At 39.2% G+C, this 57,671-nt stretch carries 47 protein-coding genes (2 of these 47 cut by a window edge); 17 read left to right on the forward strand and 30 right to left on the reverse strand.

Annotated elements, in window-relative coordinates:
* The 8 genes from I6E72_RS05150 to I6E72_RS05185 form a co-directional block, all read right to left on the reverse strand.
* Positions 1–2,542: the 5' portion of a putative bifunctional diguanylate cyclase/phosphodiesterase gene (locus tag I6E72_RS05150; RefSeq protein ID WP_197111297.1), read on the reverse strand. The gene continues 17 nt to the left of window position 1, outside the view; only the first 2,542 of its 2,559 coding nucleotides appear in the window; the start codon lies at positions 2,540–2,542; its stop codon lies off the left edge, out of view.
* A gap of 457 nt (positions 2,543–2,999) precedes the next feature.
* Positions 3,000–3,458 carry an ATPase gene (locus I6E72_RS05155; RefSeq protein ID WP_149602537.1) on the reverse strand — a complete coding sequence of 153 codons (459 nt, stop codon included), beginning with the start codon at positions 3,456–3,458 and terminating at the stop codon, positions 3,000–3,002.
* 52 nt (positions 3,459–3,510) lie between these two features.
* Positions 3,511–4,494 (reverse strand): protease modulator HflC, encoded by a 984-nt coding sequence (gene hflC, locus I6E72_RS05160; protein WP_101217825.1) that lies wholly within the window; start codon positions 4,492–4,494, stop codon positions 3,511–3,513.
* Positions 4,491–5,432, reverse strand: coding sequence for an FtsH protease activity modulator HflK (gene hflK, locus I6E72_RS05165; RefSeq protein WP_197111520.1), 942 nt, complete (start codon positions 5,430–5,432; stop codon positions 4,491–4,493). Before hflK ends, hflC begins: the two co-directional genes overlap by 4 nt.
* 776 nt (positions 5,433–6,208) lie before the next feature.
* Positions 6,209–7,573, reverse strand: coding sequence for a Na+/H+ antiporter NhaA (gene nhaA / locus I6E72_RS05170; protein WP_197111299.1), 1,365 nt, complete (start codon positions 7,571–7,573; stop codon positions 6,209–6,211).
* A gap of 170 nt (positions 7,574–7,743) precedes the next feature.
* Positions 7,744–8,892, reverse strand: a complete 1,149-nt coding sequence (locus I6E72_RS05175; protein ID WP_024607592.1) for a N(5)-(carboxyethyl)ornithine synthase — start codon at positions 8,890–8,892, stop codon at positions 7,744–7,746.
* Between the two features lie 564 nt (positions 8,893–9,456).
* Entirely contained in the window at positions 9,457–10,056 is a 600-nt protein-coding gene (locus tag I6E72_RS05180; RefSeq protein ID WP_197111300.1) for a hypothetical protein, read from the reverse strand.
* Between the two features lie 121 nt (positions 10,057–10,177).
* The gene (locus tag I6E72_RS05185; RefSeq protein WP_197111301.1) at positions 10,178–10,603 is read right to left on the reverse strand and encodes a hypothetical protein; all 426 of its coding nucleotides are present in this window, start codon (positions 10,601–10,603) and stop codon (positions 10,178–10,180) included.
* A gap of 570 nt (positions 10,604–11,173) precedes the next feature.
* On the opposite strand from I6E72_RS05185, the gene I6E72_RS05190 reads away from it, so the two are divergent.
* From I6E72_RS05190 to I6E72_RS05200, 3 genes are all read left to right on the forward strand, one after another.
* Positions 11,174–11,476 (forward strand): hypothetical protein, encoded by a 303-nt coding sequence (locus tag I6E72_RS05190; RefSeq protein WP_197111302.1) that lies wholly within the window; start codon positions 11,174–11,176, stop codon positions 11,474–11,476.
* A gap of 64 nt (positions 11,477–11,540) precedes the next feature.
* Positions 11,541–11,891 carry a hypothetical protein gene (locus I6E72_RS05195; RefSeq protein ID WP_197111303.1) on the forward strand — a complete coding sequence of 117 codons (351 nt, stop codon included), beginning with the start codon at positions 11,541–11,543 and terminating at the stop codon, positions 11,889–11,891.
* A 268-nt stretch (positions 11,892–12,159) separates the two neighbouring features.
* Positions 12,160–12,540 (forward strand): hypothetical protein, encoded by a 381-nt coding sequence (locus I6E72_RS05200; RefSeq protein WP_197111304.1) that lies wholly within the window; start codon positions 12,160–12,162, stop codon positions 12,538–12,540.
* Positions 12,541–13,278: 738 nt separating this feature from the next.
* On the opposite strand, the gene I6E72_RS05205 is transcribed toward I6E72_RS05200, so the two are convergent.
* On the reverse strand, positions 13,279–14,682 hold the full coding sequence (locus I6E72_RS05205; RefSeq protein WP_442960304.1) for a sugar porter family MFS transporter: 1,404 nt from the start codon (positions 14,680–14,682) through the stop codon (positions 13,279–13,281).
* Between the two features lie 59 nt (positions 14,683–14,741).
* Complete coding sequence (locus tag I6E72_RS05210) at positions 14,742–15,782, reverse strand: LacI family DNA-binding transcriptional regulator (RefSeq protein ID WP_007375163.1); 1,041 nt, start codon at positions 15,780–15,782, stop codon at positions 14,742–14,744.
* 211 nt (positions 15,783–15,993) lie between these two features.
* Between I6E72_RS05210 and I6E72_RS05215 the strand changes: the two genes are divergently transcribed.
* Positions 15,994–17,604: a glycoside hydrolase family 43 protein gene (locus I6E72_RS05215; RefSeq protein WP_197111307.1), complete on the forward strand. Its 1,611-nt coding sequence runs from the start codon at positions 15,994–15,996 to the stop codon at positions 17,602–17,604.
* A 105-nt stretch (positions 17,605–17,709) separates the two neighbouring features.
* Here the strand turns inward: I6E72_RS05215 and I6E72_RS05220 are convergent, their stop codons facing one another.
* Entirely contained in the window at positions 17,710–18,666 is a 957-nt protein-coding gene (locus I6E72_RS05220; RefSeq protein WP_197111309.1) for a Gfo/Idh/MocA family protein, read from the reverse strand.
* A gap of 162 nt (positions 18,667–18,828) precedes the next feature.
* Here I6E72_RS05220 and xylB point away from each other — a divergent pair, with 162 nt between their 5' ends.
* The 6 genes from xylB to I6E72_RS05250 all read left to right on the forward strand — a co-directional run bounded on the left by xylB (position 18,829) and on the right by I6E72_RS05250 (position 26,173).
* Entirely contained in the window at positions 18,829–20,286 is a 1,458-nt protein-coding gene (gene xylB, locus I6E72_RS05225) for a xylulokinase (protein WP_197111311.1), read from the forward strand.
* A 30-nt stretch (positions 20,287–20,316) separates the two neighbouring features.
* Complete coding sequence (xylA, locus tag I6E72_RS05230) at positions 20,317–21,636, forward strand: xylose isomerase (protein ID WP_007375167.1); 1,320 nt, start codon at positions 20,317–20,319, stop codon at positions 21,634–21,636.
* 39 nt (positions 21,637–21,675) lie between these two features.
* Entirely contained in the window at positions 21,676–22,614 is a 939-nt protein-coding gene (gene tal, locus I6E72_RS05235; protein ID WP_197111313.1) for a transaldolase, read from the forward strand.
* Positions 22,615–22,672: 58 nt separating this feature from the next.
* On the forward strand, positions 22,673–24,691 hold the full coding sequence (gene tkt, locus I6E72_RS05240; RefSeq protein WP_197111315.1) for a transketolase: 2,019 nt from the start codon (positions 22,673–22,675) through the stop codon (positions 24,689–24,691).
* A gap of 107 nt (positions 24,692–24,798) precedes the next feature.
* Complete coding sequence (locus I6E72_RS05245; RefSeq protein ID WP_197111317.1) at positions 24,799–25,182, forward strand: hypothetical protein; 384 nt, start codon at positions 24,799–24,801, stop codon at positions 25,180–25,182.
* 13 nt (positions 25,183–25,195) lie between these two features.
* A complete protein-coding gene (locus tag I6E72_RS05250) occupies positions 25,196–26,173 on the forward strand; it encodes an aldose epimerase family protein (protein ID WP_197111319.1) in 978 nt (325 codons plus the stop codon).
* 68 nt (positions 26,174–26,241) lie between these two features.
* On the opposite strand, the gene I6E72_RS05255 is transcribed toward I6E72_RS05250, so the two are convergent.
* Positions 26,242–27,390, reverse strand: coding sequence for an endo-1,4-beta-xylanase (locus tag I6E72_RS05255; protein ID WP_197111321.1), 1,149 nt, complete (start codon positions 27,388–27,390; stop codon positions 26,242–26,244).
* A gap of 157 nt (positions 27,391–27,547) precedes the next feature.
* On the opposite strand from I6E72_RS05255, the gene I6E72_RS05260 reads away from it, so the two are divergent.
* Both I6E72_RS05260 and I6E72_RS05265 read left to right on the forward strand, forming a co-directional pair.
* Positions 27,548–29,395 (forward strand): DUF5060 domain-containing protein, encoded by a 1,848-nt coding sequence (locus I6E72_RS05260; protein ID WP_197111323.1) that lies wholly within the window; start codon positions 27,548–27,550, stop codon positions 29,393–29,395.
* A gap of 14 nt (positions 29,396–29,409) precedes the next feature.
* Positions 29,410–29,847 (forward strand): cupin domain-containing protein, encoded by a 438-nt coding sequence (locus I6E72_RS05265; protein ID WP_165721796.1) that lies wholly within the window; start codon positions 29,410–29,412, stop codon positions 29,845–29,847.
* A 195-nt stretch (positions 29,848–30,042) separates the two neighbouring features.
* On the opposite strand, the gene I6E72_RS05270 is transcribed toward I6E72_RS05265, so the two are convergent.
* The 3 genes from I6E72_RS05270 to I6E72_RS05280 all read right to left on the reverse strand — a co-directional run bounded on the left by I6E72_RS05270 (position 30,043) and on the right by I6E72_RS05280 (position 34,915).
* Entirely contained in the window at positions 30,043–30,549 is a 507-nt protein-coding gene (locus I6E72_RS05270; RefSeq protein ID WP_197111325.1) for a hypothetical protein, read from the reverse strand.
* Positions 30,550–30,975: 426 nt separating this feature from the next.
* On the reverse strand, positions 30,976–33,198 hold the full coding sequence (locus I6E72_RS05275; RefSeq protein WP_197111327.1) for an endo-1,4-beta-xylanase: 2,223 nt from the start codon (positions 33,196–33,198) through the stop codon (positions 30,976–30,978).
* A gap of 583 nt (positions 33,199–33,781) precedes the next feature.
* Positions 33,782–34,915, reverse strand: coding sequence for an endo-1,4-beta-xylanase (locus I6E72_RS05280; protein ID WP_197111329.1), 1,134 nt, complete (start codon positions 34,913–34,915; stop codon positions 33,782–33,784).
* Between the two features lie 115 nt (positions 34,916–35,030).
* Between I6E72_RS05280 and I6E72_RS05285 the strand changes: the two genes are divergently transcribed.
* Complete coding sequence (locus tag I6E72_RS05285) at positions 35,031–36,005, forward strand: SMP-30/gluconolactonase/LRE family protein (RefSeq protein ID WP_197111331.1); 975 nt, start codon at positions 35,031–35,033, stop codon at positions 36,003–36,005.
* Between the two features lie 109 nt (positions 36,006–36,114).
* On the opposite strand, the gene I6E72_RS05290 is transcribed toward I6E72_RS05285, so the two are convergent.
* The 9 genes from I6E72_RS05290 to I6E72_RS05330 all read right to left on the reverse strand — a co-directional run bounded on the left by I6E72_RS05290 (position 36,115) and on the right by I6E72_RS05330 (position 48,510).
* Positions 36,115–37,395: a glycosyl hydrolase family 8 gene (locus tag I6E72_RS05290; protein WP_197111333.1), complete on the reverse strand. Its 1,281-nt coding sequence runs from the start codon at positions 37,393–37,395 to the stop codon at positions 36,115–36,117.
* A gap of 204 nt (positions 37,396–37,599) precedes the next feature.
* A complete protein-coding gene (locus I6E72_RS05295) occupies positions 37,600–38,436 on the reverse strand; it encodes a ThuA domain-containing protein (RefSeq protein WP_197111335.1) in 837 nt (278 codons plus the stop codon).
* A gap of 7 nt (positions 38,437–38,443) precedes the next feature.
* The gene (locus tag I6E72_RS05300; RefSeq protein ID WP_197111337.1) at positions 38,444–39,154 is read right to left on the reverse strand and encodes a DUF6445 family protein; all 711 of its coding nucleotides are present in this window, start codon (positions 39,152–39,154) and stop codon (positions 38,444–38,446) included.
* Between the two features lie 5 nt (positions 39,155–39,159).
* A complete protein-coding gene (locus I6E72_RS05305) occupies positions 39,160–40,644 on the reverse strand; it encodes a tryptophan halogenase family protein (RefSeq protein WP_197111339.1) in 1,485 nt (494 codons plus the stop codon).
* A gap of 22 nt (positions 40,645–40,666) precedes the next feature.
* Positions 40,667–41,677: a cupin-like domain-containing protein gene (locus tag I6E72_RS05310; RefSeq protein ID WP_197111341.1), complete on the reverse strand. Its 1,011-nt coding sequence runs from the start codon at positions 41,675–41,677 to the stop codon at positions 40,667–40,669.
* Positions 41,678–41,687: 10 nt separating this feature from the next.
* On the reverse strand, positions 41,688–42,431 hold the full coding sequence (locus tag I6E72_RS05315) for a SapC family protein (RefSeq protein ID WP_197111343.1): 744 nt from the start codon (positions 42,429–42,431) through the stop codon (positions 41,688–41,690).
* A 176-nt stretch (positions 42,432–42,607) separates the two neighbouring features.
* Positions 42,608–45,637, reverse strand: coding sequence for a TonB-dependent receptor (locus I6E72_RS05320; RefSeq protein WP_197111345.1), 3,030 nt, complete (start codon positions 45,635–45,637; stop codon positions 42,608–42,610).
* A 387-nt stretch (positions 45,638–46,024) separates the two neighbouring features.
* Positions 46,025–47,092: a glycoside hydrolase family 43 protein gene (locus I6E72_RS05325; RefSeq protein ID WP_007585184.1), complete on the reverse strand. Its 1,068-nt coding sequence runs from the start codon at positions 47,090–47,092 to the stop codon at positions 46,025–46,027.
* A gap of 62 nt (positions 47,093–47,154) precedes the next feature.
* A complete protein-coding gene (locus tag I6E72_RS05330) occupies positions 47,155–48,510 on the reverse strand; it encodes an MFS transporter (RefSeq protein ID WP_007585185.1) in 1,356 nt (451 codons plus the stop codon).
* A 364-nt stretch (positions 48,511–48,874) separates the two neighbouring features.
* On the opposite strand from I6E72_RS05330, the gene I6E72_RS05335 reads away from it, so the two are divergent.
* Positions 48,875–49,603 (forward strand): NUDIX hydrolase, encoded by a 729-nt coding sequence (locus tag I6E72_RS05335; RefSeq protein WP_007585186.1) that lies wholly within the window; start codon positions 48,875–48,877, stop codon positions 49,601–49,603.
* 90 nt (positions 49,604–49,693) lie between these two features.
* On the opposite strand, the gene I6E72_RS05340 is transcribed toward I6E72_RS05335, so the two are convergent.
* Genes I6E72_RS05340 through I6E72_RS05360 form a run of 5 tightly spaced genes read right to left on the reverse strand, consistent with a single transcriptional unit; the run spans position 49,694 to position 53,371 of the window.
* A complete protein-coding gene (locus I6E72_RS05340) occupies positions 49,694–51,616 on the reverse strand; it encodes a DUF7305 domain-containing protein (RefSeq protein WP_197111347.1) in 1,923 nt (640 codons plus the stop codon).
* Entirely contained in the window at positions 51,617–52,129 is a 513-nt protein-coding gene (locus I6E72_RS05345; protein ID WP_197111349.1) for a PilW family protein, read from the reverse strand.
* Positions 52,126–52,536, reverse strand: coding sequence for a type IV pilus modification PilV family protein (locus I6E72_RS05350; RefSeq protein WP_197111350.1), 411 nt, complete (start codon positions 52,534–52,536; stop codon positions 52,126–52,128). The genes I6E72_RS05345 and I6E72_RS05350 overlap by 4 nt, the downstream gene beginning before the upstream one ends.
* On the reverse strand, positions 52,530–52,982 hold the full coding sequence (locus I6E72_RS05355; RefSeq protein ID WP_197111352.1) for a GspH/FimT family pseudopilin: 453 nt from the start codon (positions 52,980–52,982) through the stop codon (positions 52,530–52,532). The genes I6E72_RS05350 and I6E72_RS05355 overlap by 7 nt, the downstream gene beginning before the upstream one ends.
* The gene (locus I6E72_RS05360) at positions 52,973–53,371 is read right to left on the reverse strand and encodes a type IV pilin protein (protein WP_197111354.1); all 399 of its coding nucleotides are present in this window, start codon (positions 53,369–53,371) and stop codon (positions 52,973–52,975) included. Before I6E72_RS05360 ends, I6E72_RS05355 begins: the two co-directional genes overlap by 10 nt.
* Before the next feature lie 610 nt (positions 53,372–53,981).
* Between I6E72_RS05360 and I6E72_RS05365 the strand changes: the two genes are divergently transcribed.
* Together I6E72_RS05365 and I6E72_RS05370 are read left to right on the forward strand one after the other, a co-directional pair.
* A complete protein-coding gene (locus tag I6E72_RS05365; protein WP_165734880.1) occupies positions 53,982–55,472 on the forward strand; it encodes a SulP family inorganic anion transporter in 1,491 nt (496 codons plus the stop codon).
* Between the two features lie 10 nt (positions 55,473–55,482).
* Entirely contained in the window at positions 55,483–56,334 is an 852-nt protein-coding gene (locus tag I6E72_RS05370) for a universal stress protein (RefSeq protein ID WP_024607376.1), read from the forward strand.
* A gap of 160 nt (positions 56,335–56,494) precedes the next feature.
* On the opposite strand, the gene I6E72_RS05375 is transcribed toward I6E72_RS05370, so the two are convergent.
* Positions 56,495–57,388, reverse strand: a complete 894-nt coding sequence (locus I6E72_RS05375) for a LysR family transcriptional regulator (protein WP_197111356.1) — start codon at positions 57,386–57,388, stop codon at positions 56,495–56,497.
* Positions 57,389–57,504: 116 nt separating this feature from the next.
* Between I6E72_RS05375 and I6E72_RS05380 the strand changes: the two genes are divergently transcribed.
* Positions 57,505–57,671: the start of a glutathione S-transferase gene (locus tag I6E72_RS05380; protein ID WP_197111358.1), read on the forward strand. The gene runs 457 nt beyond the window's last position; the window shows 167 of its 624 coding nt (coding positions 1–167); its start codon is at positions 57,505–57,507; its stop codon lies off the right edge, out of view.

Raw genomic sequence — 57,671 nt, forward strand, 5'->3', positions numbered from 1 at the left:
TTTTATTTAGGCTATTAATATAATCAATAAGATTATTTAAAGGTATTGGTTTGGAAAAATAATAGCCTTGAACCCTTATACTGCTGAATTGAGATAAATAGGCGATCAGCTCAGCATTTTCAACACCTTCAATGACCACTATTTTTTTAAGCTCTGTACAAATCTTGATGATACCTTCTAATAAAGCGCGTTCTTGGCCCTCATGCTCAGCACCAATCGTGAACTCCCGATCTATTTTTATAATATTAGCAGGCTGCCTCGACAAGTAAGAAAGGCTAGAATATCCAGCGCCAAAGTCATCAATCGCAACGTTAAAGCCCTTAGCCATCAGCTTTCTAAGAACGCCTTCGATAACCCCTTTTTCTGACATGACTGTTTCAGTCACTTCAACGGTGAGCCGATGTGGCTCTATACATTTATCAGAGACTAATTGGCAAATATTTGCAACAAACCCTTGCAGCTGTAATTGCTGGGGTGAAAAATTAACAGCCACAGTAATATTTTTTAACTGCGCAGTATTACTCATATCTTTAAGTACCTGTGCTAGTACTTGTTTGCCAACTTCTAATATTTGCCCCGTTTGCTCTGCTATAGGTATAAAAATAGCCGGGGAAATATACGCACCATTACTTTTCCATCGCACCAAACTCTCAACACTAATCACTTTGTTATCAGATAAACTATGGATTGGTTGGTAATACACTTCTAAGTCACCATCTTTAAGCGCTTTTTGAAGCTCTCCTCTAATGTGGACTATTTCTTTATGCTTATCATCCATTAGCTTATGATAAAAACAAAGCTGATTCCCTCCAAGGGTTTTCGCACTGTCCATAGCAATATCTGCATGCTGTAATAGTACTTTTGAATTTCCTACTCTTTCTTTAGACATCGATATACCAGCGCTGGCTGTAAGATAAATATCAACGTCCTCTAAATAATAAACGTTTGCTAAAGAGCTTATTAATACTGATATTTCTTCTCTTAGTTTATCTTTACTTATATTACTGTAATAAAGAATAAACTCATCATTACCAAAGCGTGCTATTGAGTCGGCTGTCAGCGCGTTATTTTTAAGTCTTCTTGCAACTAGCTTGAGAACTTTATCGCCTATGGCATGCCCTAAACTATTATTTATAGAACTAAAGCCATCTAGGTTTATAAAAACCATTGCACACGGTGAGTTTAACGCTTTGGCCTGCTTAGACTGTTTAGCGTTTATTTCATCATCTAGCGCATCTCGGCGAATTAGCCCTGTTAACTCATCATATTTAGCCATTTTAAACAGCTTTTTTGATTGTTGTTTTAGTAGGTATGAAGAGTCTGAAGCGAGTATAAAAATATAGATAAAGATGAAAGTAAGCCAAATTATAATTTGTTCGACTTTTGCCCTTTCTTTTAATGCAGAGTAGTTATTAATAAAACTATATACATTGTGCTTTAAAATGCCCATTACATCGACTTTTTCTACAATATAGTCACTGTATAAACTCAATAGTATATTTAAATCGTATACATTTTGCTTTTTAGCATTAACAGAAAAGTAAACTTGAGGCGTCAATTCAATAAATACATCAAACGTATTTAGATAATCTATGTATCTGTTCTCAATTAATAAATTCATGTCTAGTAAAGCTAAAACTTGATACTTACTGCCAGTAACTGAATTTATAGGTATCGAAAACATAATAGTCGGCGTACTCGTTTTCAACGTTAATGAATTAGCTGCAAATCTAACTTCATCCGTAGTTGTATTTAACCAGTTCACTACAGAATCACTTGATAGAAATCCACTGGAAATAAATTGCTTAGAAAATATGTCACCTTCAACTAACGTAAGATTTTCATCAAGAATAAGCATCCCTTTGATGATTTTATAATCCCTCGCATAATTTTTCATATCAACAGCGGCAAGCTTTAAAAAATTATCATGACTCACTTTTTCTAATCTCGACTTAATCCGAGATAATGACTTTTTATGCTCATCAAGGTTTTTATTAAGCATTGTCCCCACTAAGCTTATTTTTTCTCGTGCTTTTTCTTCTTCACTACTCACTGTTTTTACTGCACTAGCGTACCATAAAGACACACCCGTAAAGATAACTAAAAACATGACTGCTTTGGTAAACTTAGCCCCTTTAGTTATCGTTGCAGAACATAAAATTTTAATAATGAGCGCTGAGAAAAAAGAAAAAACCATAACGGCATTTAAAGCAGTAATAAATGGATTATCACTAATTAAAAAAAACTTTTCGTCAACGACTCCCCATAAGCTCAATTGAAAATTTAAGAAAAAAGCACACCCTAGAATGCCTAATACAGGAGTCACATATTTAACTTTTTTTGTAAATTTAAAATTAAATAATAAAGTTAAGATTGAGCCTAAAACTAGCGATATTAAAGCGGTACTAATAGAAATGATAGGCATCAGAGGTGCTTCAAGTAAAATACTCTCCAACCCACCCAAAATTACTACAACAACAAAAAACTGAATAAAGCCTAAATATAAAATACTTGCTGCTGATTGAGTTAGAGATAACCGCATGAGTCTGTTGTAACCTTCTAATTTGAGTCGCCAAGATCTTAAACTGTAAAGCAACTGCCGTATTAGTACAGTCAAATTTAATTGTTTTGTATTATATTAAATAAAAAGATACAGCCTTTATGGCTATATATTAAATTGAGGGAATAATCTAACGAAAAATAAGTAGATTCATAGTCATGCAATATCATCTGCTTCTCATTTTAATATCAACCTGCATAAATATTTGAACAATTAAAACAAGTTAAATCACTCTATAACGTTGTTAAATAGCCCCCGTATATAAGCAAATTGGTATAACTGAGTAAACTAGGATTGACTGTCCGGATATGTTGAGCACACCAAACCATTTTACTTAACTCGATTAAAAGAAAAGATCCTTGATATAAATGGATATCACATACATTTGATTGAACTGACACCTTAGTAATACACTAATATTGCCAGTTCAATCAGTCGATTACATATCTGAAAACCGGTTAGCCGATTGCACAATTCTTTTTATCTCATTTTCTTCAATATCTTTTATTGTATCAAGCAACGTTTTTGCGCTTTCGATATCTACACGAGAATATATATGGATGTATAACTCAATAACTTGTTCATGATGGTTTACTATTTTATCCATAATGTCCGAGATATCTAGCTCTTCAAAGAGTGAGTTGCAATCAACGCGCTCAATAATTGAGTGCTTTTCGATGTAATCAAAACACCAGGTGTTTAGCGCTTTTTCGTCTGCCGTATTTTCAAATCCTTGTACAATATTCTCTAAACTCTCCTCATGCTCAGATAGGTAGCGAAGCATCATTCGTGCTCCCTCATCCTTATTTTGTTCAGAGCTCTGGTTTAGGCTATCTTTTAAGTTTTTGTGAAATAAAACGGTCCAATTGAGTACATCTCTAATTGTTTCAATTTGCATTTATTGCTCCTAAGTTTGATGATATCTATACAATATTTAAATATGAAGCATGCTAATTTTTAGGATTAGGCTCACTCGCCTGAGTGTGTTGTAAATACTGAAATAGCTCACTGTCGGTCGATAAAACCAATGTTGTGTTTTGGCTAAGGGCAAGTTCAAGCGCCTGCAACGAACGGGTAAATGCATAAAATGCGACTGCTTGATCATTTTTGTTATAGGCTGAGGCGTAAATAGCGGCTGCTTTAGCATCAGCTTTACCTCTAATTTCTGTTACTGCTCGGTAGGCTTCAGATTGAATTTTATCTAAGTCTCGCTCTCTGTTACCTTGTATACGGGCAGCTTCGCCTTTTCCTTCTGACAAAAAGCGTTCTGCTATTTGACGACGTTCGCTGATCATACGTTCATAGATTTTAGGGCGTACACTTTCATTATAATTAATACGTTTAAAACGAATATCCATAAGCTCAATACCAAATACGCGCACTTTTTTTGCCGCCTCATTAAATATATCTTGCTCGACAACTAAACGTCCCATGCTTATAGGCACTAAACTACCAATATTCTGCTCTTTTTCAGCCTCGGTGAGTGACGAGTCACGCAAAGGTTGGCGACCTTTCGTTGTACGAATAATTTCGATTAATTCGTGTGTGGCTACTGCATTACGCGTTTCACTACCAAAAATATCATCGAGCCTAGACTGTGCGCTTCGCTCATCACCTAAACGTAAAAAATACTGCAACGGATCGGTAACCTGCCACCGCGCATAAAGACTTACAGAAATATAAAGCTTATCTTTGGTCGGCATATCAGAAGGTGTTCCTTCCCATTCCAGCACGCGCTTATCAATAAAATTAACTTGCTGAACAAAAGGCATTTTGAGTTGAATACCCGCCTCTCTAATTGGCTCTCCAACCGGTTTACCAAACTGAGTAATAACCACCTGCTCTACTTCGTTAACCGTATATAAAGCGCTATACAAAGTAACCCCTACAAGTGCAGCTAAAATACTGCTGCCAACGATTAAATAAGATTTCATGGCTGCTGTCCTTTTAGTGAAGTTAAATTGAGTAAAGGTAATACACCGCGTGCTTCGCTATCGATAATAATTTTATTTTTTATCATTGGCATAACATCTGTCATTGTTTCTATATATATTCGTCTGCGTGTTACCTCAGGTGCCAGTTGGTACTGTGCAAACAGCGCATTAAAACGCAGAGCGTCGCCTTCAGCTTCATTAACTCGCTTAAGGCGATAACCGTCAGCCTCTCTTATTCGTTGATCGCGCTCCCCCTCAGCAAGCGGAATAACGCGGTTATATTCGCGACGCGCTTCGTTAATCAACTTTTCTTTCTCTTGTTGAGCCTGATTAACTTCATTGAACGACCCTTGTACTGGTACGGGTGGGTTAATATTTTTTAGTTGAACCTGATCAATACTAATCCCCATTACATATTTGGTTGCCAATGCCTGCATTTTTTGTAATGCCTCAATTTCAATCCCTTGCCTGCCAATGGTAATTACTTCATCTACAGTTCTATCGCCTACAACTTCACGCATAACTGATTCAGACACATATCGTAAAGTGCCTGCCGGGTCGCGCACCTCAAATAAGTACTTTTGGGGATCGGCTATCCGATATTGAATTACCCATTCAATCAGCGCAGTGTTTAAATCGCCAGTTACCATTTGGGTTTCTTCGCGTTGATTTGTTGCAGGTGAAATTTTTGGCGCAAATGAGCGAATATTATTTTCAGGATTAATATTTTGATCTGGGTCGGAGGCTCCAGGAGTAGAAAAACCAAACTCCTGCTTTAATTGCCGCTTAGTAGGCACTATTGTGACGTGATCAACACCTAATGGGATTTTTACATGTAAGCCCGCAGGTAGAATTTCTTGAAACTTACCAAACCTTAATACCAAAGCAACTGAATCACTGGGAACGGTATAGACTGCGCTATAGCCTGTAGCAATCAATCCCAAAAACAGTACTATGGTTAAACTTGTGCTAAATTTTCCACTCAGCAACTTCTTATACTTTTTAAACGCACCGCTCATCACTTTATCGATATCTGGCGGACCGCTTTTACTTTTAGAATTTGGACTATTTTCGTTTTGTGTAGAAATAATATTCTCCTTTTTAAGAAACCAAAAATATGGAGCCTTATTACTACTTTAGATTGTCATAAGCCCTAGGGCCTGTTGATCTTTCAAGGTTAAATTTGCAGCAGTCTGTTTGGTATTTAGGCAAGGCAGAGCCTATGTAGTGTGGTTATTCCCCATAAATGGGCGATAACGTAGCATTAATGCCAAACAGGCGCTGCCCAAAGGGTTCTTTCTAGGGGCTATTTACTCTTTGTTGCTCGGTTTTTACTTAGCCCACTAGGTTACAAACCTCGCGCCGCGATTAAATAGCCCCTAGTTTGAACAAATTTTAACCCGCAAAGATCAACAGACCCTAGCCTAAAGCGCCAACGTGCTTCGCAATCTAGGTGATAACTTCCTCTGTATAATTTAAGGGTAATAATTTAGGGGTAATGATTTAAGGAATCGTTTTAAGATTTAAATTCATATACTTAAGCATTAATTTAAAGCCAAAAAACCTTAGTAAGACATTAGCGTATTTATTTTAATTGGTCTGTTCGCTACAACACATAGCGTGTTTTAAACAATATGTTTAATTGATAAATAAAGGGTTAAGTACAACTAATGAGTACACATTATTGAATACCCATTAGCCCCTTCACGCCCTATTATGGCGTTGAATTAATTGGTTTATTGCTCTTTTTTGAGGCAACCACTCGAATATATAAAACCCCAAGTATTGCAGAAAGAACCGAAGCCACTAAAACCGATGTTTTTGCGTTATGAAGATGCTCGGCTTGCCCATCAAACCCCAACGTAGCAATAAAGGTAGACATGGTGAATCCAATCCCAGCGATAAGTGAAGCACCAATAACATGCTGAAGATTAATGCCCTCAGGCAAGCAACCTATTTTGTAGCGTAAAGCAAGCCAACACGCACCCGAAATACCAATAAACTTACCAACAACAAGACCACTAATAATACCTAAGCCAACGGGATCACTGAGACTCTCAACAAATGAACTAAAGTTAAAAACCACACCCGCATTAACTAAAGCAAATAGCGGTAAAATAAACAGTGCGACAGGCAGGTGCAGCACATCTTCCCATCGACGCAAAGGTGTACCCGCATTTTCGGCTAAATCACGAATTTCGAGTACCTGTTTATGATCCTGTCTGCTAGCCAGAACATCTACTTTCTCTATTTCTTTTTGCATAGAGGTAATGGTTGTTTTTGCCTTTTCAAGCGACCTTCCTGAGCCCAACATTGAGCGTGCAGGAGCCGTTAAAGCAATAGCAACACCTGCTACAGTAGGATGCACACCTGACTGTAACATCATCCACCAGGTGGCAAGACCAATGATAATGTAAAAAAGCGGCTGCCTTATTCCGGCATAATTGGCGGCTACTAAAAAAGCAAATAGAACAACGGCGCATGACAAATACATCACCGATATTTCTTGGGTATAAAACACGGCAATAACGAGTATTGCCCCCACATCGTCAACAATCGCAAGACCTACAATAAAAGCCAACAAGCTTGTGGGTATATGTTTTCTTACAATTGTAAGCACACCTAATGCAAACGCAGTATCGGTTGCCATGGGTATACCCCAACCAATCAGTGAATCTTGCCCCCAGTTAAACAGCGAATAAATACCAGCAGGCACGACCATACCGCCTATGGCGCAAAAAATGAGCATGTGTCTATTTTTGGGCTCAGCTAAATCTCCAGCAAGTACCTCTCGTTTTATTTCAAGCCCAAGCAATAAGAAAAATATCACCATCAAACCATCATTAATAATGTGTTTAAGCGAGGTTTGTAGCTCAAAGTCTCCTAATGAGACTCCTATAGGCGTATGCACTAAGTTTAGATAGGTAGCTGAATAAGCTGAATTTGCCCACCATAGTGCAATGATTGTAGATACCAGAAGAAACAGACTAGAGGTGGTCTGAGCACGCATAAAATTAGAAAATGGGTCGTGCATATAGTCTAAGCCACGATTTAGTATATTTTTAGAATCGTTAGGCATATAAGGTAGCCTTATAAATTGTGGGTGTTCGTTTTATCAAAACTTTTAAGATTTAAGTTCTCCAGTTTTACTATCAGTCAACAAACACTTCGCCTTAAAATTACTAGTATTAAGACGAAGTGCACACCCCTAATTAATCTAATGTAAAATTAGATTAGAGATAGATATAATCATTGTGTTATTACGTTATAAGGGTAAATATTTTCGCGGTTTTGGAATGCCAAAATAGCCGTATTTTTAATTATTCCTTGCTCAATGTTTATTGCACGGCGAATGGTTTCATCTTTTTGCCACTGCAAAGCACCTTTAAGTATCGTTTGTAAATATACAATGAGCGCCGCAGAGATTGAACGCGTCGCGCTTTCCCATAAATAACTCGGTGTATGATCAACGCCATAATAATCCGTGTTGTTATATCGAAATAAAGGGTTTTTAAACGTTGTCGGCTTTGCAAAAAAGAATCCCATCCCCTCATCACAGCTAACATCAATAATTAAGCTGTTAGGTTTTAAGCAGTCGGCTTCTGATTCAATTACAAAGTTAACCGGATGAGCTGTTTCTTGATAAGTCCCGTTCACGATAATATCGGCTTCGCTAATAAGATCGCTAAGTGGTCGATTAGTCCCATCATGTTCAACAACCATCATGCGAGCCTCCCCTTCAAGACCTTCTCGTACCTTAACATAGTGACAATCTAATATTTCTTCACGCACTTCGTGATCAGGGCGCTGAATACAAATTGTAATATCTCTAAAGCCATGCGCTTTAAGAGCATAAATAGCGCCTCTACTCACTGCACCAAAACTAAATATAATCGTTTTACGTTGATCGCCATAATGACCGTCAATACCCTTAAGTTGCAAAGCATGTATTACAGCGCAATACCCTGCCATTTCATTGTTTTTATAAAAAGTATGGCGCCCTACATTTCCTTGTGGTGACCACACATACATATCTTCAAAAGCAATTAAGGTAAGTTTACGTTCTATCGCCGCTTGTGTTATTTCATGCTGTTGAACGCAGTGGGCATAGCCCCAAATAGTGCCTCCTTCGCGCATTTCTTCTAAGTCAGCAAGTACAGGCTTTGCAATAATGGCCGTGCCAATATGGGTAAGTATTTCGCTGCGAGATGCAATGCCACCCGTTAACGTTGCAATATATTCATCGCTAACATTAAAAGCGGTGCCATAGCCTTGTTCAAACACCATTTGTTTTCTAAGATTTTCGGGAATTCGTAATAAGTGCTCTGGGTGAATAGGATACCGTCTTTCATCTGTCTTGCGGGATGTTCCGATAACGCCGATAGTTAATTCACTCATGCTAAGTCCTGTTTATAAAGTAAGTACGCTTGAGTTCATCAACGAATCATCATACTTCGCCAATAAACTTAGGCGGTGTTTTTTCTGTACGTTTTTGGCTCGGATGAACCAACTCTATTTTACAAAGGTGTAATTTTGACAATAAATAATGAAGAGCAGTGAGTTAACTTGCATTGAGTTGCAAGCTGAAGACTATTACCTTTTGAGTAAAAGTGCTGACTGAGTATATCAGAAATAAGTATTACTAACTTGAGTATCTCAGACTGAAATAAAGAGAGTACTCGCTAAGTACTGATGTTTTACCTTCGCAAGTTATTCTGTAGAGCAGGTTTAATCTGCTTTGTATTGGGTTAGCTGAACGTTTGGCTTTAACACCAACTTCGGCTATGTGCCAGTGTAGGTTGGATAAGCGAAGCGCCATCCGACACAGTAAAATACCTTGCCAATTATTATCAACATTTTATGTTGTCGAGTGGCTGGAGAGTGCCAATTGCGGTCATTCAAAAAGAAGGTGGAAAAAGGCAAGACGCGACCCTATTTTCCGTGTGTAACAATTTATTATGTTTATATCGCTGGCATTTCAAAGTTTTCAGCCAAAATGCGTGCATACTCATCACATTCCAAACCATCATCATAAGCCTGCCTAGCTGGCGAATCATCTAACAGGTCTAGTATATTTAGGCCATTAACCTCTACAACTGATGTCCCGTCTATTCTAAGCGCCAAACTTTTAACCTTTGAATACCAATCATCAAAGTTAAGTCTGCTCTTTTTCTTGGCTATTTTATAAAGCCCTTTAAGGCCACCTATATTCACATGATCTTCTGATAATTTCATATATAAATTATTTAATATCATATATTCATTCTCATTAAGCTCTTCATTTTCTAATGCTATATACATAAACTGACCATTGATAAGATCAAAGTATATTTCTTCACTTTCAAAACTGTCGAGGCCATATTCTAATGCTAAAAATATAACTGTAGTTGTACCAATAGTACGGTTTTCTATAGTGCTCGGGATTGCGTCATAAACACTCGAGACTAAAAAGTTCGCAGCTTCATCAGATTTGGAGGAAGAAAACCCTTTATTCTGAAGCAAGTTGCTAACTACCCGCTTCGACTCTGAAAGCATTTTTTTTGCTTTAAAATTAAAAAACATATCTAATTCCAATCAAGTTCAAATTAACCTCTGTAAACATAACGCTTTGCTAATCGGTGGCCGTAGTGTGTCCGTTCAAGCAATTAGTTAGTTTTTTGTTAACACAACAACTAACTTTAATTTATTTAGGAGATTTCAATATTAGTTTCGATTTATTGGGTTGCTGTAGCTTCTGGTCTTGGTCGTTACCAAGAAAGTTATATCCAATCGAGATTGCAGCCACGATACCTACAACGCATACACCAGATACAATCGGGTGAGCTATAACTTTATTAAGTAATTTAAGTTTACTCTCTTGTGGTGGGTGTAGTAGTAAACTACCACTTTCAGTCAGGTGTAAATCTATACACGTCCAACTAGCTTGACCATCAGCACTTAAATGTAACCCACAAGAACAGGAATCAGAGGTTATCAAATTGAGGTCACAAAGTTGTTTGAAATTACGAATAAATTGTTGATCTTGGTTGTCATAGCCAAATTCAGATAGTTTATTAATATCCATAGGATCGTGTACAAAACATTTAAGTAGTTTGATATCTACATCCATAATACATCCTTGTGTTGTGAGAGAATAAGAATACATCTCCTAGCGGAGAGAAACAACTAACAGCGATATCAGAGGACACTTTCCCTTTTTTAGCGCGAAAACGTCTTTATTTTGTGAACTTACATTAATAGCAAACAGATTAAGTCACTGCCAGCTATAAATATTATTGCTTACTGTAGCTTACTTAAACGTGTGGAAAAGGGCAAAGTTATCGCTCAAAGCCGAACTACTTCAAAGTGCCAAAATCAGACCTTCAGGGGTAACTCGTTTCTGCCCCATTATCATTTAGAACATATGCTCACCTACATTCTGCTTAGCTAGGTTAAGCCCTACTCAAGCTAATGTTAATTGCCATATCTAGAGACCACTTTACTCACATTTATAATCAACCCTGAATTTAAATGTGAACTTTAAATAATATTGTCCCTAATGAATACGTATCAGGACAACGATAACACACTATTGCGTTATTGTTCAGTGACTTACGATTAATACGGGTTTGCGTTTAACACTTTTCTGGAGTATCTTATATTCCAGAAAATCAAAGATTATATTTATAAGGGGTTGATAATGAATAAGCATGCAAGCAAGCACTACATTAAAGAATTTGAAGAAGAATTCGAGATATATATGAACAACATATCAGCAGTGTTCTTCAACTCAGGAAAGAAAGCGGCTAGACCGGCTGTACAAGCCTTAGTCGATAGCTATTATCTAGAAAAAGGCGAATTGAATCCACTAATACCTAATTTCAACACCCTGCTAATGCTAATAGAAATTACAAACGCAAGCTATGAAAGTTCAGGAGAGAATCAAAGCTTAAAAATATTAGAGGCAGCAAAACCTTTAATAAGCTTACGCGTAAAAGGCTAAGGAATTAAGCAAATATTTGGATGGCAATTAGTTACTCTTAATTGACATCATCAAGGGGGAGTTTATGAATAGGCTACTAGCAATACCACTAGCAATATGCTCATTTTCAGTTGTGTCAGTAGAACTTCTAACCTATGAAGAATCTCAAATTCAAATAAGTAAATGTGGAAAGGTAGCATTAATTGCGAGCAGAATGCTTGCTGCCGCTACCGTTGATAATATTCCAAAAGAAGAAATGGAAGCCAAATTGAATAAATTTGAAGTATCATCCGAAAAGGAGAGAAAGACGGTTAATTTTGTTAAAAGAGTAATGGCTCATGCATATAGAACAGCTGAATCAGGTTCGACTAGTGGGTTCACTGAATTCTATTATGATGCTTGCTTAAATAACTTCGACAAATTTAAAGACCTTTAACTACTTGTTTCTGCATCGTGTGTTAAGGCTATATTTTCAACGAAAAAGGTGTTTTTAACAAAAAAGCAAAGTGTGAATCACACTTGAGATATCTTTATTAATACTTCATTTGTGAGTTAAAGAAGGCTTCATCAAGTGTGTCACTTGAAGCATAAAGAAAGTTAGAACTATAAAAATATGCACTGAGTATAGTGCGGATATAGGCTATTTATGTCTTGCAATCATCGCAATGCATAAGTACTAAAACGTTATGTTTATCGAGGTAGTTATGGCTGAATTTAATTTTGTAGTCCCATTGTTAACTCTCTTACTGGGAGGGTTAATAGGCAACCGATTGGCTTTAGGACGTGATAAACGTAAAGAGTATAATGCTGTAGTACTTCCCATAAAGCAGAAAGTACTCGCGTACATTGACGAGTTGAAACAATCTAAACATCTTCACTTTAATGAGAGTGAAATAAAAACCTTGCGAGCAGTTGTCTCAGAACGGAAATATAATCAAGTTGAAAACTTATATTGTGAATTTGTTGGATTAATCCAGAAGCACAAACATATAAATGAGGCTGGATATGCTATTTACTCTAAAGAAGCTAACATTGAAATCTCAGATAAATTAGAAAAAATTGATTTTGCACTTTCTTTAAAATAGACATAGACGGAGGAGTTCCTCCCCTCTACACTGCCCGCATGCGGCCCACACAGGACGGTTCATTTAGAACGCCTAATCTAAACTTTCTGGTTAGGGTAGTGAACTGCGATCAATCCATATTTTAGTGAACATAAACCCGTTTTCTTAAGATAGGCATTACTCAGCGCATGCTGTATCTCTAGTCAAAGATCTTAACAAGAATCGAGATTCTCCATACCAAGACTAATGCGAACCATAGCCTTTAGAGTCTAAGCACTAACTTGCTTTTGTCCAAAAACGAGTTTACTCGACCGTCTGCTTCTCGCTCACTGCAGACTATCAGCTGTATTTGCTTTTTAGTTGCTTATTACACAAACTGCGCAACTACGTCTTTTTACAAAAGCTACGTCACGTCTAATATTATTCATTTTTAGAACATGGTCGAAGGTTGATGACCCAGTTAACAACTAAGGGAAAACTGCGATCGAGACAGCTTAAATCGAAATAATAAAAGTTTAAAAAATGATGTTAAACGCTATTACAAATCGTGATATTGAACAAGCGACTCACACTTTACTTAAATGCATTAATAATTTAACTATTGAGAAATGAGATAGTTGCTGCGAGTTTATAAAGTGTTTGGGTTTAGTAAAAAGAAAGCTTAACAAGTGAAGCAGTCAACAACGCCAAAACTATTGCTTTAGTTCTATTATTCTAGTTCTATTGCTTTAGTTTTGGCGCTTATTAAAGGGAGAATATTTACCCTTTCATTTGTTCAAGCTCTTTGCCTTTGGTTTCGTGTAAAAACTTAAATACAAATATAACTGAAACAAACGCGCAAAATGCGTAAAAACCATAAGCCCCTGCTAAACCTATACCGGTGAGCATAACAGGGAACGACCAGGTAATTAAAAAGTTAGCTATCCACTGGGCAAAGCCGGTAACAGCAAGGCCTGAACCGCGAATTTGGTTAGGGAACATTTCGCCTAACATAACCCACATTACAGGGCCCCACGATAGGTTAAAAAAGAACACATACGCATTAGCGGCTATTAAAGCAACCATGCCCTGATCTCCTAATTCTAAGTTACCTGTTGAGCCAATATCTGCGTTTAAAAAGGCATAAACAATAACCGAAAGCGTCACTGTCATACCAATTGAACCGGTTAACAAAAAAGGTTTTCTGCCAATTTTGTCTATAAAATACATGGTAATAAACACCGCTAAAATACTTACAAAACCACTTATTATATTAATGAGTAACGCGTCAGACTCAGTAAAACCAGCTGCTTGCCAAAGTACCGCGCCGTAGTAAAAAACAACGTTAATGCCGACTAATTGCTGAAATGTAGCTAAGCCAATTCCTATCCAAACAATGGGGCGTAAACGTTTTTTAGGTTTATCAATAAGATCAGATAATTTAGGTTGGTGTTTATCGCCAGCAAGCGACTCTGCTATTTCATTTAATTTAAGAGCGGCAGTTTCATCGCCATATAATGACGATAAAACACGTGCAGCAACGTCTTTTTTACCAGCCATAATTAAGTATCGAGGGCTTTCGGGAATAAAAAACAAAGCGATTAAAAACAAGCATGCAGGTAATAATTCAACCCAAAACATCCAACGCCATGTTTCAAAGTCGAGCCAAAATAACGCCGTAGAGCCGCCAGCAGTGTTGGCTAAAAAATAGTTACTTACAAATGCGCTAAACAAACCAAAAATAATAGCCACTTGTTGAAGTGTAGAGAGCGTGCCTCTGTATCGCGCCGGGGCAATTTCGCTAATATAAGCTGGGGTCATAACCGATGCAGCCCCTACCGCTAAGCCACCTAAAATGCGATAAATAACAAATTCAAACGATGTGACTGACACACCCGAGCCCCAAGCACTTATAATAAATAAGGCTGCAGCAAAAAGTAAAATTGGACGTCGTCCAAATTTATCAGCTAATCGACCTGCGCAAAACGCACCAATGGCACAACCAATTAGCATGCTCGATACGTTAAACCCCGTACCCGCACTACTGGAGCCAAACGCCGTTTGTAACCCATCAACCGTGCCGTTAATAACGCCGCTGTCAAAACCAAATAAAAAACCGCCAATGGTCGCAACAAAGCAAACCAGTACTATTAAAAGTACATTTTCTTTCTCGTTCATAAGTATCCATATTGTGTGTTGTTGTTATTTTATATAGATTTTGAAGCTCAAAAGGGTGTGCTTATTTAGTTGTTTTTATTGGTTGAGCTTGATTCTCTTTCTATTAATTCAAAATCTAAAATATGTCTTAAGTCTAAACTTTTTACATTGCTCAAATCGTTATACTGACCCGATGCAAGTAAAGTAATGGCAAGCTCAGCCATTTCATTAATGGGCTGTTTTACCGTAGAAATATTTGGCCAAACTATGGTTGCAAGTTGCGTGTCATCAAAGCCAACAACCGACAGTTCGCTTGGAATATTAATACCTTGTTTTTGAGCTATTGAGATTACAGCGGCTGCCATGTCATCGTTAGCTGCAAAAATAGCTGTAGGCTTATCATCAAGTGAAAGTAATTTTATTGCCGCTTCCATGCCCGATTGATAAGTAAAACTGCCCTGCTCTATATACTCAGGTGGCGTTATTATTTTATTAGAGCGCAGTGCATCTAAATAACCTTGGTAACGCAAACGGCTAACACCTTGTTTAGTGTCGCCAATAATATGTGCAATTTTGCTATGCCCTTGATTTATTAAATGCTCTGTAACATCAAACGCTGCTTGGTAATCGTCCATGCATATATAAGGGGATCGATTTAATTTTGTATCTGGCGTTATTCTTACAAATGGAATATTTGCTTTAGTAAGAACATCTAAAACCTGTTCGTTGTCGCACATAGGTGGCAGTAAAATCATGCCATCAACCTGTGTAACATCAATAAGTTGCTTTACCGATTCAATTGTTTTGTCAATATCGGTATGCGCTTCGTCAACAACAAGGTGGTAGCCCAGTGCGCGGCATTTTTTAAGCGCTGCCAATAAAAATTGGCTTATGTAAGAGTCACTTGGGTTATCGTATAAAAGCCCTAAAAAGAATGACTTAGTACTAGCAAGGCGCCTAGCAGACACATTTGGCCTGTAATTTAATTGCTCAACAACAGCCATTACTTTTTCGCGGGTTTTGTCGCTTACTTTTTTGTCTTGGTTGAGCACGCGCGAAACTGTCATCATTGATACACCAGCCTGCTCGGCTACATCTTGTATTCTTGCTCTTTTAGGATCGGCCATTACTGTTATTACCTACTCACAATCAGTGGATTGTTATAATTAACTTTCTTAATTTTCATTATACATAATTGTAAAGCTTGATATTGTTTACAGCGCGTTTTAAATGATTACTTATTGACAAAGTCTTATACTACACTGAAAATGTTAGCGCTAACAACAAATTTATAATCTTCACACCCAATAATATAAAAAACTTAAAAAGGCCTATATTATGAGCATGCTGCAAAACCCAATTCTAAGAGGCTTTAACCCAGACCCAAACATTGTCAGAGTTAATAACGACTACTACATAGCCACTTCAACATTTGAATGGTTTGGCGGTGTGCAAATTCACCACTCTACCGATTTAGTAAATTGGCGAGTTATAGGCCAAGCACTTAACACCGTAGAGCAACTCGATATGCGAGGAGTGCCCGACTCTTGCGGTGTATGGGCACCGCAACTTAGCTACAACAATGGGCGTTTTTATTTGGTGTATACCAATGTAAAAAGCTTTGATGGCCCATGGAAAGACACGCCAAACTATTTTGTATCAACCACTGATATTACCGGTAACTGGTCACAAGCGACTTACTTAAATTCTAGCGGTTTTGATCCGTCTATTTTTCACGATGATGACGGTAAAAGTTATTTGCTAAACATGCTGGTTGATCACCGCAACAACGCACTATTTGGTGGCATAGTAATGCAAGAGCTTTGCCTAAAAACCAATAAATTAATAGGCGATGTTAAACCTATATTTGCAGGCACAGAGCTTGGTTGCACTGAAGGCCCGCATATTTTAAAACGTGGCGATTACTACTATTTAATTACTGCTGAAGGTGGCACAGGGTATGAACACTGCATTAGTATTGCGCGCTCTAAAAACGTATTTGGCCCTTACCAAGTACACCCGCACAACCCCGTAATAACAGCAGTACATGAGCCGAGTAATGCGCTGCAAAAATGTGGCCATGGGGATTTTTTTCAAACGCAAAACGGTGATTGGTACACGGTATTTTTAACATCAAGGCCACTATCTGAGCGTGGCCGCTGCATTACAGGCCGTGAAACAGGGATTGAGCAAATAATCTGGAGAGACGATGGCTGGCCTTATGCAAAACACACAAATAAAGCCCCCAGAATACACGTACCCGTTGAAGGTTTAACGCTAAATCCACAGTCGCAATCCTCAACACATATTGATTTTAGTAACGATGGGCTTACTGTTGATTTTCAGTCATTGCGCATACCTATGTGCAAAAATTGGGTCTATAAAAACACTCAAAAAGCATCGCTTACCCTAGTGGGGAAAGAGTCTTTAAGCTCATTGCATCAGCAAAGTTTTATTGCCAGGCGTATACAGGCTCATCATACTGTTAGCAGCACATGCGTTGATTTTGCGCCGAGCAGTTTTCAGCAAATGGCGGGGCTAGTATGTTATTACAACACCGCGCATTACTACTATTTGCATATAAGCGGCGGCGATGTAGGCGATGAAACCACACCGCGTTATTTAAATATAATAAGCTGCGATAAATACCAAACAAGCACGCCTGTTGCACCGCTTTTGCTTAAAACAAACAAGCCTGTTTACTTAAAAGCTGATTTTAATGGCGCTCAGCTGCAGTTTTACTACGCCACCGAGGAAAACTGCTGGATAAAGTTTGGTCCAGTGCTCGATGGCAGTATTTTATCTGATGATTACGTGCAGCAATCACCACAAGGGTATCGACCGTGTTTTACCGGTGCTTTTATTGGTATGGCGTGCCAAGACTTATCGGGGGCAAATAAAGAAGCTCACTTTTCATTTTTTAATTATGACGAACCTAGCGACGAATAAATCGCCGCTAGTTAAGTTTATTAGTTGATTGAAAGCTTTTTGAAACTGCTTTAAAGCTCATTCAAAACTCTTTTAAAGCTCTATTAAAGTTCTCTTAAAACTATTTTAAAACAGGGCTTTAATACGCTCCATTTGCGATTGTAAAAGTAAACTTTGAGAGTGGCTCATAATGTCACTCTCTCGTTTGTTTTCGCTCAGTAAGCGCCCTACTTCTTGCGCTTCAAAGCTATAACCTTGTGACTGCCTGCCATCTTCAAAATGCTCAATTAAGTCATCAAGCTCATACAAAGAGCACTCATAAGCCCTAAATGCATCGGGTATTTTTATATAGCCTTTGTCGCCAATAATATACGCGCCATTCCCTAACCGGCATTGAAATGACGTTGCTAAGCTCACCATTACATCACCACAATTAGCAGTAATAAGTACATCGTCTTCCACGCCTTTGTAGCGAATATTTGCTCTTACGTATAAGTTTTCAAGGTCGTTATTTAAAAAGTAATTGGCAATTGCAAGCGGATAAATTCCCATATCAAGTAAACAACCGCCCGCTAAATCTGGGTTGTATTCACGCCCATCGGGATTAAAAGGCACAGGGTAGCCAAAGTCAGCTTTAACATGTTTAATAGTGCCAATTCGCCCTTGCTCTACCCATTGTTTTGCTTTTTGTATTGCAGGTAAAAAGTACGTCCACATGGCTTCCATTAAAAATACGTCGTGCTTTTTAGCCAGTAAAGACAACTGCTTACACTCTTCAGCCGAGACCGTAATAGGCTTTTCGCACAATACATGCTTACCTGCTTTAATAGCATCGCTGGCATTTTTAAAGTGAAAGTTATGCGGGGTCGCAATGTAAACTACATCAACGTTTTTATCGTCAAATAATGCTTGATACCCTTCGTAGGCATTTGCCGCGCCATACTTGCTCGCAAAGGCGCTTGCATCTTCCCCACTTCTTGCTGCAACCGCGTACGCAACACCATTATTGGTATGTACTAAGTCTTCACAAAATTGTGCAGCAATTCGGCCACAACCAACAATACCCCAGTTTATTTTTTTCATAGTGTTTCCTTATGATCTTAAAAAGAAATTTAAGTGAACTCCAACAACCAAGCAATAAACTTGCAAATTAATTGTTAAACATAGTTTAAAACTAGCTTGACTTAACAATATCAAATCATTAATGTTAGCGCTAACACTAAAACAACATTAAGTATCACATTTATGTTCCTTGGTATCGATTTAGGCACTTCAGGTGTAAAAGTAATTATTTTAGACGAGAAAGACCAATTGCTTGCTCAAGCAAGTGGATCTTTAAGCGTTTCACGCCCTGCACCACTTTTTTCTGAGCAAAACCCTACAGACTGGTGGCTTGCTACATGTAGTGCAATCGAGGATCTTAAAAATACTCACCCTGCATTACTAAAATCGGTAAAGGCTGTGGGCCTTTCTGGGCAAATGCATGGCGCTACGCTGCTTGATAAAAACAATAATATTATTCGCCCAGCCATTTTATGGAACGACGGGCGTAGTGCTGCACAATGTGTAGAGCTTGAAAAACGCGAACCAAATTCTCGTAATATTACCGGCAACATTGCAATGCCTGGTTTTACTGCACCTAAATTGGTGTGGTTAAAAGAGTTTGAGCCAGAAAATTTTGCAAAAGTAGCCAAAGTATTATTACCAAAAGACTACCTACGCTTTTTAATGACCGGCGATTTTGCATCAGATATGTCTGACTCTGCAGGCACATTATGGCTAGACGTAGAAAAAAGAGCATGGTCGCAAAAAATGCTTAGTGCTTGCGACTTAACAGAGCAACACATGCCTACTCTTTTTGAAGGCACACAAATTACAGGCAAATTAACAGCCCAAGTTGCTGCTAAATGGGGAATGGAGCAAGTACCTGTTGTTGCAGGCGGTGGCGATAATGCCGCAGGCGCTGCCGGTGTAGGCGTAGTAAAGCCAAAACAAGCGTTTTTATCATTAGGTACTTCGGGCGTTTACTTTGTTGCCAACGAAAAATACCTGCCTAACCCAGAAGGTGCTGTACATACTTTTTGTCATTGCATTGAAAACACCTGGCACCAAATGTCAGTGGTGTTAAGCGCAGCAAGCTGTTTAACCTGGGTCACTAAATTAACTGGTTTTGAAAACGAAGGTGCATTGCTTAAACAAGTAAGTAAATGCGACTTTAGCAAACCAAGCTCTGTGATATTTTTGCCTTATTTAACTGGTGAACGTACGCCGCATAATAACCCCGATGCCAAAGGCGTGTTTTTTGGTTTAGACAGTGATACCGATGCAGCAGCCCTTGGCCGCGCAGTACTCGAGGGCGTTGCTTTTGCCTTTGCCGATGGCCAACAAGTACTGCTTGATGCCGGCGCACAAATTGACGATGTAACCGTTATTGGTGGTGGCGCTAAAAGCCCACTGTGGGGAAAAATCATTGCAAGTGTACTCAACCGCCCCCTAATTTACCGAGAAGGCTCAGAAGTTGGCCCCGCATTTGGCGCAGCAAGACTTGCCCGAATAGCAGTAACACAACTCCCTGCACAACAAGTGTGTGTTAACGGCAAAGTAACGCAAACAATTGAGCCAGACCCAGTCATGCAAGACTTTTACGCACAGCAATACACAACATACAAAGCACTTTACCAAAGTGTAAAAACATACTTTTAATACACTATTATAAAATTAATGGAGCACATTATGAGCGAACAATTTTTTACAAACGTTGAAAAAATCAAATTTGAGGGTGAAAACTCTAAAAACCCATTTGCATTTCGTTACTACGACGAAAACCAAGTAGTGCTTGGCAAAACAATGAAAGAACATTTACGTTTTGCAGCCTGTTACTGGCATAACTTTTGTTCTACAGGGTTTGATATTTTTGGTGAAGGTACGTTTGACCGTCCTTGGATCCAACCTGTAGGCAATCAATTAGAACTTGCTGAACAAAAAGTAAAAGTAGCCTTTGAATTTTATGAAAAATTAGGCGTTCCTTACTTTTGTTTTCATGATGTTGATATTGCCCCTGAAGGCAAAACACTACAAGAAAGCCACGATAACGTAACGCACATAGCTAACATTATCGAAAAAGAAATGCAGCGCACAGGTGTAAAACTACTGTGGGGTACTGCTAACTTATTCTCAAATCAGCGTTTTTGTGCCGGTGGTGCAACAAACCCTAATCCTAATACGTATGCATATGCAGCAGCACAAGTTAAACATGCAATGGAAATTACACATCGTTTAGGCGGCGAAAACTACGTACTTTGGGGTGGTCGTGAAGGTTACGACACGCTACTAAATACAGACCTTGCACAAGAAAGCGAACAGTACGCACGCTTTTTGAAAATGGTTGTAGAGCACAAGAAAAAAATTGGTTTTAAAGGCACATTATTAATTGAGCCAAAACCACAAGAGCCAACTAAGCACCAGTACGATTACGATACAGCAACGGTTGCAGGCTTTTTATACAAGCACGGCTTACAAGACGAAATTAAAGTAAACATTGAAGCAAACCACGCAACACTTGCGGGTCATAGTTTCCACCACGAAATTGCAGTTGCTTGCGCTGAGGGCATTATGGGTAGTATTGATGCTAACCGTGGCGACATGCAAAACGGTTGGGATACTGACCAATTTCCTAACGACGTAGCTGAGTGCACACTTGTTGTTTACGAAATTTTAAAAATGGGTGGTTTTACAACGGGCGGCTTTAACTTTGACACTAAACTTCGTCGTCAATCTTGTGAGCGTGATGACTTATTCATTGGTCACATTGGCGGTATGGATACGATGGCTAAAGCATTACTCAATGCAGCAGCAATGATTGAAGGCGGCGAGCTGACTGATTTTGTTGAAAAACGTTACGCAGGCTGGAAAGAAGACCTAGGTCAAAGCATTCTAAATGGTGAGCAATCACTTGAAAGCCTTTCAGCCTTAGTACACGAGAACAACATCGATCCTAAGCAAGTTTCTGGTCGCCAAGAACTGCTTGAGAATATTGTTAACCGCTACGTATAAGGACATAGCCTCGGTTTTAAAGCCGAGGCGTACATCATTATGAACTTGTTAGAACAACTCAAAAAAGTAACCACAGTCGTTGCCGACAGTGGCGATGTAGAGTCAATCAAAGCTCTACAACCGGTTGATGCAACAACCAACCCTTCGTTAATTTTACAAGCTGCAAAATTACCTCAGTATAAACATTTAATTAGTGATGCTATAAGCAAAGCTGGCAACGACGTTGACGCTATTTGCGACCAACTTATTGTTAACTTTGGCTGTGAAATACTAAAGGTAATACCAGGGCGTATATCAAGCGAAGTAGATGCGCGTTTATCGTTTGACACCCAAGCAAGTATTGCCAAAGGGCGTAAGCTTATTTCGCTTTACGAGCAAGCGGGTATTTCAAAAGACCGCGTACTTATTAAACTTGCTTCAACATGGGAAGGCATTAAAGCCGCCGAACAGTTAGAAAAAGAAGGTATTAAGTGTAACTTAACCCTGCTTTTTTCGATGGCTCAAGCCATTGCATGCGCACAAGCTAACGTAACGCTTATATCTCCGTTTGTTGGTCGTATTCTTGATTGGTACAAAGCCCGCGATAATAAAGAATACACCCCAAGCGAAGATCCTGGTGTGCAGTCGGTTACAGGTATTTATCAGTACTATAAAAAGTACGATTATAAAACCGTGGTAATGGGCGCAAGCTTTAGAAACATTGAAGAAATAATCGAACTTGCTGGCTGTGATTTACTCACTATCTCGCCACCACTGTTAAATAGTTTACAAAGCCAAGAAGGTGAACTGGTTACTAAACTTGACGCTGCAAACATAACAAAAGCGCCGCGAAGTGAAATAACCGAGCTTACCCATCAGCAGTTTTTATGGCAGCACAACGAAGATGCAATGGCCAGCGAAAAGCTCGGTGAAGGCATTCGTAACTTTGCCAAAGACCAGCGTATTTTGGCTAAATTGGTTGAAGACCTACTACACTAATTTCCCTCAAGCCTGCCACATTACGTGCGGGCTTTTTTAATTTTATTTGAGGTAATACATGACTCAGCTTTCTTCTCGTGCGCCTTTTGCTAATGCCATTCGCGCACTAAGTATGGATGCGGTACAGCAAGCAAATTCAGGGCATCCGGGCGCACCTATGGGTATGGCCGATATAGCCGAAGTACTGTGGAACGATTTTTTAAACCACAATCCTAACGATCCAAATTGGCCAAACCGAGACCGCTTTGTACTCAGTAACGGGCACGGCTCTATGCTTATTTATTCTTTATTGCATTTAAGCGGGTACCAACTACCACTTAGCGAGCTTAAACAATTTAGACAAATGCATTCCAAAACCCCAGGTCACCCTGAATACGGTTACACCCCAGGTGTTGAAACAACAACAGGTCCGCTTGGCGCAGGTTTATCAAATGCCGTAGGCATGGCCATTGCCGAAAAAGCCCTAGCAGCACAATTTAACAAAGAGAGTTTTGATATTGTTGATCATTACACTTACTGTTTTATGGGCGATGGCTGTTTAATGGAAGGTATATCGCACGAAGCATGTTCGCTTGCAGGCACATTAGGCCTGGGTAAACTTATTGCTTTTTGGGACGATAACGGCATATCTATCGACGGACACGTTGAGGGCTGGTTTACCGACGACACCGCTAAACGCTTTGACTCTTACGGCTGGCATGTAATAAAAGATATAGACGGCCACGACCCAGAGCAAATTGCCAGCGCCATTGCACAAGCAAAACAAGTGAGCGACAAACCTACTCTACTTTGTTGTAAAACCGTGATTGGTTTTGGCTCGCCAAATAAATCAGGCTCGCACGACTGCCATGGCTCGCCATTAGGTAATGACGAAATAACTGCGGCGCGCAAATTTTTAAACCTCCCAAATGAAGCATTTAGTATCAGTGATGATATTTACGCCCATTGGGACGCTAAACAAAGCGGTGATAAAAAACAAAAACAATGGCAGCAACTGTTTAGCGACTACACCAAAAGCCACCCAGAGCTTGCCAAAGAATTTGAACGCCGCGTAATTAAACGCACCCTGCCTGAAAGTTTTGAAGCTATTGCAAACAACTACATTGCACAGTGCAACAATGACGCCGCTAATATTGCAAGCCGAAAAGCCTCGCAAAACACTATTGAAGCCTTTGCCCCGCATTTACCAGAGTTATTGGGTGGCTCTGCCGATTTAGCTGGTTCTAATTTAACGCTGTGGTCTGGCTCTAAAGGCATAAGCGCAGATGACGCCAGCGGTAATTACCTGTTTTATGGCGTGCGCGAGTTTGGTATGAGCGGCATTATGAATGGCATATCACTGCACAGTGGTTTTATTAATTACGGCGCTACATTTTTAATGTTTATGGAATATGCCCGTAACGCAGTCAGAATGTCGGCACTTATGGGTATTCAAAATATATTTGTGTATACCCACGACTCTATTGGCCAAGGTGAAGACGGTCCAACTCACCAACCTATTGAGCAACTAGCCAACCTACGTATGACCCCAAACCTAGTCACATGGCGCCCATGTGACGCAGTAGAAACCGCAGTATCGTGGAAAAACGCGATACAAAATCAGCAGCAACCTACTGCGCTTATTTTTAGTCGCCAAGGGCTCAACCACCAGCCACGTAGTGCTCAGCAAATTAGCGATATAGAAAAAGGCGGCTATATTCTTAGCGAAAGCAATAAAGCACCTGAGCTTATTTTAATTGCAACGGGTTCTGAAGTTGATTTAGCAATGCAAGCCGCAAAAGAGCTCACAGCACAAGGTGTTGCAGTGCGTGTGGTATCAATGCCAAGCACCACATTGTTTGATCTACAATCAGACGATTACAAGCAAAGTGTATTGCCAAACTCGGTAGCAAACCGTATTGCAATTGAAACATCACACCAAGATTACTGGCTAAAATATGTAGGCTTACAAGGCAAAGTAATTGGTATGAGCACTTTTGGTGAGTCGGCGCCAGGTAACGTGTTATTAGAGCATTTTGGCTTTACCACCAAAAATGTAGTGAGCACCGCGCAGGCGTTAATTAAAGCCAACGCTTAATATATTTAGTACGCGTAATGCGCTAAATAATTCAAACTTTATCCAATTAATGCGCTAAGCCTCCCAAAGCTCGGCGCATTTTTATAATTAACTAACAAAGGTGAACTATGAAATACTTACTATTAATTATGCTTTTTAGTGCAAGTACTAGTTTTAACGCATGGGCAAATGACGAGCAAAATGATGAACTAATGCTAACGATTTTTTTAAAACACGACCAATCAAAAAATCTCTCTGAAATAAAAGAAATACTCAACAACGCTAACTTTTACAAACATTTTCCGCCAGAGGGCGCAACGGTAGAATCTTGGAAAGTAATGATGGGCATAGGGCAAGTAGTCACTTTGCGCTTTCCGGCAGCGCTGTTACCAAAAGTAAACTTATCGATTGAACGTTATGGTTGGAAAGCTTACAGCACTGAGTTTTACCCAACTTACGATCTGTACCCAATCGTAAAAGAAGAAATTAAAAAAGCTAGAGCGAACAATTAAAAGAGTAGCCATCATGACAACTTCACTTGTTCAATACACGCTAAGTAATGAGGTAAACGATACTATTTCTATTATTAACTACGGTGCCCGGCTTACCAGCTGGGTTACCCATATTGATAATAAAAAACGAAATATTATACTTGGTTATTCTAATATTAATGACTATTTGAACGACACGTTTTACTTAGGCGCTATAGCCGGCCCTTATGCAAACAGGCTAAGTAACGCCCAAATAAACATTGATGATAAAGCCTATGTACTTAATAAAAACGAAGGCGTAAACCAACTTCACGGCGGCCAAAAAGCATTAAGCGACTTATTTTGGCAGCTCGATTATCATCAAAAAAATGCATTAAGTTTAAGTATTACCCTGCCTGATGGTTACAACGGCTACCCCGGTAAAACTATATTTAACGTGCTGTATACCTTTACCACTAACAGTAAAAGCCACAGTAATCTTGATATTAAATTTACAATTACCAGTAATAAAAAAACCATTGCAGGGCCAACAGCGCACCCATATTTTAATTTAAATGGCATTACTAACAGCGCACAAGGGCATACATTAAAACTGGCTGCCGCGTATTATACCCCCGTAGATACAAACGCCATTCCCACAGGTTTAATAGCCCCTGTAGCAAATACCACTTTTGACTACACAAATATGCGCGTGCTTAATAAAATCGATAAACTCGATCATAACTTTGTAACCGAGCAAGTACTTAACCTGCAAACCAATAAGCAACACGCGACGCTTACAAGCGCCGATGAAAAAGTAATGCTGAGTGTGCTTTCTAACTACCCTGCTATTCAGGTATATACAGGGCAGCACTTAAAAAATCCGTTTAACCAATTTGACGGTATTTGCTTAGAGCCGCAATTTTGCCCCGACAGCCCCAATAACCCACACTTCCCATTTAGCTATTTAACACCACAAGTGCCTTTGCAAACGCATATTAGTTACTGCTTAACTAAAACCAATAAAAAATAGCTATTTTATAAACCAAAAAAGGATCGCTATTAAGCGATCCTTTGCGGGAGGTTAAATACTTAGTGCGATTATAAGTCGCTTACAAAGCTTTTAAGTTTAAGCTCACGGTCAATTAATAATGGGTAATCGGTGCGCCCTTGCATTGGCCAATCGTTACGCCAAGTACGTGCATCGCTTATACCCCAAAAAGTAACACGGCTTACTTTATCGTCATGTTTTTTAAGTATGTCAAACACGGCTTTGTAGCGCTCGCCTAACTGGGTGTTTACTTCACTAGGTAAACCATTCGGGTATGGGTTAAAGCGCTCTTGTAGCGCAATATCTAACGAAATGTCAGCGCCTTGCTCTTCACCTTCAGGGAACGGTAATACCGAAATATCAAGCTCGGTTATCATCACATCAATACCCGTTGCAGCGTATGCCACAATAGAGTCTTCCATTAACGAAAGCTCTGGGTTATCAAGCGAATAATGCGCTTGCATACCAATACCATCAATTTGAATACCTTTGCTTTGCAAATTTTTAATAAGCGCAATTGCACCGGCTCTTTTTTCTGGCTTATACAAGTTGTAATCGTTGTAGTATAACTTGGTATTAGGCGCTGCCTGCTTAGCGTATTTAAACGCGTATTCTATAAAGTCGTCACCAATAATGGTGCTCCATTTAGATTCACGCAGTGTGCCATCTTCGTTAAGTGCTTCGTTTACCACGTCCCATGCAAAAATACGGTTTTTATAACGCCCTGCAACAGTATTAATATGGTTTTGCATACGCTTAAGTAATGCGTCGCGAGTAAGTGGTTCGCCTTGCTCGTCTTCAAAAACCCAATCAGGTGTTTGCGAATGCCACACTAATGTATGCCCAACTAATTCTTGGCTGTTCTCTTGTGCGTACTGAACTAGCGCATCAGCGGCTTCAAAGTCATACGTTTCTAGCTCTGGGTGTATACGCTCCCACTTCATTGAGTTTTCTGGCGTAAAAGTATTAAATTGCGCTTTAGCTACGTTTAAATCTTCAGGCAAAGCCCCTAATATTTGGTCGCGGCTAATCGCTGTGCCAATTTTAAAGTGGTCTTTAAATTGCGCTTTAAGCGTTATTTGCTCCGGCGCTTTTTGCAATTTTAATGTCGGTTTACTTTGCTCTGCTGAGTCATTACAGCCAAGTGCAAGGCTCGACATTCCTAATAAAATAGCAATCGTAAGTTTATTTTTATGCATGATGTACCTATTGTGTGTTTTTTAGTGTGCAACGTAAACTTAACACCATATAGTCCTTTTGACAACAACGTTTTATTAAAATAGACTGAACAAAAATAACACAGTACACATTCCTTAATCACACACTTTACTAGCAACAAAATTAGCAAGGATACACATGAAAAAAATAACAATAAAACGGCTTCTGTTAATTAGCGCATTTTTCGCCTCATTTATATTCAGCGCCCTAATTCGCGCAGAGCAAACCAGCACTCACGTGCCTATCTGGCATAAATTAAGCTTAACCCTTGAAGGCCCGCACACCAGCGAGCTTGCCACGCCTAACCCTTTTACCGAATACCGCTTAGATGCCACATTTACCAGCCCCACTAATAAGCAATATACAGTACCTGGATATTATGCGGCCGATGCAAACACTGCTCAAACACATGCAACAGCAGGTAACAAATGGCAGGTTTTGTTTTCGCCCAACGAACTTGGCAAATGGCGCTATACACTCTCATTTGTTAAAGGCAGTAATATCGCAAGCGTGCCATTAAATACTGTTACAAATGAGCAATCAGCCGGTTTTTTTGATAGACAAACAGGCGAGTTTAATGTTACCACCGCCACTAAGTCATCCAGCAGTAAGGACTTTAAAAGCAAAGGTAAGCTTGAATACGTTAATAAACCCTATTTGCAGTTTAATGGCTCAAAAGAGTACTTTTTAAAAGCAGGGGCTAACAGCCCCGAAGTGCTGCTTGGCTTTTCAGGGTTTGATGCCACTCCCACAAAGCGTAACTACCAAGCGCATATAAAGCATTGGCAAAATAGCGACCCTACTTGGCAAACAACCAATACAGAGACTGATAACAGTATTCATCAATCTTCTAAAGGCATTATTGGGCTAATAAATTATTTAGCGTCGCTTAACATCAACGCGTATTACTTTTTAACCATGAACGCCTACGGCGATGGCGACCAAGTTTGGCCATGGCTTAGCAAAACCCAAACCACACGCTACGATGTATCTAAATTAGCTCAGTGGGATATTGTATTTAGCCACATGCAGCAAAAAGGCATAATGACTCACTTTGTAATGAGCGAAACCGAAAACGAATCACTGTTTGAATGGAACGAAAGCCAGCTTAAAAACGACTTTGCTGTTAGTCGTAAAATTTACTATCGCGAGTTATTTTCCCGCTTTGGCTATCATTTAGCAACCACGTGGAATATAGGCGAAGAAAACGGCTGGCAAGACCCAAGCGGCGACGATAAACAACAAAAAGCCAATACCACCAAACAAAGAAAGCAATTTGCCGATTACTTTCAATCACTCACCTACTACCCAGAGCATATTGTGATACATAACGGCCCGTCGCTCGACTACCACATTTACGATAAACCAAACGACAACATTTTGGGCTACCCCGCCTACACAGGGGCAAGCTTACAAGGTGAACTTAAAACTAACACCACTTACGGCGATGTTTTAAAGTACCGCCAGCTTACTCAAAACAATCCTCACCCGTGGGTGATCACCATGGACGAGGCCTATATTTACGAGTATGCAAACAATGTAGATACGTGGCGTAAAAGTAACGTGTGGGCAACTTTTATGGCTGGCGGCGCAGGCATTGAGTTTTACTTAGGCGGTGGCGGCGACCTAACAGAGCAAGATTTAACACCATACAAAGATTACTATTTAGCGATGACCAACGCCGTTGCGTTTTTTCAAAAATACGTGCCATTTAAAAAACTTACACCAGCCCCAGAGCTTACAAAAACAGGCTGGGCGTTAAGTGATAACTCAACGTTTTACTTATTTTATTTTAGTAACGCAAGCCAAGCTCAGGTCACATTACCAAATGCGTGTTACACCCTCGACTGGTTTAACCCACGAACTAACAACTACATAAACGGCAAACGCTTTTGTGTAAATACCGCAACGAGTACACAACTGGCAACACCACCCAACACACCTAACAACGACTGGGTTTATTTAATTAACCTAAGCGTTAAATAATAAGGATTACAACCATGAACCATTTAACAGTTAAACATTGTGTAACCGGCGTATTACTTACAGCCGCAGCCACCATAGCATTGCCTGTAAACGCAGCAGATAAACCCACACAACTTACATCAGCTATTGTGAGTCAAAAAGACGCGCACATTACTCACTACGAAGGCGGTGATTTTCATACTTATTTTTATGGCGATACACCACTCACTAAAGGTGCTATTACAGGCGTTGCGGTTATTAAACCTAATAACGAAATACATCCTGCCCACCAGCATCCTGATGAAGAATACCTAATGATTCTTGAAGGCTCTGGCACGTGGACGCTTAATGGCAAAAGCCAGCCTGCTCATACTGGGGATATTTTATTTGCAGCGCCTAATGACGTACATGGCATTTATAACAATGGCGATGTGCCACTTAAGTTTGTAGTCGTGAGGTATCAGGCTAAGTAGGTTTAGTGGCTTTTTAGTGAAATAGACTAAGTGAATTATGCACAAAGAGGTTAAGAGGCACTTCGCTTTTAGAGGAAAACAAAACAGCCTGATGTTGGATCAGAACACAGGCTATTTTGAGTAAGAGAAAAAATAACCATTCCTAAATAAGGTTATATAAGCCCCCTCAAAGAATAAATGTGTCTTGGCAACTTCTTATTTGTTCTTCCAATTAGTTAACGCATGTTCCCATTCTGTAATTATTGGCAACAAACACTTTAGCTTTATTTCCTTATTATTTGATAATGCGAATAAAAGGTTCGATAGTTGATAACTATTACTATTTGAAATGACTAGAACGTTATTTACAGTTGTAGCATTTGAATTTTTAATTATATCCAAATCAACCCACCATTCTGCTTCATGTTTCCACCAATCAGCGGCAGAGTTTATTGCTGCTACATAAGCAATTCCACAACGGTGACGAGGACCTAATTTATATGCTTTTTTATTTTTACCTAAACCTGAAAAAATAACTGTTTCGACTAAGCATTGCTGCGCAGCAACAAAACCAAGACCAACATAATATTCTGACTGATCAAATAAGCCATCTGAATCAGGGTCTGCTGAACTTTGAATCGCTAAATCTATTTCGGATAATTTTGCATCAAGCATCAAAAAAAGCTCTTCTAATCTAGCAAAATTTCCTAAAATATTAATCATTCAATAAAATTCCCAATTAGAGATTCAAATAAAAGCTCAATCAAAAATTCTTTTTCACTTTATGATTACAGCATGCTCTTTAACTACATTAGTACCAAATACTATAACCTATTGCTAGTTATAAACTTTAAGCTCTTTTTGCTTATCATGATGCTTAAAAGTCATGGGGCACTTCTCATTTTCTTCTCATTCTTTTCTCTTTGTGAAAATTCCCAAAAACAAAAAATATTCGGCTTTGACTACACAATGCGGTTTACTTAACTTCATCTGTAATCGTTTTATTTAAGCGCTATCACACAACCCCAAAAAGTAACGTTGGCTACCCTACTGCGCTTTGCATAAAATAATTAAAGTCCGCGCAAAAAAATAGTCTGTATAAAAATACAGACTATTTAATCTGGGGTTAATTACTTTTAGTTAAACTTATTATTCGACCAAGGTTACCGATACATCATCTACATAAAAGTCAGCGGTGAGTTCACTTGACTCAACATAAAGTAAAGCGGCGCTTTCCTGCGTTGTAATTGAATGTGTGTAAGTGCCCGAAAGCTGTACCCAGTCACCCGCGTTAACGGTAGTAACGGGTGTAAGCTCAAGGTACTCGGTGCTAGTGTGCTCTATTTGTAGCGTTAGTTTTATATCTGGCGACACAGTTGTGCTGTCGTCAGATAACTTAACCCACGCAGATACGTTATACGTTTCACCTGCGCTAAATAGGCCTTTTACATCCTTTTGTATGCCATTCCACGTTTCAGTTCGCCCTTGTACTAAAGCGCTATTATTGCCACTGTGAGCTTGGGTTGTTTCAAGAGTTATGCTTGCACTGCCACGGGCTTGCCATGAATCTAGTCCGGCTTCAAAGTCGCCATTAGTTAGCAGCTCTGGTGAAGGTGCTGGTTCAGCTACTTCAATTAGCTCTTTTAATGCATTAGCAAATCCCTGTAAGGCAGGCTTTGCAGTAAAGTCATTAAAAAATAACAGTGGCCATTCTGTTGTTGGCTCTGGCCAGTTTTGTAACCAGCTATCCTCGTCAATTACGCCCCAAATAGTAATGCCACCGCGTTGATCTTCAGGTACCGTTTCTAAGTATGTTTTAACAATATCGTAGTAGTACTGCTTTTGTTCGTCCGCTCTTTCACTGGTTAGGTAAGTTAGAGGAATGCCGCCTTCGTTGTTCATACGAACATCTAGCTCGGTAATTTTCACTTTTATTTTAGGCCGAATATCGACCACTTTTTGAAGGTGTGCCTGAATGGTTGAAATATCAGGGCTGTTAAGTGAAATATGAGATTGAAACCCTATACCATCAATAGGCACGCCATTGTTGTGAAAATCGTTAACCATATTGATAACAGCATCTAATTTATCAGCATTCCAAATCAGGTTGTAATCGTTGTAGTATAAGTCGGCATCAGGGTCGGCCGCTCTTGCTGCTTTATATGATAACGGTAAAAATTCAGCACCTATATTTTCAAACCACACAGATTCGTCGGCGCTGTCGTTTGTGGTTTTTTCACCACGGTATTTACCGTTTTCCATAAACGCTTCGTTAACTACATCCCAGCTAACTACCGTATCGTTATCGCCTTCTTCTTCAAAATGAGTGGCAACTTGAGTGATATGATTTTCCATCATGGTTATCCACGCGGCTTTATCACCTTGAAAACTTTGCATCCAAGGTGCAATTTGCGAGTGCCACACAAAAACATGACCATGTACCGTGAGTGAGTTGTCTTTGGCGTAGTTAACTAGCTCATCAGAATCATCGTAAAAAAATTCACCTTGGGTTGGTTGTAAATAGGTAGGCTTCATAATGTTTTCAGCAGAGAGTTGATTAAAGTGTTGTTCAATAATCGTTTTAATCTCTGGTCTGTCTATTATGCTGTTACCAAATCCACCCGCAGGAACAGCTACACCAATATTAAAATTAGGTGCTAATGCTTTTAAACTTTGTGCTGTCACTTCGCTGTATTGAACATCAGGTATTTCTTCTGCTGGTACATCGTCTAAAATAAAGCCTGAAAATTCGTCTAGGTAAATAGACTTGTTAATGTTCTCTTCTTTTGAAAAGTGAATTGCCAGCCTAACTAAAGAGTCAGCTTCGGCTGTTGCGGCTGTTAATGTTATTTTTTGCCACTCGCCTGTGAGTGTTTCTTTTACTAGGCTAAGTTGACCATAATCTGGCGCAGGTGTTTGAATCCAAAAATCGGCACTGGTTCCCTCTTCACCTTTGGCCCAAACACTAAACTCGTAATTTTTACCTCCAGTGATAGGAAGGTCTTCATAAGCTATTTCAATTCCCCAAGGGTTGTCACCCAATGTATTAACAATAACCTCAGCTGCTTTGGTGCCTTTGTAAGTATTAACGCCTTCTTGCGATTCAATTATCTCTATAGTAGAAGTAGCGCTTGATTCTTGTGCTGGCCTAAATACCCAATTTCCGACGGGTGTTGTTTGCCCTGCTGTGTCTTCTTCAAACCCGCCATTTGTTATTTCAGCTGCTATTGGCGCTTCAGGCGCTGGAGAATCAGGGGCTACTACTTCCGGTATGGGTTCAGGCACCGGTGTATCTTTATTACTCCCCCCGCACGCCATTAAAAGTGACACTAGGGTCACTAATCCGGTGTTACGAAAAATCGATTTATTCATTTTTTATTCCTTAGACTAAAGCAATAAATGAGTCGTTTTTAAACTAGGTGCAGTAAAGCCATTTGAGTGAATAAAATATGATAAGAGTATTTCTACTGCATTATCAAAATCTATTATTCAATATGACTACAACTAATTAGAAAAACAAACAGTCATTTATATTTATTATTTTAATATCTCTTCAAACGTTAATATTTACTTTGTACAAAGGTACAAATATAAATTTAAAATCATAAAGTTATAGTTAAGGTTTAAATTAAAATTTATTGTTTTATATCGTGTGTGTGAATATGCAATCATAAAATTAACCTAAAACCAACATTGTTATAGTCTATTTAACAATAAGGATCAAGGCTAAAATTTGACCCGTTTAATATTGAGTATGCTTTGAGTTTGATTTGAGTCTGATAAAAATAATTAAAGAGAAGGTGTAAGTGATACTTGTGCTTGTATTACTTAGGTAAGATCAAGGTTTACCAGCTAATCGCTTAGTAAAATGACTTTTATTTGCCTCCATATAAAAATTTGCAAACAAAAAAAGCCGAGTATTTAAAAATACTCGGCTTTGACTACACAATGCGATTTACTTAACTACATCAGCAATTGTTTTAATAACTGGCTTAGGGTTTAAATTACGATCCCATAGTAATGGGTAGTTTGTTCTGTTTGGGATTGGGTAGTCGTTTTTCCACGACATACCATCGTGTAATCCCCAAAAGGTTACGCGGTCTATCTTGTCGCGCTTTGCGTAAAACAGTTCAAACAAGGCTTTATAACGGGCGTTTAATTGCGCCTCTACGTCGCTTGGCAAGCCATTTTTGTATGGGTCGAGGTAGGTTTCAAACTCTTCTAGCTGAAACTGCGGTTTCATCATATCGGTGCCGGTAATCTGCCCTTCTTTTGTTAAAGGCAGCACGTCTATATCAAGCTCAGTGATCATCACTTTTATACCCAGCGCGGCGTAGGCGTCAATGGCTTGTTCAATATATTGCATTTCAGGAAAGTTAAGCCCCCAGTGCGCTTGTATGCCAATGCCATCAATGCGGATACCTTCTTTTTGCAGCATTTTGATCATACGTATAATGCCGTCTCTTTTTTCTGGTCGCCATGCATTAAAGTCGTTGTAGTAAAGCTCGGTACTAGGTGAATACTGCTGGGCGTATTTAAACGCGGCTTTTACCATCGTATCGCCATCACCAACGCGGTTAACCCACAAAGTTGGGCGATAAGAGCCGTCATCAGCAATCACTTCATTAACTACATCCCACGCATCTACTTTGTTTTTATAGCGCCCTGCTACAAGCTCTATGTGTTTGCGCATTTGCTCTAACTGCTCTGCTGGGGTATTTGGCTCATTTTTGCTATTTGTAAAAAACCAGTCAGGCGTTTGGTTATGCCACACTAAGGTGTGGGCTACGGTAAACATGTTATTTTGCTTGGCAAAATCTATAAACGCATCTGCACCACTAAAATCGACCTTACCTTGCTGTGGGTAAATTACTTCTGCTTTCATGGCGTTTTCTAGGGTGACTGTATTAAATTGCTTAGCAATAATTGACTGCGCGGCTGCATTTTTGCCTGTCACTATATCTTGATTTACAGCAACCCCCATTTTGAATGAGTCTGCAAAGGTGTTTTTAAGAGCTTGGTCTTGTGCAGCGTTTACGCTTAATGACCCTGCAAGTAAAAGCAGGCTGAGTGTGTGTTTTTTATGCATGTGTGTGCTCCGTTGAATCGTTATTATTTTCGATAAATATCATACAACGAAAAAAATAAATGATATAGTCAAAATGACCATTAATTATAAATTAAACAAACCTGAGTAAACGTCTATGCTAAAAACACACAAAAAAACGCTAAGCTTAGTTGTATTAATGCTCTGTTTTAATAAAGCAGCGCTGGCACAACAACCTGAAAATACGCCTTTGTTAAACACTGTAAACAGCCAAAGCAATGAGCAGTCGCCATTAATAAAGGGCGTAACACCCACACTTGTTAGTGACAATTTATTATTTTTAGAAGGCCCAACGTGGTCAAGCCAAGACAATGCGTTTTATTTTTCAGAAATGAACTTTGCTAGCTCGCAAGCACTTGGCCCTGATTCGACCATTTATAAATTAGTGCTGCCCAATACCCTCACCACTTATTTAAAACACAGTGGTACAAATGGCCTGTATGCAAAAAGCGGCAACCTTTATAACCTTAACCATAGTACGCAGTCGCTTTCTAAAATTAATATAAAAAGCAAGACCAATACCGTAATAGTTAATAAGTTTGATGGGCTAAGCTTTAGCTCGCCAAACGATATGACTATGCACAGAAATGGCGATATTTACTTTACAGATCCTAACTGGCAACTCGGCGAGCGAACTCAACAAATGCCTTATACCGGTGTGTATAAATTAAGTAATACAGGCACACTTAGTTTAATTGACGCTACGCTTGAAAAGCCCAACGGTGTTGCGCTCTCGCCAGATCAGCATACCCTTTATATTGGCGACTTTAGCAACCGCGTAAGCAAATACACTATTGATGAAAACGGTGATATTTCACCACGCGAAGACTTTATTAAAGTAACCTCGCCCGATGGTATAAAAGTAGATTCTGCTGGCAATATTTACGTTAGCAGCCACAAAAAAGGAGTTATTAATATTTATACGCCAGAAGGTGCATTTATCGATAAAATTGAACTGGGCCCTAATGTAACCAACCTTGCGTTTGGTGGTAAAAACCGAAAAACATTATTAATAACTACCGCTAAGGGGTTATTTACACTTGATGTAAAAATAGCTGGTTTGGCTAATTAGCTAAATTAGTTAAGCAACGTATTAAAGAGAAAAGTTAGCTTACTCGTTATACATAAACAACCGGTGTAACTTGGTTACACCGGTTTTTTGCTGCTTAGGTATTGTTATTTTAATTAAACGTGTTGTTATAAAACTTAAAATTGCCCGAGACATGCAGCATAGCTAACATATACAGCGAACCATTGTAGTAACGGTAGTTACCTGTTGGTTGCGATAAAGACCAAAACTCGTTAAAAAATTCATTTGCTTGCCCAGCATTTGTTGAAGCAAGTAACGCTACTGCATTCGCGGCTTTTTGACCTTCGCCTGCACAGCCTTTGTTTTGCGCACCACCGTACGAATACACTTGCTCGTAACAGTTTTTACTGTTGTTTGTTTTTGCATAACTTAAAAAGCCAAGTGCTTTATTAACTGCATTTTTATGCCACGCTTGAGCACCCATTAAATGCGCGTCTAAACCCACATTCATAATTACGCGCCATGCATCAAATTCATACCATTGACCTGGGTTCGCTTGGCCGTTAAAAATGTAGCCAATAACAGGGCTGCCATCTAAGCGCGATAAAAATGTAGGTAAGTTCCAATGCGGATTATCACTTACTTTTGTAAAATGGTTTTTGAGTAAGGTTCTACTTTTTGTGGCTACTTGTCGCCAGTAAGTTTTGTCTGCTTGGTTAGTTACGTTATTAGCAAAGTAGTCGTAAAACGCAGGTATATGGTAAGAAGGGTCTGTTAAGTTATCTAAATAAGGCGAAAAGCGGATTATTTGGTTTTCCATCAGCTTATTTTTAATTGTGTTTAACATGGTAATTGCATCGTTGTAGTAGTTAAACTCCCCCGAATTACCCCAACGAGCGGAGGCATTAAGTAGTGCAAAAGCAAAGTACTCTTCGCCATCCGGAGCGGGGCCTTCATCTACTTTATAAACAAAGCCGTTTTGATTAAGCTTTAGTTTCCACGCGTAAACGCCTTGTTTTTTAGCATCAGGGTGGTTGTCTGGATTTTTTTGATACGCTTTTGCAAAGCGCCATAGATTATCAAATTCTTCTTGTTTATTAAGCATGACAGCAGCGGTCATTCCCCACGATTGCCCTTCTGTTCTTATATCATCACCCTCGTCAGGGTTAATTGCTTTTATGTAGTGTGCTTTATAAACACCGTTTTCGGTGTACGGGTAGTAAAGCTGTTGATTGTTGTTATAGCCAAACATATTGTCAAAAGTACTATTCACTTTTTGCTGTATATTTGTTTTACCCATTTCTTGTGCGAGGTTACGGTATGCTCCTGAACTGTCGGCGCCTACACTCGATGGGTTATTATTAAATGCAGCAAGTGATTGATAGCTTATTAGTGTTAACAATAAAGTTGTTATTTTAAAAAATACTTTCATGTTTATCCTCTTTATTTGAATTATAACAGCGTGCAATTTAATATAGTCTTTTTGACCATTTGATCAAGAGGTTCTCAAAACTATTTATCTGTTTTATAAACTAAGAGAAATGTGTGAGGTGCTTAAGAAATGCTTAAATATAAAAGGCCGCTTAAAAAAGTAGCCTGAATCGACATGAATTGTGCTAAAAAGCGTATTTATTAGTTATTTATTAATTGCTACTTTTTTTAACCCTTTATCCGTTGCAGCCCAATAAATTCCGCCATAAATATGCTCGGTTAAAAACTCACTTTTATACACCGCATTAGTATGCCCAAGGGCTGTATAAAACGAGCGTCCGCCATCGTAATTGTGATACCACGAAATAGGATGAAACGCCCCCATACCCGAGCCTGTTTTGTTATTACCCCAATCAGCAGCTGGGTTGTAAGTTTGCTCATCAACGGTGAGTAAGTAGTTTAACTTAGTGAGCTCTGGCCCAAACTCGTACCACTCGTCTGTCCAAAGCATCTGCTGCGGCATGTGATTTAAGCCAATAAAGTTAGTATTAGGCACTTTACTTAATACACCAGTTTGGATAACAGGATGAATATTAAAGGTGCGCCCCACCAGCTTTTGGTACCAAGACCAATCGTATTCGGTATCTGATGCGCTATGAATGCCAACAAAGCCTTTGCCTGCTTTTACAAATCGCTCAAGCGCGGCTTGCTCTTTTGGGTTTAAAATATCGCCCGTGGTTGATAAAAATACCACTACATCAACATTTTTTAAGTAATCGTCGTTAAAATAATGGCTTTCTTCGTGCCAAATTAAGTTAAAAAAGTGCTTATCGGCTAGGCCTTCTAGCGCTTTAACGCCTTCGGTTTGCGACTTATGGTGCCACCCTGCGGTTTTTGTAAATAGCAGCACATTAAATTGCTTTTTAGGGAGGGTATCAAACCCTGTAGCATGACTTTTTTGCACTGTTGCCATACTCAGCGCCAATACAACAAAGCTTAATAGCCAACCTTTATATGCGAATCTAGGTAAAGAAAAAGACATAGTAATCCTATTTAAAATGAACAAACATATTAGCCGTTAGCCGCCCTGTTTGTGGACACGACGAAATATCGGTAGAGGTGTTAAGTAAACTGGTGTGCAGCAAATATCCAGGAAACACAATAAGTCTATTTGGCTTATATTCTATGTGCTTGTAGCACTCAAATTCACTGTGCTGTGTGGTGCAATAACTAGGCTTTGCATTATCTAATTCAAGGTATTTCTGAGCATATGTTAAATACGTGTTTTTGCGCTTTGAGCTTATTGTTTCAAACCCTGTTTTTTTATGTCTAAAAAATCCAGTGCCGCCGTGCGCTCCCTCTCCAAGGTAATGAATAATGGCAATTAAGTTTGGATCGTTGGTATCAAAGTGTGGCAAGGTTTGTATTGGTGATAGCTGCCGCTCCGTTTTAGTAATTAACGATAAGGTATTATCTTTTGGGCATGGGGTGAGTGTTTGCCCAATATTAAATACGTTATAAAACCCCTGTATAAGCGGCTTTAGGTAATCAACCACACATTGCTTTGGCAGCGGCATGCGTAAACCTGGGTATTGAGTGAGTTCGTCGGGTTTAAACTCCCCATTACTTTGAGCAGCACTTTGCGCTAGGTTTATAAGTTTTTGCGGCACACTTAGGTAGTCGTCAATTATAATAATTGGCGTTTGCTCTTGCCCTATAAACTCATATTGCGGCTGTAAGTTATTGCCAAGTGTTAGCATAATACTTACTTAGCCTTGCAATAATGATTAATAAAATCAATGTGACTCGGTAAGCTATTTGCTTTTTTAGCCACATGATTTTTTATTGATTCTAAAAATCGTTTAAGCTCATCATCGCTCATGCTGTCTACAATGGGGTGATAATTTTGCGGCATTAGCCCTTGCCCTAACATCACTTGTAACCACGATGCTTCGCCAAATAGCTCTTGCTCTGCTTTATATACATGCCCGCTTTGCTTAAATAGCTCAATGCGCTTGGCGAGTGACTCTGGTATTGGCATGTTTTTACAGTAGCGCCAAAAGTCGCTGTCGGTGCGCTGCGTCACATGGTAATGCAGCACAATAAAGTCGCGAATGTTTTCGGCTTCAAAGCGCATTTTGTTATTAAAGTCATCTTGATAGCACGACTCGATTGCTTTGGTTGGCATGTTTTGCATTAATCTTATAATGCTTTGCTGAATTAAATGAATACTGGTTGATTCAAGCGGCTCAATAAAACCACTTGCCAAGCCAATAGCAACACAGTTTTTGTTCCAATGTTTACGCCGTGTACCGGTGCGGTATTTAATAACGCGCGGCTCATTAATAGGTTTGCCTTTTACGTTATTGAGGAGCGCTGTTTTGGCCTCATCATCGCTCATGTATTTACTGCAAAACACAAAACCATTACCACGGCGGCTTTGCAGCGGTATTTGCCACTGCCAACCACATTTATGTGCCATTGCACGTGTGTATGGCACAATTGGGCTTACTAATTCTGTTTGCACTGCAACGGCACTGTCGCACGGGAGCCAATGGCTCCAATCTTCGTATCCGGTGTGTAGCGCTTGCTCTATTAATAAACCTTTAAAGCCGGTGCAATCTATAAATAAATCGCCCTCAATAATTTGCCCGTCACCTAAAGTAAGCGATTTTATAAAGCCATTGGTGGGCTCTAAATTAACTTTGCTTACCATGCCTTCTATACGTTTAGCGCCGTTTTGCTCTGCAAAATTTCGTAAAAATTTAGCGTACAAACCGGCATCTAACTGATAAGCATGGTTACGGTCTTGATTCGGCACTACGGCAAATTTACCCAAGCGACTTGCTACGTGCTCTGTGCAATAGTCGCCAATATCGGCTGCAACACCTTGTTGCATACCTTTTAGCCAAAAGTGCTGAAAACCTGCAGCCCAACAGCCTTGCCCAACATAACCAAATGAGTGAAAGTAGCTTTGCTGGTTTTGTTTCCAACCCTCAAACGATATGCCTAATTTAAACGTGGCGTTAGTGGCTGCCATAAATTCTGATTCGCTGATTTTTAGTAAATCATGAAATATATGCAGCGTAGGGATAGTAGACTCCCCGACCCCTACGGTAGGTATTAAATCAGACTCAACTAAGCACACTTCAATATTTTTACCTAGCAGCTTTGCCATTGCAGCGCTGCACATCCAACCAGCGGTGCCGCCACCTGCTATTACTATTTTTTTAATTGCATTTTGATTCATATTTCAAACCTTACAAGTACGCTTAGCGTCTTAATTTATTTTGTAATTCGGCTCTTAATTTACGCGCTGCAAGCTCATCCATTGGCTTTGCTAAAATAGACTGTGCAGGCTCTGGGATGTGAGTAAATTCGTTATCGGAAAATACGTAGCAATTAAACAAACGTTGCCATGCTGCGCGCTCATGCTTTGGTAAATTACGTATGTTTAAAATAGCAAGGTGCAACGCATTAGTAGGCTGACCATAAACCGCAGGCGTATTTTTAAACCAATAATTAAACAGTATATTTAAGCTGCCAAGCCCCTCTACTTGGTGCCACCACATGCTGGGCAATATAAGGGCATCGCCGGCTTCAAGATCAACGGTAATTGCCGCTTTTATTGCCTGCTCGAACTTAGGAAACTGCTCAAAGTTAGGTGCAGTTGTAGTGGTTAAGCTTATTGGCTGACCACCGGGTGCTTTATCAAGCGGACCTATATATAAATTGTCTATTTGATCGGGGGCAAATAAAGTAAAACGCCTTTTACCTGCAACGCAACATGCTAAATTTTGCGCTACGTCGTAATGTGCTGGTACGGTAACTTTTCCGCCTGCCCATACATTAAATAAACAGCCTTCGTTTAATGCGTTAACTTGGCAGTGATTAACCAAACCAGGTAAGCACTGTGCAATGCTAGTAGAGCCAATGTATAAAGTGTCGGCTTGTGGGTTATTTGCACTTTGCGTTATTTGCTCAAGCGCACTAATAAATGCCGCTTGTTGATTAGTAAAGTTAAAACCGCTCATATCGGGGTTATACCCTACAACCCCGCTTTGACTGGCAGGTATTGTGCAAGTGTTAACTAAAAAACCTTCGTAAAACGGTGTTAAATAATCAATTGCAGCTGCATCAGATTTTTTAGCGGCAATAACGAGGGGCCAATCGCTTACAAACCCTTTTAGTACAATAGGCACAGACGAGTTCAAAAGCTCCTTGGGCAACGTGCTGGGAGTTAAGCCATTAAGCGTTTGAATTTTATTTTCTAAATTTTCCATAGTTAAGCACTTACACAACGTGCTTTTGTAGCATAAGTTGCTCGTTTTTAAGCGCGACTAAATCACGTACATGTACTTGCGAGGCAATGACCATGTATATACACGCTAAATCCCCTTGTGAGTGCAGCTGCGCAATTGCATCGCTACTTAGTTGGTTAAGCGTGTCTTCGTTTATGGTGTAAAAACCGAGTAAGTTATGTTTAAGCCCGTTTACTAAATCAAGCTCTAGGGATACCGACTCAAGTAAACCATGTTTAATTAAGGTTTTAATAAAGGGCTGGTTTTGTTGTAAACCATGATGCAGGTTGTCGAGCACATTTATTACGTTTTCGAGGTAATCGCTATTTCCACCATGTTCTAAAAATAAGTTAATACCCTGCTTTGTTGATACTTTTGGTGAGTCTAAATCAATGCTAAGCATGTGCTCTTGCGTTGCTACACCGTTTTGCATTGTATTTTGAGTAGCAATAGCAAAAGGCAGTCGCTGCATACTTAACGGAATGTAGTGTGCTTGCCATTGCTGGTTTACTAAAAATAAGTTTTCGTCTTTATTTATGCCGTACAAACACACCGGCGAAAATGTATTTGTTGTATCGTCCTTGGTAAAAAATATTGGATAATGTGCTTGAGCGACTCTAAATTCGCTCACAAATGTATCGCTGTACCAAACCCCGTCACCTAAGTGTGTGCTGCGTGCAGGGTTTATTTTTAAATGCTGATGCTCAACATTATTTAATAATGCATGATTGGCCATGGATTGTGTGCTCCAATTGTTGTTGTGTGCCTTTACCTATTGCTACACATTAAATGTAACTAATAAGTTAAATTCATATTGACTATAACAGCTGGGTATTATTATTACTAGGTTAATTTAGGCAAATAAAAAGCCGCAAAATGCGGCTTTTATAAGGTTGCTACAAGGGTAATTTATTAAAAATTATAACGAACACCTAAACCGTAACGAGAGCCAGTTTGAGTGATGTTATAAATCAGCTCTTGCTTACGCCCGTACGATGTTACGTACTCGTCAGTAATGTTTATACCTTCAATAAATACGGTAAGTCCCTCTACTGCCGGTACTTCGTAACTTACGTTAAAGTCTATTTGGTAATACTCATCAGTGTAAATTGGTGCGGTTAAATCGCCATTTACACGACGCTCATTTAAAAACGAGTCGCGCCAGTTATACGCAATACGCGCTTGTAAGCCTTCTTTATCGTAAAAGAACACCACGTTTGCCGTGTCACTTAACCCTACTAGTGCTTCTGTATCCTCTAGTGAGTCGTTGTCGTATTCAAGGCCTGAGTCAACCATAGTGTAGTTAAAAATACCGCCAAAACCTGACTCACCAAATAAATGCTGAATATTAAATTCAAAGCCATCAATAGTGTATTCTTGGTCGCCATTTACAGGCACGTTTATTCTAAAGTTAATTGGATCATCTGAGTCTGGGTCACCAACAATTGTGCCACCGTCTAATTCACCATCTTCATCAAAATTAGGCTGCACATTTGGATCATCAGCAAAGTTTTCAAAAATGTAATTTCTGATGTCTTCGTTAGATGCATTACCACCTAGTGCACTTGATGCAGCTCTAAATTTTTCACCATTTAATGGGTCATATAAGTTAAATATATTTGAGTCGATAGTGCCTGTAGTGATCCAATTTGTTACGTCTTTTTTAAAGTAACCAAACGAAATATAACTTCCTTCGTCGTAATACCATTCACTTGATAAATCGTAGTTAATTGATTCAAGCGGTTTAAGACCTGGATTACCAGAGCCACCCGAATAACCACTTAAACTACCACCGGTATTAATAGTTGTACCGCCTTGCAGCTGACCGTAGCCCGCTCTTGAAATAGTTTTACTCGCTGCTGCACGGATCATTACATCTTCAACAACTTCAATATTAAAGTTAATATTTGGCAGGAACTGGCTGTAATCTGCCGATTGGCTTAGCGTTTCAATACCGGTAACACCGGTTACTGATGTGGCTGTATCTTCGTTCCACTCTACGCGGCTGTAACCTGGTGCGGTTGCTTTAGAAAATACGTCTGTTTTTTCGTAGCGTAAGCCAATTTGCAGGTCGAAGAACATGCCGCTCAATTCGCCTTTGTAGTTTACTTGTGCAAAAGCAGACTGCGTTTTTTCTTCAGTAAAGCGGTTTGTTGCTGCATCCCAGTCGGTTGAAGCACAAAATTGTCCTTCGCCGTTTGGTCCTGCCGCTGCGCCGTCGGCTGCTTTACAATCACCATAAAGGTTATCTACGTTGGCAATAGGGTCTGCGTACTCTGCTGCATTTACAATCGCATCAAAATCGGCAAAAAAGATTGTATTAAATAAATCGTATTCGCCTTGTGTTGCAGTGCCTTCAAAGTTACCCGCTTTAGCTTGAAACTTATCTAAAATAGTATCTTGGCGCCAATCGATATCAGCAAAGTCGCCCTCAACACCAACCCCACCCCAATCTGGGCGCTGCACTTGTGTATGACGATAATGGTTGTTTACTTTATTAACTGCAACACCAAAATCAATACTTAAACTGTCGTCAAAAAAGTACTTACCTGAAATTTGCGTTTGATCGATTTCTGAATCGTATTTGTCGTTTGCAAACCAGCTACCCGATAAACGCATGGTTTCTGGGGTAAAATTTTCAATGTTACCAATAGCAATACCGGGTAAGTCGCCGGTTAGATCAAGCCCGGTACGTGAACGTGTGTACGACGGTAACTGAATATTGTTACGTGTACCGTGGCGTGGATCAGTTGCTTTCATTGAGGCTTTTGAACTGTGGTGATCAAACTCTAGGTTAAGTTGATCCGATACCGCCCATTCTAGATTAAAGCCTAATGAATCTGTTTTTTCTTCGCGACCCCAAGAACCTACCGTAAGCGACGTATCGCGGTAATCGGCATCACTTTGAATGTCATAAATTTCTGAGTAAATAAGTGGGTACGCGTTAGGCTCGCCCGCCCAAACAGATTCACTTCTGTCGCCAGCATAGTTAAACCAAACTGAGGCATCAGTGTGCTGCTCTTCAACGGTTGTTTTAAAGCCCGTGTAATCAAGGGTTGCTGTAATATTTTCAACAGGTTGATATTGAAATACCAACTGACCATTTACACGTTCACGTTGACGTTCTTCAAACACATAACGTGGTTGTTGCGGGTTTGAGTAAATGCCTGATGTAGGTCTGTTTGCTCCGCCTTCTGCGCCTGCTGGTACACCGCCCCACCCTGTATTTGTGTAATCAGATGCTCTGTAGCCTTGGTCTTGAATAAACTGTTGCATACCGCTTTCACGGTCTTGGTAGCTACCTGAAATAGATATACCAAACTTGTCATCCCCAAATGTTTGCGAATATAAACCGCTTACCTCTGGTGTAATGCTGCCCTCGTCGGTTGATTGATCGTCTACAGCTTTTACGCCAAACGATGCTTTTATACCTGGGCTATTTAAAGGTCTGTTGGTTGTTAAGTTTATAGTTGCACCAATGCCACCTGAGGTAACACTTGCGTCTGATGTTTTATAAACTTGCACGCCCGATACGCTTTCAGATGCGACATTTGCAAAATCAAATGTACGGTCACCTGTTGTATTAGGAAGTTGACGGCCATTAATAGTAATTAAGTTATTAGCAGGTCCAAATCCACGTACTGTTACGCGGCTACCTTCACCGCCCGCTCTATCTATTGATACGCCGGTAATACGTTGTAGCGATTCAGCAAGATTGGTATCAGGAAATTTCCCCATATCCTCAGCCGAAATAGCATCGACAATACCAGAAGAATCGCGTTTAACATCCATAGAGCGCTGCAATGAACCTCTAATGCCGGTTACTTGTATTATTTCTACATCTTCGTCAACAATGGTTTCGGCAGCGTAGCTTTGGTGAGGAAGCGTAACGGTACCCATTGCAGCGAGTATGGCTGTTGAAATTATCTTTTTCTTAAACATCATGATGCCTTTTTCTTATTTAATTATTATTGACGTACTGCAAGACTTTAAGAATTACTCGAAACATAATTGTAAACTATTTGTTTCATTTTACGGTCAATAAATAATTATTGTGTGTGTATGTTTTAAACGTTTTACAAAGACCACAACCAGTTTTAAACATGCGCTACTTAACTAAAAACCTTTAAATAACAGCACGTTTATGCTAATTCTTTGTGCTAATTTTTTGCTTTAAAATATTTTCATTTCGTCATATGTCCTCAGCTTCCTCTTATTTAGACCATTAATAAAATAAATTAATGGTCATATTGACTATATCTTTTTTGTGCAAATAAAAGCTTAAGCGGTGCTTACGCAGATAATTTGCATTGTTTGTAACTATTTATATTAAGCGTGTTCATATGGGCTTATTGTTTGAATTTTTCCGTTTGAGTCGTGCTCAAGCTTAGCCATTTTCATACTGCGTAAATGGGTTTGCCCGCCCGACAACGTACTGTCGTGATAAAATAAAAACCAACCATCATTGTGCTTAACTATTGAGTGATGCGTGGTCCAACCAAGTACTGGGTTTAAAATAACGCCCTGATAGGTAAATGGTCCGTATGGGTTATCGCCCGTTGCGTATACAATTTTATGTGTATCGCCCGTTGAGTACGAAAAGTAATAAACACCGTTGTGTTTGTGTACCCAAGGGCCTTCAAAAAAGCGGCGGTTATTATCGCACACTGTAATTGGCGAGCCGCTCTCATCTAATACAACAACCTCTTTTACGTCTTCGCTTAGGCTTATCATATCTTCCGATAGTTTTGCTACGCGCGCAGGGATTGCAGGTTCACCATTTTTTGGATACGTGCTTTGTTCATTAAATTCGCTAGTTTGCCAATTTTGTAATTGGCCGCCCCACAAACCGCCAAAATATAAATAATGGCTTGAGTCGTCATCTTCAAATACAGCAGGGTCAATACTAAACGTCCCTTGAATGTAATCATCTTCTGCTTTAAATGGACCTGTTGGGCTGTCACTTTTTGCAACGCCAATTCTAAAAATACCTTGCTGATCGCGCGCCGGAAAATAAAGGTAATACTGACCAAGTTTATGCGCTGCATCGGGTGCCCACATTTGCTTGCTTGCCCATTTTACGTCGTCTACACAAAGTGCTACGCCATGGTCTATGGCTTTGCCTGAGCTTTCGTCAAGGGAAAACACATGGTAGTCGCGCATTGCAAAGTGGTCGCCGTTATCATTAATTTCATTTTTTGATTCAATGTCGTGCGATGGATAAATATACACTTTGCCGTTAAACACATGCGCAGACGGATCGGCGGTATACATGTGATCAACTAATACATTATGATTTTGTATTAACGAGTTGGCTCGTTGTAAGTCTTTTAACTGTTTAAGTTCAGCGTCACTTAATCCATTAGATGGGGGTGCTGCTTGCGCTGTATTTTGCATTTTTACTCCTAGTATTGCCTGCCCACTTTGCACTTTTAAAAGGTGCAAAATGGACTGCTAAATTAGTTTATGGTTTTGTTATCAGCCAGCTGCGTTTGAATGCGCTTTACTTCAGGCTCGGTAAGTTTGTAGCGTGTTATAAAAATTAAACATGCCACGGTACAAATTACTGGAATGCCAGCAAAGGCGAGTAAAATGCCTGATAACGTGTGTTCTGATTGCTCTTGATTAGGCACGTATGCATAGCCAGATAATATCCACCCTGCAATAGCACCGCCAATTGCAAAGCCTAGTTTTATTGCTAATAAATGACCCGAAAACGTAACAGCGGTTAATCGGCGACCAATTTTTAATGCGCCGTAGTCAACCGTATCTGCCACCATCGAAAACATAATTGGGGTAATTATCATGTGGGCAAAGTTAGCAATAAAGTAGACGATAAAAATGGTGACTATGGCGTCGCTCTCAAGTACGTAAAACATGCTGTGAGAAATAATTACGACCACTAAAGCGACTATAAATAGTGTTTTCTTTTCAATAAATTTGGTTAAAAAGTTGGTAGACACAGCGCCTAGTACTGAGCCAATTGCTGAGAGTGTTAAAAAGTTAGAAGTAAGTGAGGCTTCTCCTACGTAGTACTTAATATAATGCGGTGCTACTGAGGCTCTAACGCCAATTAATATTAATGTTGCTAGGCTTATAACGGCTATAACAACCCATTGATCGTTTTTAAATAAGCTTAAAAACTCAAGAAAGGCATTCTTTTTACTTTGCGCGGGTTTAACTTGTTTGGTTTCTTTGGTCATTTTAAAACACAGTAAAAAACAAGCCGCAGCAAGTCCGCCTAAAAACACCATGGCTAGCGGGTAACCTACTACATCATCTCCGTCACCAAAAAAAGCAACCAGCTTAGGCAGTGCCCATACAATTACAAGTAGTGCAGCCATTGCCATTGCAAAGCGGTATGACTGAAGCGATGCTCGCTCTTTAGGGTCGTTTGTCATTACTGCGCCAAGTGCGCCATAAGGTATATTAATAGCGGTATAACACGTCATTAATAGCCCGTAAGTAAAGTAGGCATATATAAGCTTGCCCGTAGAATCAAAATCTGGAGTTATGAATGCTAAGCAAGCAAACACACCGTAAGGCACGGCTAAAAATAATATATATGGGCGGTAAGAGCCCCAACGGCTGCGCGTTCTATCAGCAATGCTGCCCATTATAGGGTCGGTAATACCATCAAATAAACGAACCGCTAATAATAAGGTACCCGCAGCGGCTGCAGATAAACCGTAAACATCGGTATAAAATATCAACATAAAGTTAGCGACCATTTGAAATACAATATTACTGGCTGTATCACCAAGGCCGTACCCTATTTTTTCTTTAATTGTGAGTGTGTGTTTTGTGTTGTTCATGTGTGCTCAATTTTCAATGCAAATCGATATAGTCAAAAATACTATATGCATTTTTAGCGCGTGTAAACATTTATGTTACATTTTTAATTTGCTGGTAATGTATTTAATACACGATGCTAATTAGCCGTTAAATTTACTAACATACAAAGGTATTATCCGTTCAATAAAAAACCAATACCAAACCAAAGTCGAATATCGGCGTGAACGCGTAAAAACAGGTACAGTTTATAAAGTGAGTAATTAAATAGATGTGATTGTTTTAAATAAGAATTATAAAAGCTTTTTATTTGCGCTTTACCCACCTTTTATATACCCTTAATAGTCTTTATAACAATATCTACGTATAGCTTTGGCTGAGTAATTTATGCACTATAAAACATCAAACATTTCTAACAACATCGACGAAGAATCGATTCCTGATGACTGCATTAGTAATCTAACCGTAGATAATATTGTATTTGCTATTCATGAAGGTAAGTTAAAGGTGTTGCTGGTTAAATATAACCGCGGCCTTGCAACAAGCCAGTGGGGTTTAATTGGTCATTGGGTTCGTAAAGATGAAAACTTAGACCTTGCAGCTTTACGTGTTGTTAAAAGTACGACCGGTGTTGAAAACCTGTACTTAGATCAGTTAGGTGCTTTTGGTAACGTAGACCGCTACCCTGCTAGACGTATTATTACTATTGTTTATTATTCGCTCGTTCGCTTTGAAGAAACCAACCTTGTGAGTGGCGATAATGCTTTAGAGTGTGAATGGTTTGATGTAAATAGTGTACCCGCTTTAATGTTTGACCATGCCGATATTTTAAAAAGCGGCCTTGATTACTTACGCTATAAAGTAAGGCACGAGCCTATTGGTTTTAGCTTACTCCCAGAAAAATTTACCCTGCTTGAGCTACAAGGAATTTACGAGTCGATTTTAAATAAATCACTCGATAAACCTAACTTTAGACGTAAGTTTCAAAAAATGAACTTATTAATAAACTGCAAAGAAAAACAAACCAACGTAGCTCACAGAGCCGCAACGCTTTATCGTTTTGACATAAACGTGTACGAAAAATTAAGAGAGTTTGGTTTTACGTTTGAGTTTTAAATAAGCAAATCTTGAGCAAAGTAATTAATTTAATAATCCTGATAGATTCCCTTATAGAATTGAGCTTTGAATAACGACCTAATAGCTTTGTTATTCATTGCTTTTTTCAACGGGGGTAAAGCGCCATCCTTTGAAAACTAACTTGCTTGCAGATCCATTACCACCAGATGAAGAACCACCAAAACTGGCTTCATTTAACGCCGTGTCAAAGTGAATACCACCGGCGCCGCTTACAATAACAGTATCTCCTAAAATAGACCCTTTAAAACCAACTGCTGAAGTAACTTTAACTTGTGAAAGTGGTGCGTATATAACAGCATAAAGCTCTCGTGTACCACCTGAAAACTCTATTCCAGTATCATTTCCACTGTAAGAACTATAAATACTAAAAACGGGCCTGCCTTCATTTGTAATCCCATTGTCAGGTGCGTAAACTTGTGCCCCATTTCCTATCTTAAGCTTTCCTTTAATTATGATAGTTAAGCTGCTGTTATCAGGGATTGTTAGCGAACTTGCGCCATTCATTGTAAAATCGCCATCTACAAACATAACTGCATTATGATTACTTTTTACCTGCATTCGGCCTTTAATTGTTACATCATCAAAATAAAATATTTGAGCTGCTGAATCAAGGAAAGTTGCAGCTTTAGCAGTGATGGTACCATCTGGAGTGCTTCCAAAGTCTACTAAAAAGTTAGCCGTGTTAGTTTCTAACTCGAGTAAGTCACCAGCTCTGCTATTGTTATTTATAAAAAGGTCAGGGCTTGTCGTATTAACTGACACGCTATCAATTGCTGTTGCAATATCAAGTGGATCACACGCAGTTAACCCTCTATTATTTTCGCTTTCTGGGGTTATTTTTTCAACTGGCTCAATAGTTGGTATTGATATGTCTGGACTTGATACTTTATAAGGTGAAAAAGCATACTCTGGTGTGTCGCCCTTAAAAGAGCCATTACCTGCGTATCTAAGGTCTTTACTATCAATAGTACTGCCCCACTGTTTAAGCGTCACATTACCTTGAACACGCACTCCACCGTATACACTTCCCCCTGTTTGCTCATAATTCCCGGAGGTATAAACGCCGTGCCGTATTGTTGTTTGATTAAGAGCGACTAAATCATATGAACGAATTGTTCCTTGGACTGCATTACCTGTAATAGAAATTGGACCTGATGAACTAATATCACCACCAACTGGAGTTTGCTTTACTGATATAGATTGGTTTGCTGAAATACTACCTGAAACAGTACCACTACTTTGTGTGAAACTTAGATATGCCGATGCATCCCCTCCAACGACCACGCCACCAGAGAGTATTAAATTTCCATTACTATGAATATTGCCTGTAATATCAGCGCCTTGAATAATTGATAAATTACTAGAGGATAGAACATTACCTTCAATTGTACCGCTACCATTGAGCGTAATATCACCAGAGTCGTTAACTGTATTAACAAAAGATTCTTCTGATGTATTTTTGTTACCATCAGCTAGTGTGTCGTTATAATCCCCTAAAGACGAATCATAGCTATCAATTAAGCCACTTCCACTAATTGCAACACCAGAACACCCTGTAATTCCATTAGAAAAAACTGAGGCACTGCTGGTCGTTCCGCCCCCACCAGCTACATATTCGAATATAGCTTGCATTTGGTTCTCACCTTCAAAGCGAGTACCTTCGCTAGAAATTAAAATATCGCCATTACTGTCAATCTCAATGGTTGCATTGTATATACTAGACTCAAGCGAGCCTGTACCAGAAACTTCACTATTATGGGCGATTAGATCGTTAATATTTATGGTCGGGTCTGCAAGCATTGCTATTTCGAGTGTTTCAATACTTGAAAATACGCCTTTTTCAGACATCAACCTTGCGTTCAACTTTTTCTGAAAATTACCACTCAAGCGCTCCTGGATCACACTATCTCTAAGAGTGCTAAGTACAATAATTGAAGCCATAGATGTTAAAATAAGTACAGTAACAAGTGTAAAACCTGATGTGTTTTTCATTTATTGAAACGCCTTATTCATTAACATTTGCGACAAAGATATATCAATCACTAGGCTGTTATTGAATTGGCTTGGTAAGTTTGTAGGTTCCACAAGAACACTCACTACATTGTTATCAATTACATAGCTAATCGTATTAACACCTTTTAATATTTTTACTTTGCCGTTACCTATATCACAAAATAATGAGTCGTCTTCATGGCTATACTTTTCGGTAAATGAGACATTAATAGTTAAGCCAGTACAAGCAGATGCACCCGCCTCTTGCTCAACACTTAGAATATTATTTGTGTAAGTAGGGACTGAATTGGTTTGTTTTAAACTTCGTGTAAATACTTTACTGCTAAATCGGATTACATCTAATGCATTTTCTAAATCTTTTGCTGTACTGGTACTGCTATTAATTGAAGAATAAGCCAGGCTTACACCACCTAATAAAAACATACCTGCAGTAAGTGCAACCATGAGTTCTATTAAAGTAAAACCACTGTGCTTATTTATTAAATGTTTCATGGTGTACACCCAGCAGGCAAGGTTGGGAAGCTTCCTGTAATTACAACGCGATTTTCTAAATTGTCAATCAAGCGCTTATCTTGCCAGGTTACTTCAACCGATAAATCATTTGAAAAATTAGCTGGTAAGGTGAGTGTGTATGCATCTATTTGCGGAGATAAATAATTTATAAAATCGGCATCATTGTACAAAGCAGGGTTAGTTTGTTGAAGCTCACATAAGTGAGGCCAAATGCGTTCTAAAACATTATTAGCTTCAATAATAGACACCGTATAATTAAAGCTGTTAGTAATATATTGCAATGATTTTAGTTGACCTGAAGCAAGTCCTAACAAGGCAACCGTCGCAACAATTAAAGCAACCATAACTTCTAAAAGAGAAAACCCTTTGCTGTAATTTATTAGCATGTCTCTGGGGCCTCAACTAGCCAGCTTTGCCCACTTTGTAAAATACATAAAGTAAAGTCAACAGTTGAACTATCGCTATCACTCACCAAGATTTGGTACATTTGGCCTAATTCACCCGTACTTGAGATACTAATATTCTTTAAATCTACAGAAATGCTGTTATGTGTAATTTCAAAAATATTTAACGTGATTTGCGTCGAATTAATAACCGTTTTTACTAACCATTGTTTATTCGACGTTTTGAGAGAAACACTTTGATCTCTTTTAATGGCTTCACTACGCGCAAATTTAAAAACACTATGCAGTTGATTCGAGTTTGTAACTAATCTATCTCGCTTTATAAAAGTAATAAACGAAGGAGCCGCAACTGCAGTTAAAATACCGATAATGGTCATCGTGATTAAAACTTCTAGTAAAGTAAAACCAATGCTTTTTTTTACCAACATTGCGATTTATCTGCTGACTTAGTACCACTTTGATTTACAGATAACTTGCCACACTCATCACCGCTTTGTGTACCTTTGGGTGAAACTTCTATTGTAAATTCTGAGCCATTTGAAGTGCCTTTTGTTGCATCGGTCGTATATGTATATGAGTAATAGTCTGAAGTAGGGAAAGTGAAAGTGTTTGGATATCCACCGACACGGGTGTATTGCCTCTCTAAAACAGCTGTTTGCTGTAGCAAAACCTGTTGAACATCAGCTCTTCGGCTTTTCTGAATGTAACTGGTATAACTTGGAAGTGCAATTGAGTATAAAATACCAATAATTGCAATTACTATCATTAATTCAATAAGGGTAAAACCGTAAGGTTTCCTTAACTGCTCGGTTTTCACTTATTTAATCCCATTATTTATATCAAACATGTTTTATTTTCACGTAAAATAAAAAGTAATTTGAATTTTTGAGGGGGTATAATAGCGACTGGTAACATCTTGTCAATAATATAACATTAGAATATCTAGATGAGTTTATATAACCCAAATAACGCACCCAATTGAACCAGAATAACGCTAAGATGCACTAAAACAGTGCGAAAAAAGAGAATTTAAAATAGTGTAGCATTATAACAGCCCTAATGATTAAGTATTTACATGCCAACTTTCATTTATATAATTAACAATTAAAACTATAAATTGGCATACAGTCAGCTTTGTATGTTCCTAAAATGCAATAATGCTTTATTCAACTACCAAAATCCCCAATTCTTTTGTTCGCTAGAAAAAAGCTTCTCCTTATGTTATTTTTGTTTTGTTAGTCAAGTAAACTAATTAAATCAACTATAGGAGCCTTTCTTTTTGAAACTTACGCCGCCCTAAGTTAATGCCCCCTTTCATTTATTTACACATTATGTGTAATCAAATATCGCTGTCTGCGCGAGAATCATTGTTATTTAAATAAAATACTCCCCTATACTGTGGGAAACTAACTAATTAGGTTACTTACATGTTTGATCACGTAAAAAGAGATTGGCTCTCTAATATTCGTGGTGATGTGCTTGCTGGTATTGTTGTGGCGCTTGCCCTAATACCGGAAGCTATTGCCTTTTCTATTATTGCGGGTGTTGATCCAAAAGTAGGTTTATATGCCTCATTTTGTATTGCGGTTATTATTGCCTTTGTAGGCGGTCGCCCTGGCATGATATCGGCTGCTACCGGTGCAATGGCGCTGTTAATGGTGACGCTGGTTAAAGATCATGGTCTGGAATACTTACTGGTTGCTACCTTACTCACCGGTGTACTACAAATATTTGCAGGCTTTTTAAAGCTTGGTGAGTTAATGCGGTTTGTATCGCGCTCTGTTGTTACGGGGTTTGTAAACGCATTAGCGATTTTAATATTTATGGCGCAGTTACCTGAGCTTACCAATGTTACTTGGCATGTTTATGCGATGACTGCAGCGGGTTTGGGTATTATTTACTTATTTCCGTATATTCCAACAATTGGCAAAATCCTTCCCTCCCCTTTAGTGTGTATTGTTGTTATTACCTTACTTGCACTGTTTTTGGGTCTTGATATAAGAACCGTTGGCGACATGGGCGAACTGCCAGACACCCTACCTATATTTTTATGGCCCGATGTACCGCTAACACTCGAAACGCTGCAAATTGTTTTACCGTATTCGATTGGTCTTGCGGTTGTGGGCTTACTTGAATCGATGATGACCGCCACTATTGTTGATGACTTAACCGATACAACGAGCGATCGTAATAAAGAATGTAAGGGCCAAGGTATTGCCAATATTGGCGCAGGTTTATTTGGTGGTATGGCGGGTTGCGCCATGATTGGACAATCAATTATTAACGTTAAATCGGGCGGTCGTGGACGACTTTCAACCTTTATTGCCGGTTTATTTTTAATCATTATGGTGGTGTTTTTAGATGAGTGGCTGCGTTTAATTCCTATGGCGGCATTAGTTGCAGTAATGATTATGGTATCGATTGGTACGTTTTCGTGGACATCCGTTAAAGATTTAAAAAAGAACCCGCTTTCGTCAAACGTAGTGATGATTTCAACCGTTATTGTGGTTGTTGCCACGCATAATCTAGCCATTGGTGTTTTAGTTGGCGTATTGTTAGCTACGTTGTTTTTTGCGAACAAAATTGGTCGCTTTATGGTTGTTACAACTAAGCACGATGAAACTAAAAACCTAGTAACTTATGAAGTTGTAGGTCAGGTATTTTTTGCCTCAGCTGAGCAGTTTATAGCGTCGTTCGATTTTAAAAGTGCGGTAACAAATGTTGTTATAGATTTAACCCATGCACATTTTTGGGATATAACCGGTGTATCGTCACTCGATAAGGTGGTTATTAAATTTAGACGCGAAGGTGCAACAGTTAATATTGTTGGTATGAATAGCGCAACCGAAACAGTTGTTGATAAGTTTGGCGTACATAACGACCCTAAAGAAGTCGATAAACTACTTGGCGGTCATTAAGGAGAATGTAATGGAAAAAATAATTACCTGTATCGATGGCTCTGTCATTACACACGCTGTAACCGAAGCTGCTATTTGGGCTTCAAAAAAGCTAGATAAATCAATTAGCTTTATACATATGCTTGAAAAAATACAACAAACTAATGTAGGTAACTACACCGGTACAATTGGTTTAGGTGCCCAATCTGCTTTGCTTGAAGAAATGACAAAACTCGATGAACACCGTAGTAAAGTTTCTTTAAAACTAGCAGATGAATTACTCGACTCGGTTGCTGTACAAGCAAAAATTGCTCATATTCAAAACTATGAATTAATTAAACGTCACGGTGATGTAATCGACGCTATTATTGATTTTAAAGATGATACTCGCTTAATCGTTATTGGTCGAAATGGTGTTGATCATCGTGTTGATTTAAATGCACTTGGTTCACACATCGAAACGCTCGTGCGTAGCGCCTCGCAACCAATATTGCTTATTTCTAGAAAGTTTAAGCAGCCTAAATCATTTATGATTGCGTACGATGGTCGCGAAACAGCCGACAAAGCACTGCAACAAGTTATTGATGGCGGTTTATTACATGGGCTTCATTGTCATTTAGTGAGTATTAATAATAATGAGAAGAACTTAGAAGAGAAGTTTCTTAACGCTCAATTTAAACTTAGTAGTATGGGTTTTGAAGTGTCTGCAAGCTTTTTAGAGGGCAATATTTTTGACTCGTTAATGCAATACAAAGAGCAAAATAACATTGATTTGATTGTTATGGGGGCTTTTGGGCATTCGAAGTTAAGGCAGTTTTTTGTGGGCAGTAATACCATTAAAATGCTCGAAAACAACGATGTGCCAGTTATTATATTAAAGTAAGTGGTTGTTTTAAGTAAGCGCCACTTTAAAGTAAGCAACTGTTTTAAATGATATTTTAATGACCTACTTTAAAAAGCCTAAAATCACTTAACTGATTTTAGGCTTTTTTGTTTTTGGCTTGGTTTGGCTTTTAGTTTTAAAGTAAGGTTTAAAGTAAGCTTTATTTTTTAGCTTCAAACTTTTCAAATAAAAACTGAATAAACGACGTAACCTTTTGTGCCACAAACTTTCTATGCGGATAAATAGCAAATAAACCAAACTCAAAGGTTTTATAACCTTGCATAACCTGTACAAGCTTACCCGATGCAATATCGTCTCTCACCACTATTTCAGGAATTAAGCCAATACCGCCACCCGCTACAACCACCTCTTTTACAGCTTGTGGATTATTAACCGAAACACGCGAGTTTACGCTTGCCGTTAATGCCTCACCACTTGGTGAAACTAGAGGCCAATGGCGACCTATTTTAAAGTTGCTATCAATCACCGTAGCGTGTTGCTCAAGCTCATCAACACTCATTGGTGCGCCAAAACGCTGAATGTATTCGGCTGATGCACATAAAATTAAAGGGTAACTGGTAATTTGCCGTGCAATTAAATTAGAGTCAGACACACTGCCAATTCTTATTGCTAAATCAACCCCCTCCTCTAGCAAATCAATTGTTTTGTCTGAAAGCACTAAATCAATACTTAAATCAGGGTAGCGGCTCAGTAACTCAGGCATTAATGGCGCAAGGTTTGATTCACCAAACGACACCGGCGCACTCACCCTAAGTTTGCCGCTAGCAAGCGCTGTTTGACCCGATAAGTTATCGAGCATTTCGCTGTAGCTTTCAATTACAGGCACTACGCTTGCGTAATAACTTTGCCCCGCTTCGGTAATCGAAATTCTGCGCGTGGAGCGGTTAAATAATCTAACCCCTAAGTCTTGCTCTACAATGCCCACGTATTTACTAACCAGCGCCTTTGAAAGCCCTAGTCTGTCGCCTGCTGCTGTAAAAGAGCCTGTTTCAACAACCGCTATGATTGTTTTAATGCCAATAATAGTATCCATGATTGTCAATATAGCATTGACATTTATTCCTTACTAGCTCGGTTTTTCAAAACTGATAATAGTGAAAGAATAGCGTTATTAAAAATCACTATTCAAAATTAAAAACAGGACAACCCATGAGCAACCTAACGCTATACCGTTTTACTTTATCTGGTCATTCACATCGTGCAGAGCTATTTACATCGCTTTTAAATCTTGATGTAAATATGGTTGATGTTGCACTGCAAAACGGCGCACAAAAACAAGCTGACTTTCTAAAAATGAATATTTTTGGGCAAGTCCC

Origin of the sequence: Pseudoalteromonas sp. NSLLW24 (assembly GCF_015864725.1) — a bacterium.
Lineage (GTDB): Bacteria > Pseudomonadota > Gammaproteobacteria > Enterobacterales > Alteromonadaceae > Pseudoalteromonas > Pseudoalteromonas arctica.

What these genes read in the sequence shown, in the direction of transcription:
- I6E72_RS05155 (WP_149602537.1), bottom strand. Translation starts at nt 3,458, where the DNA reads ATGCAAATTGAAACAATTAGAGATGTACTCAATTGGACCGTTTTATTT.
- hflC (WP_101217825.1), bottom strand. Translation starts at nt 4,494, where the DNA reads ATGAAATCTTATTTAATCGTTGGCAGCAGTATTTTAGCTGCACTTGTA.
- nhaA (WP_197111299.1), bottom strand. Translation starts at nt 7,573, where the DNA reads ATGCCTAACGATTCTAAAAATATACTAAATCGTGGCTTAGACTATATG.
- I6E72_RS05175 (WP_024607592.1), bottom strand. Translation starts at nt 8,892, where the DNA reads ATGAGTGAATTAACTATCGGCGTTATCGGAACATCCCGCAAGACAGAT.
- I6E72_RS05180 (WP_197111300.1), bottom strand. Translation starts at nt 10,056, where the DNA reads ATGTTTTTTAATTTTAAAGCAAAAAAAATGCTTTCAGAGTCGAAGCGG.
- I6E72_RS05185 (WP_197111301.1), bottom strand. Translation starts at nt 10,603, where the DNA reads ATGGATGTAGATATCAAACTACTTAAATGTTTTGTACACGATCCTATG.
- I6E72_RS05190 (WP_197111302.1), top strand. Translation starts at nt 11,174, where the DNA reads ATGAATAAGCATGCAAGCAAGCACTACATTAAAGAATTTGAAGAAGAA.
- I6E72_RS05195 (WP_197111303.1), top strand. Translation starts at nt 11,541, where the DNA reads ATGAATAGGCTACTAGCAATACCACTAGCAATATGCTCATTTTCAGTT.
- I6E72_RS05200 (WP_197111304.1), top strand. Translation starts at nt 12,160, where the DNA reads ATGGCTGAATTTAATTTTGTAGTCCCATTGTTAACTCTCTTACTGGGA.
- I6E72_RS05210 (WP_007375163.1), bottom strand. Translation starts at nt 15,782, where the DNA reads ATGGCCGATCCTAAAAGAGCAAGAATACAAGATGTAGCCGAGCAGGCT.
- I6E72_RS05215 (WP_197111307.1), top strand. Translation starts at nt 15,994, where the DNA reads ATGAGCATGCTGCAAAACCCAATTCTAAGAGGCTTTAACCCAGACCCA.
- I6E72_RS05220 (WP_197111309.1), bottom strand. Translation starts at nt 18,666, where the DNA reads ATGAAAAAAATAAACTGGGGTATTGTTGGTTGTGGCCGAATTGCTGCA.
- xylB (WP_197111311.1), top strand. Translation starts at nt 18,829, where the DNA reads ATGTTCCTTGGTATCGATTTAGGCACTTCAGGTGTAAAAGTAATTATT.
- xylA (WP_007375167.1), top strand. Translation starts at nt 20,317, where the DNA reads ATGAGCGAACAATTTTTTACAAACGTTGAAAAAATCAAATTTGAGGGT.
- tal (WP_197111313.1), top strand. Translation starts at nt 21,676, where the DNA reads ATGAACTTGTTAGAACAACTCAAAAAAGTAACCACAGTCGTTGCCGAC.
- tkt (WP_197111315.1), top strand. Translation starts at nt 22,673, where the DNA reads ATGACTCAGCTTTCTTCTCGTGCGCCTTTTGCTAATGCCATTCGCGCA.
- I6E72_RS05245 (WP_197111317.1), top strand. Translation starts at nt 24,799, where the DNA reads ATGAAATACTTACTATTAATTATGCTTTTTAGTGCAAGTACTAGTTTT.
- I6E72_RS05250 (WP_197111319.1), top strand. Translation starts at nt 25,196, where the DNA reads ATGACAACTTCACTTGTTCAATACACGCTAAGTAATGAGGTAAACGAT.
- I6E72_RS05255 (WP_197111321.1), bottom strand. Translation starts at nt 27,390, where the DNA reads ATGCATAAAAATAAACTTACGATTGCTATTTTATTAGGAATGTCGAGC.
- I6E72_RS05260 (WP_197111323.1), top strand. Translation starts at nt 27,548, where the DNA reads ATGAAAAAAATAACAATAAAACGGCTTCTGTTAATTAGCGCATTTTTC.
- I6E72_RS05265 (WP_165721796.1), top strand. Translation starts at nt 29,410, where the DNA reads ATGAACCATTTAACAGTTAAACATTGTGTAACCGGCGTATTACTTACA.
- I6E72_RS05270 (WP_197111325.1), bottom strand. Translation starts at nt 30,549, where the DNA reads ATGATTAATATTTTAGGAAATTTTGCTAGATTAGAAGAGCTTTTTTTG.
- I6E72_RS05275 (WP_197111327.1), bottom strand. Translation starts at nt 33,198, where the DNA reads ATGAATAAATCGATTTTTCGTAACACCGGATTAGTGACCCTAGTGTCA.
- I6E72_RS05280 (WP_197111329.1), bottom strand. Translation starts at nt 34,915, where the DNA reads ATGCATAAAAAACACACACTCAGCCTGCTTTTACTTGCAGGGTCATTA.
- I6E72_RS05285 (WP_197111331.1), top strand. Translation starts at nt 35,031, where the DNA reads ATGCTAAAAACACACAAAAAAACGCTAAGCTTAGTTGTATTAATGCTC.
- I6E72_RS05290 (WP_197111333.1), bottom strand. Translation starts at nt 37,395, where the DNA reads ATGAAAGTATTTTTTAAAATAACAACTTTATTGTTAACACTAATAAGC.
- I6E72_RS05295 (WP_197111335.1), bottom strand. Translation starts at nt 38,436, where the DNA reads ATGTCTTTTTCTTTACCTAGATTCGCATATAAAGGTTGGCTATTAAGC.
- I6E72_RS05300 (WP_197111337.1), bottom strand. Translation starts at nt 39,154, where the DNA reads ATGCTAACACTTGGCAATAACTTACAGCCGCAATATGAGTTTATAGGG.
- I6E72_RS05305 (WP_197111339.1), bottom strand. Translation starts at nt 40,644, where the DNA reads ATGAATCAAAATGCAATTAAAAAAATAGTAATAGCAGGTGGCGGCACC.
- I6E72_RS05310 (WP_197111341.1), bottom strand. Translation starts at nt 41,677, where the DNA reads ATGGAAAATTTAGAAAATAAAATTCAAACGCTTAATGGCTTAACTCCC.
- I6E72_RS05315 (WP_197111343.1), bottom strand. Translation starts at nt 42,431, where the DNA reads ATGGCCAATCATGCATTATTAAATAATGTTGAGCATCAGCATTTAAAA.
- I6E72_RS05320 (WP_197111345.1), bottom strand. Translation starts at nt 45,637, where the DNA reads ATGTTTAAGAAAAAGATAATTTCAACAGCCATACTCGCTGCAATGGGT.
- I6E72_RS05325 (WP_007585184.1), bottom strand. Translation starts at nt 47,092, where the DNA reads ATGCAAAATACAGCGCAAGCAGCACCCCCATCTAATGGATTAAGTGAC.
- I6E72_RS05330 (WP_007585185.1), bottom strand. Translation starts at nt 48,510, where the DNA reads ATGAACAACACAAAACACACACTCACAATTAAAGAAAAAATAGGGTAC.
- I6E72_RS05335 (WP_007585186.1), top strand. Translation starts at nt 48,875, where the DNA reads ATGCACTATAAAACATCAAACATTTCTAACAACATCGACGAAGAATCG.
- I6E72_RS05340 (WP_197111347.1), bottom strand. Translation starts at nt 51,616, where the DNA reads ATGAAAAACACATCAGGTTTTACACTTGTTACTGTACTTATTTTAACA.
- I6E72_RS05345 (WP_197111349.1), bottom strand. Translation starts at nt 52,129, where the DNA reads ATGAAACATTTAATAAATAAGCACAGTGGTTTTACTTTAATAGAACTC.
- I6E72_RS05350 (WP_197111350.1), bottom strand. Translation starts at nt 52,536, where the DNA reads ATGCTAATAAATTACAGCAAAGGGTTTTCTCTTTTAGAAGTTATGGTT.
- I6E72_RS05355 (WP_197111352.1), bottom strand. Translation starts at nt 52,982, where the DNA reads ATGTTGGTAAAAAAAAGCATTGGTTTTACTTTACTAGAAGTTTTAATC.
- I6E72_RS05365 (WP_165734880.1), top strand. Translation starts at nt 53,982, where the DNA reads ATGTTTGATCACGTAAAAAGAGATTGGCTCTCTAATATTCGTGGTGAT.
- I6E72_RS05370 (WP_024607376.1), top strand. Translation starts at nt 55,483, where the DNA reads ATGGAAAAAATAATTACCTGTATCGATGGCTCTGTCATTACACACGCT.
- I6E72_RS05375 (WP_197111356.1), bottom strand. Translation starts at nt 57,388, where the DNA reads ATGGATACTATTATTGGCATTAAAACAATCATAGCGGTTGTTGAAACA.